52 protein-coding genes (2 of these 52 only partly in view) are annotated in these 57,671 nt (G+C 41.8%); 17 read left to right on the top strand and 35 right to left on the bottom strand.

Annotated features, from left to right (window positions below):
- Positions 1-672, bottom strand: partial view of a deoxyguanosinetriphosphate triphosphohydrolase gene (locus RMY63_RS07555; protein ID WP_322728111.1) — the 5' portion only. The gene continues 663 nt to the left of window position 1, outside the view; only the first 672 of its 1,335 coding nucleotides appear in the window; it begins with the start codon at positions 670-672; the stop codon falls past the left edge of the window.
- 209 nt (positions 673-881) lie between these two features.
- On the opposite strand from RMY63_RS07555, the gene RMY63_RS07550 reads away from it, so the two are divergent.
- Entirely contained in the window at positions 882-1,112 is a 231-nt protein-coding gene (locus tag RMY63_RS07550; RefSeq protein WP_104899038.1) for a type II toxin-antitoxin system HicB family antitoxin, read from the top strand.
- Between the two features lie 40 nt (positions 1,113-1,152).
- Here the strand turns inward: RMY63_RS07550 and RMY63_RS07545 are convergent, their stop codons facing one another.
- From RMY63_RS07545 to RMY63_RS07530, 4 genes are all read right to left on the bottom strand, one after another.
- A complete protein-coding gene (locus tag RMY63_RS07545; RefSeq protein ID WP_322728110.1) occupies positions 1,153-1,770 on the bottom strand; it encodes a Uma2 family endonuclease in 618 nt (205 codons plus the stop codon).
- Between the two features lie 157 nt (positions 1,771-1,927).
- Entirely contained in the window at positions 1,928-3,736 is a 1,809-nt protein-coding gene (locus tag RMY63_RS07540) for an ABC transporter ATP-binding protein (RefSeq protein WP_322728123.1), read from the bottom strand.
- A 193-nt stretch (positions 3,737-3,929) separates the two neighbouring features.
- Complete coding sequence (locus tag RMY63_RS07535) at positions 3,930-5,060, bottom strand: aldo/keto reductase (RefSeq protein WP_322728109.1); 1,131 nt, start codon at positions 5,058-5,060, stop codon at positions 3,930-3,932.
- Positions 5,061-5,215: 155 nt separating this feature from the next.
- Positions 5,216-5,713, bottom strand: a complete 498-nt coding sequence (locus tag RMY63_RS07530) for a bifunctional nuclease family protein (protein ID WP_012406891.1) — start codon at positions 5,711-5,713, stop codon at positions 5,216-5,218.
- Positions 5,714-6,053: 340 nt separating this feature from the next.
- Between RMY63_RS07530 and RMY63_RS07525 the strand changes: the two genes are divergently transcribed.
- Positions 6,054-6,725 carry a riboflavin synthase gene (locus RMY63_RS07525; protein WP_322728108.1) on the top strand — a complete coding sequence of 224 codons (672 nt, stop codon included), beginning with the start codon at positions 6,054-6,056 and terminating at the stop codon, positions 6,723-6,725.
- 158 nt (positions 6,726-6,883) lie between these two features.
- Here the strand turns inward: RMY63_RS07525 and RMY63_RS07520 are convergent, their stop codons facing one another.
- Both RMY63_RS07520 and RMY63_RS07515 read right to left on the bottom strand, forming a co-directional pair.
- A complete protein-coding gene (locus RMY63_RS07520) occupies positions 6,884-8,455 on the bottom strand; it encodes a M23 family metallopeptidase (RefSeq protein WP_322728107.1) in 1,572 nt (523 codons plus the stop codon).
- A gap of 90 nt (positions 8,456-8,545) precedes the next feature.
- A complete protein-coding gene (locus tag RMY63_RS07515; protein WP_322728122.1) occupies positions 8,546-9,364 on the bottom strand; it encodes a biotin--[acetyl-CoA-carboxylase] ligase in 819 nt (272 codons plus the stop codon).
- A 76-nt stretch (positions 9,365-9,440) separates the two neighbouring features.
- Between RMY63_RS07515 and pgeF the strand changes: the two genes are divergently transcribed.
- On the top strand, positions 9,441-10,226 hold the full coding sequence (gene pgeF, locus RMY63_RS07510) for a peptidoglycan editing factor PgeF (RefSeq protein ID WP_322728106.1): 786 nt from the start codon (positions 9,441-9,443) through the stop codon (positions 10,224-10,226).
- Between the two features lies 1 nt (position 10,227).
- On the opposite strand, the gene RMY63_RS07505 is transcribed toward pgeF, so the two are convergent.
- Together RMY63_RS07505 and csaB are read right to left on the bottom strand one after the other, a co-directional pair.
- On the bottom strand, positions 10,228-10,638 hold the full coding sequence (locus tag RMY63_RS07505) for a retroviral-like aspartic protease family protein (RefSeq protein ID WP_322728105.1): 411 nt from the start codon (positions 10,636-10,638) through the stop codon (positions 10,228-10,230).
- Positions 10,639-10,895: 257 nt separating this feature from the next.
- Positions 10,896-11,933, bottom strand: a complete 1,038-nt coding sequence (gene csaB, locus RMY63_RS07500) for a polysaccharide pyruvyl transferase CsaB (RefSeq protein WP_322728121.1) — start codon at positions 11,931-11,933, stop codon at positions 10,896-10,898.
- Positions 11,934-12,390: 457 nt separating this feature from the next.
- Between csaB and RMY63_RS07495 the strand changes: the two genes are divergently transcribed.
- From RMY63_RS07495 to RMY63_RS07480, 4 genes are all read left to right on the top strand, one after another.
- Complete coding sequence (locus tag RMY63_RS07495) at positions 12,391-12,726, top strand: DUF2499 domain-containing protein (protein ID WP_322728104.1); 336 nt, start codon at positions 12,391-12,393, stop codon at positions 12,724-12,726.
- Positions 12,723-13,022 (top strand): DUF3593 domain-containing protein, encoded by a 300-nt coding sequence (locus RMY63_RS07490; protein WP_292872991.1) that lies wholly within the window; start codon positions 12,723-12,725, stop codon positions 13,020-13,022. The genes RMY63_RS07495 and RMY63_RS07490 overlap by 4 nt, the downstream gene beginning before the upstream one ends.
- Before the next feature lie 47 nt (positions 13,023-13,069).
- On the top strand, positions 13,070-13,843 hold the full coding sequence (hisA, locus tag RMY63_RS07485) for a 1-(5-phosphoribosyl)-5-[(5-phosphoribosylamino)methylideneamino]imidazole-4-carboxamide isomerase (RefSeq protein WP_322728103.1): 774 nt from the start codon (positions 13,070-13,072) through the stop codon (positions 13,841-13,843).
- 621 nt (positions 13,844-14,464) lie between these two features.
- Positions 14,465-14,863: a hypothetical protein gene (locus RMY63_RS07480; protein WP_322728102.1), complete on the top strand. Its 399-nt coding sequence runs from the start codon at positions 14,465-14,467 to the stop codon at positions 14,861-14,863.
- 178 nt (positions 14,864-15,041) lie between these two features.
- Here RMY63_RS07480 and RMY63_RS07475 read toward each other — a convergent pair whose 3' ends face one another.
- Both RMY63_RS07475 and RMY63_RS07470 read right to left on the bottom strand, forming a co-directional pair.
- Entirely contained in the window at positions 15,042-15,233 is a 192-nt protein-coding gene (locus RMY63_RS07475) for a hypothetical protein (protein ID WP_322728101.1), read from the bottom strand.
- Between the two features lie 251 nt (positions 15,234-15,484).
- Positions 15,485-16,090 (bottom strand): DUF3318 domain-containing protein, encoded by a 606-nt coding sequence (locus RMY63_RS07470; RefSeq protein WP_322728100.1) that lies wholly within the window; start codon positions 16,088-16,090, stop codon positions 15,485-15,487.
- Between the two features lie 478 nt (positions 16,091-16,568).
- On the opposite strand from RMY63_RS07470, the gene RMY63_RS07465 reads away from it, so the two are divergent.
- Positions 16,569-16,829 (top strand): hypothetical protein, encoded by a 261-nt coding sequence (locus tag RMY63_RS07465; protein WP_322728099.1) that lies wholly within the window; start codon positions 16,569-16,571, stop codon positions 16,827-16,829.
- Between the two features lie 72 nt (positions 16,830-16,901).
- On the opposite strand, the gene RMY63_RS07460 is transcribed toward RMY63_RS07465, so the two are convergent.
- From RMY63_RS07460 to RMY63_RS07440, 5 genes are all read right to left on the bottom strand, one after another.
- Positions 16,902-18,575: an iron uptake porin gene (locus RMY63_RS07460; protein ID WP_322728098.1), complete on the bottom strand. Its 1,674-nt coding sequence runs from the start codon at positions 18,573-18,575 to the stop codon at positions 16,902-16,904.
- Positions 18,576-18,706: 131 nt separating this feature from the next.
- Positions 18,707-19,336: a Crp/Fnr family transcriptional regulator gene (locus RMY63_RS07455; protein ID WP_322728097.1), complete on the bottom strand. Its 630-nt coding sequence runs from the start codon at positions 19,334-19,336 to the stop codon at positions 18,707-18,709.
- A 571-nt stretch (positions 19,337-19,907) separates the two neighbouring features.
- Complete coding sequence (gene phoU, locus RMY63_RS07450) at positions 19,908-20,576, bottom strand: phosphate signaling complex protein PhoU (protein ID WP_322728096.1); 669 nt, start codon at positions 20,574-20,576, stop codon at positions 19,908-19,910.
- Positions 20,577-20,604: 28 nt separating this feature from the next.
- Positions 20,605-21,924: a PAS domain-containing sensor histidine kinase gene (locus RMY63_RS07445; protein ID WP_322728095.1), complete on the bottom strand. Its 1,320-nt coding sequence runs from the start codon at positions 21,922-21,924 to the stop codon at positions 20,605-20,607.
- A 53-nt stretch (positions 21,925-21,977) separates the two neighbouring features.
- Entirely contained in the window at positions 21,978-22,730 is a 753-nt protein-coding gene (locus RMY63_RS07440) for a response regulator transcription factor (RefSeq protein WP_322728094.1), read from the bottom strand.
- 511 nt (positions 22,731-23,241) lie between these two features.
- Between RMY63_RS07440 and RMY63_RS07435 the strand changes: the two genes are divergently transcribed.
- Entirely contained in the window at positions 23,242-24,225 is a 984-nt protein-coding gene (locus tag RMY63_RS07435; protein ID WP_322728093.1) for a hypothetical protein, read from the top strand.
- Between the two features lie 53 nt (positions 24,226-24,278).
- The gene (locus RMY63_RS07430) at positions 24,279-25,358 is read left to right on the top strand and encodes a hypothetical protein (protein WP_322728092.1); all 1,080 of its coding nucleotides are present in this window, start codon (positions 24,279-24,281) and stop codon (positions 25,356-25,358) included.
- Positions 25,359-25,937: 579 nt separating this feature from the next.
- On the opposite strand, the gene RMY63_RS07425 is transcribed toward RMY63_RS07430, so the two are convergent.
- The 6 genes from RMY63_RS07425 to acpP all read right to left on the bottom strand — a co-directional run bounded on the left by RMY63_RS07425 (position 25,938) and on the right by acpP (position 34,413).
- Positions 25,938-28,568, bottom strand: coding sequence for a S8 family peptidase (locus tag RMY63_RS07425; protein ID WP_322728091.1), 2,631 nt, complete (start codon positions 28,566-28,568; stop codon positions 25,938-25,940).
- Positions 28,569-28,596: 28 nt separating this feature from the next.
- Entirely contained in the window at positions 28,597-29,598 is a 1,002-nt protein-coding gene (locus RMY63_RS07420; RefSeq protein ID WP_322728090.1) for an ATP-binding protein, read from the bottom strand.
- 157 nt (positions 29,599-29,755) lie between these two features.
- Positions 29,756-30,031: a hypothetical protein gene (locus RMY63_RS07415; protein ID WP_322728089.1), complete on the bottom strand. Its 276-nt coding sequence runs from the start codon at positions 30,029-30,031 to the stop codon at positions 29,756-29,758.
- Positions 30,032-30,144: 113 nt separating this feature from the next.
- Entirely contained in the window at positions 30,145-32,172 is a 2,028-nt protein-coding gene (gene tkt / locus RMY63_RS07410; protein ID WP_322728088.1) for a transketolase, read from the bottom strand.
- Positions 32,173-32,517: 345 nt separating this feature from the next.
- Complete coding sequence (gene fabF / locus RMY63_RS07405; RefSeq protein ID WP_322728087.1) at positions 32,518-33,768, bottom strand: beta-ketoacyl-ACP synthase II; 1,251 nt, start codon at positions 33,766-33,768, stop codon at positions 32,518-32,520.
- A gap of 390 nt (positions 33,769-34,158) precedes the next feature.
- Positions 34,159-34,413, bottom strand: coding sequence for an acyl carrier protein (acpP, locus tag RMY63_RS07400; protein ID WP_322728086.1), 255 nt, complete (start codon positions 34,411-34,413; stop codon positions 34,159-34,161).
- A 422-nt stretch (positions 34,414-34,835) separates the two neighbouring features.
- On the opposite strand from acpP, the gene RMY63_RS07395 reads away from it, so the two are divergent.
- Both RMY63_RS07395 and RMY63_RS07390 read left to right on the top strand, forming a co-directional pair.
- Positions 34,836-35,741, top strand: a complete 906-nt coding sequence (locus RMY63_RS07395) for a CoB--CoM heterodisulfide reductase iron-sulfur subunit B family protein (protein WP_322728085.1) — start codon at positions 34,836-34,838, stop codon at positions 35,739-35,741.
- A gap of 223 nt (positions 35,742-35,964) precedes the next feature.
- Entirely contained in the window at positions 35,965-36,777 is an 813-nt protein-coding gene (locus tag RMY63_RS07390; RefSeq protein ID WP_322728084.1) for an aminoglycoside adenylyltransferase domain-containing protein, read from the top strand.
- A gap of 166 nt (positions 36,778-36,943) precedes the next feature.
- Here the strand turns inward: RMY63_RS07390 and lpxD are convergent, their stop codons facing one another.
- From lpxD to RMY63_RS07370, 4 genes are all read right to left on the bottom strand, one after another.
- Positions 36,944-37,996, bottom strand: a complete 1,053-nt coding sequence (lpxD, locus tag RMY63_RS07385) for a UDP-3-O-(3-hydroxymyristoyl)glucosamine N-acyltransferase (RefSeq protein ID WP_322728083.1) — start codon at positions 37,994-37,996, stop codon at positions 36,944-36,946.
- A gap of 146 nt (positions 37,997-38,142) precedes the next feature.
- The gene (locus tag RMY63_RS07380; RefSeq protein ID WP_322728120.1) at positions 38,143-39,384 is read right to left on the bottom strand and encodes an NAD(P)/FAD-dependent oxidoreductase; all 1,242 of its coding nucleotides are present in this window, start codon (positions 39,382-39,384) and stop codon (positions 38,143-38,145) included.
- A 51-nt stretch (positions 39,385-39,435) separates the two neighbouring features.
- Complete coding sequence (gene rd / locus RMY63_RS07375; RefSeq protein ID WP_322728082.1) at positions 39,436-39,600, bottom strand: rubredoxin; 165 nt, start codon at positions 39,598-39,600, stop codon at positions 39,436-39,438.
- Positions 39,601-39,798: 198 nt separating this feature from the next.
- Entirely contained in the window at positions 39,799-39,993 is a 195-nt protein-coding gene (locus RMY63_RS07370; RefSeq protein ID WP_322728081.1) for a hypothetical protein, read from the bottom strand.
- Between the two features lie 421 nt (positions 39,994-40,414).
- Between RMY63_RS07370 and RMY63_RS07365 the strand changes: the two genes are divergently transcribed.
- On the top strand, positions 40,415-40,972 hold the full coding sequence (locus RMY63_RS07365) for an SRPBCC family protein (protein ID WP_322728080.1): 558 nt from the start codon (positions 40,415-40,417) through the stop codon (positions 40,970-40,972).
- Between the two features lie 354 nt (positions 40,973-41,326).
- On the opposite strand, the gene clpB is transcribed toward RMY63_RS07365, so the two are convergent.
- The gene (gene clpB, locus RMY63_RS07360) at positions 41,327-43,945 is read right to left on the bottom strand and encodes an ATP-dependent chaperone ClpB (RefSeq protein WP_322728079.1); all 2,619 of its coding nucleotides are present in this window, start codon (positions 43,943-43,945) and stop codon (positions 41,327-41,329) included.
- Positions 43,946-43,953: 8 nt separating this feature from the next.
- A complete protein-coding gene (locus RMY63_RS07355; RefSeq protein WP_322728078.1) occupies positions 43,954-44,142 on the bottom strand; it encodes a hypothetical protein in 189 nt (62 codons plus the stop codon).
- A gap of 265 nt (positions 44,143-44,407) precedes the next feature.
- On the opposite strand from RMY63_RS07355, the gene RMY63_RS07350 reads away from it, so the two are divergent.
- Positions 44,408-44,662, top strand: coding sequence for a TIGR02450 family Trp-rich protein (locus RMY63_RS07350; protein ID WP_322728077.1), 255 nt, complete (start codon positions 44,408-44,410; stop codon positions 44,660-44,662).
- A gap of 407 nt (positions 44,663-45,069) precedes the next feature.
- On the opposite strand, the gene RMY63_RS07345 is transcribed toward RMY63_RS07350, so the two are convergent.
- The 7 genes from RMY63_RS07345 to RMY63_RS07315 all read right to left on the bottom strand — a co-directional run bounded on the left by RMY63_RS07345 (position 45,070) and on the right by RMY63_RS07315 (position 52,360).
- Complete coding sequence (locus RMY63_RS07345; protein WP_322728076.1) at positions 45,070-45,405, bottom strand: beta/gamma crystallin-related protein; 336 nt, start codon at positions 45,403-45,405, stop codon at positions 45,070-45,072.
- Positions 45,406-45,829: 424 nt separating this feature from the next.
- Positions 45,830-46,201 (bottom strand): hypothetical protein, encoded by a 372-nt coding sequence (locus RMY63_RS07340; RefSeq protein ID WP_322728075.1) that lies wholly within the window; start codon positions 46,199-46,201, stop codon positions 45,830-45,832.
- A 396-nt stretch (positions 46,202-46,597) separates the two neighbouring features.
- Positions 46,598-46,969 (bottom strand): hypothetical protein, encoded by a 372-nt coding sequence (locus tag RMY63_RS07335; RefSeq protein WP_322728074.1) that lies wholly within the window; start codon positions 46,967-46,969, stop codon positions 46,598-46,600.
- Positions 46,970-47,369: 400 nt separating this feature from the next.
- Complete coding sequence (locus RMY63_RS07330; RefSeq protein WP_322728074.1) at positions 47,370-47,741, bottom strand: hypothetical protein; 372 nt, start codon at positions 47,739-47,741, stop codon at positions 47,370-47,372.
- Between the two features lie 412 nt (positions 47,742-48,153).
- Entirely contained in the window at positions 48,154-48,489 is a 336-nt protein-coding gene (locus RMY63_RS07325) for a hypothetical protein (RefSeq protein WP_322728073.1), read from the bottom strand.
- A 183-nt stretch (positions 48,490-48,672) separates the two neighbouring features.
- A complete protein-coding gene (locus RMY63_RS07320; RefSeq protein WP_322728072.1) occupies positions 48,673-52,065 on the bottom strand; it encodes a filamentous hemagglutinin N-terminal domain-containing protein in 3,393 nt (1,130 codons plus the stop codon).
- Positions 52,066-52,186: 121 nt separating this feature from the next.
- Positions 52,187-52,360: a hypothetical protein gene (locus RMY63_RS07315; RefSeq protein ID WP_322728071.1), complete on the bottom strand. Its 174-nt coding sequence runs from the start codon at positions 52,358-52,360 to the stop codon at positions 52,187-52,189.
- A 202-nt stretch (positions 52,361-52,562) separates the two neighbouring features.
- Here RMY63_RS07315 and RMY63_RS07310 point away from each other — a divergent pair, with 202 nt between their 5' ends.
- The 3 genes from RMY63_RS07310 to RMY63_RS07300 all read left to right on the top strand — a co-directional run.
- Positions 52,563-53,231, top strand: coding sequence for a response regulator transcription factor (locus tag RMY63_RS07310; protein ID WP_322728070.1), 669 nt, complete (start codon positions 52,563-52,565; stop codon positions 53,229-53,231).
- The gene (locus tag RMY63_RS07305) at positions 53,231-55,234 is read left to right on the top strand and encodes a CHASE2 domain-containing protein (RefSeq protein WP_322728069.1); all 2,004 of its coding nucleotides are present in this window, start codon (positions 53,231-53,233) and stop codon (positions 55,232-55,234) included. Before RMY63_RS07310 ends, RMY63_RS07305 begins: the two co-directional genes overlap by 1 nt.
- A 351-nt stretch (positions 55,235-55,585) precedes the next feature.
- Positions 55,586-57,671 carry the 5' portion of a CHAT domain-containing protein gene (locus RMY63_RS07300; RefSeq protein ID WP_322728068.1) on the top strand. The gene runs 632 nt beyond the window's last position, so the window shows 2,086 of its 2,718 coding nt (coding positions 1-2,086); it begins with the start codon at positions 55,586-55,588; the stop codon falls past the right edge of the window.

The following is a 57,671-nucleotide window of genomic DNA, read 5'->3' as shown; positions in this document are numbered from 1 at the left end:
AGCAAATAAATTTTTTTCTGCCTGAAAGAAACCATGTTTTTTAACACTTTTACCTGAGTAACCGTTTAAGGTAGATTCTGATAGTAATGATTCTCTAGGGTACTTTGTGAAAGCAGCTAAAGTTGGGCAGGTGAGTTGCATTCCCCCTTTTTGAGGAGGCATTTCAAGCTTAGTTAGAATACGAAAGCCTTGTGCATTACCTTCAAATGAATCAAAGTCAGCTTTTTGAGACTTGCTGAAAAGTTCTTCGCCTACATGATTAACAGTGTTGTACCATGATTCAAATCCTGTACGAATAGCATCCTCTCCAGAATGGCCAAAAGGAGGATTCCCAATATCATGAGCCAGACAAGCAGCAGATACGATATCACCAAAGTCTGAAGCACGTAACCCATCCTGATTAAAGTCGTATTTTTTTACAATTGCCTCACCCACTATTCTGCCAAGGGAGCGACCGACGCAAGACACTTCAAGGCTATGAATGAGACGAGTACGAATGTAATCATTTGTGGACAAAGAAAAAACCTGAGTTTTATCTTTGAGACGACGAAAAGGTGAGGAAAACACTAGGCGATCATAGTCTCTTTGAAAGGGAGTACGATCAAACTGGAGATTTTCCGCGTCAGTCTTGCCAAGTCTTTTTGGTGTCAGGAGTTTCTTCCAATCCATCATTACTGTGTTATTTGAAAGTAGTTAGACAATGCCCCTAGCTCGAAGGAATGGGCAATGCCACATTGTAACTCTACTTGTCAATAAGTAAAAATTTATTCTATGCCATCAAACCACTTTAAGTAATAACCACAGTTTAAATTACTCAACTTCAACTGTGAATGCCAAGTCAATCGTGTTTTGAAGCAACTAGGAGAAATAGAGGAAGAATAATGAACGATCGCTATAGTATGGTAATTCAATGGTCAGATGAGGATAATTGCTACTTAGTACACTTACCCGAATTCCCTTGGCAGCAATTCCACACTCATGGTAAGAGTTATGAAGAAGCCGCTAAACATGGGCAAGAGGTAATTGAATCTCTGATTGAATGGTATGAAGAGCAAGGAAAACCTTTGCCAGAGCCAATTACTTTTCCTCAGAAACCGTTAAAAGTGGCTTAAATATTTTTAAGATGCTTTGCACAAGTAGGGCGATCGCACCTTACCCCAATCCCTCAACATCAGCACTTTCCCCTTCCGACTCGACAGGCTCAAACTTCACCTTATTATATAAATCTTGTAGAGAAATCTCAAATGGTACGGTTACAAGTGTGATCGCTTCATCTTCTTCATCATATTCACGAAGCGTCCATTGCTTTTTCCCAGTTTTGGAAAATTGATCTACATGAATCTGAGTTTGATCAATTAATAGATATTCTTGAAAGGTAGAAATAGTTCGGTAAGCCTGAAATTTATCTTCGCGATCATACCCTTTGGTAGATTTTGATAAAACCTCAACAATAATCTGTGGATTGAGAATTATATCCTTTCGGTTGTTAAAAAACTCTGGTTCACCCGCCAGAATCATCACATCTGGATAGGTATAGGTACGCTTTTGGGTTATCCACAGACGAACATCACCCATGAAAACTTCGTAATCTTGCTGTCGAAACGCAAAATTTAAGGCAGCACTTAGATTCAGGGAGATTCTATTGTGATTTGCTGTTCCACCCGCCATAGGAATGATCTGTCCGTTAATGTATTCACTTCTATAGTCAGCAGCTTCTTCTAACTCTAAATATTCCTCTGGGGTATAGTATCGCTGTTGTGTTATTTGCATAATATCGGTTAGCAATATTTAAAGATACGGAGCATCTAGTGACTAAAGAGATTTCACTCCTATTTACCAAACAGTTTAACGTATTTAGATAGAGTTTTATGTACTTTGTAAAAAGTGTGCGATCGCTATCTAAAACAAAGTCTGCTAGCTTCTTTTCCTATTGATAACCAGCTGCTTGTAACAGAAACAACTTGGCATAACGTCCTCCTAGCTGTAATAATTCTTCGTGAGTTCCCTGTTCTATAACTTCCCCGTTTTCTATAACTAGAATTTTGTCAGCCATTCGTACCGTCGAGAAGCGATGGGAAATCAAAAGTACCATCTGATTTTGAGTAATAGCGCGAAAATGATTGAAAATCTCAAACTCAGCTTGGGCATCTATCGCTGATGTTGGTTCATCTAACACCAAGATATCTGCTTGCGATCGCATAAAAGCACGAGACAAAGCAATTTTCTGCCACTGTCCCCCAGAAAGTTCCTGTCCTCCCTTAAACCAACGGCCGAGTTGAGTCTGGAAGCTTTGGGGTAATTGGTCGATAAAAGATTGCGCCATGCCTTTTTGAGCAGCAGTTTCCCAACGAGTTGTATTTTCGAGATCTTCTACATCGCCCACGCCAATATTCTCACCCACAGTAAATTGATAGCGGACAAAGTTCTGAAAAATCACACCAATGCGACGCCGCAACACATCCACATCCCATTCTTGCAAGTCCAAGCCATCTAAGAAAATTCGCCCGGAGTCGGGGGTGTAGAGTCGGGTAAGTAATTTGATTAAGGTAGTCTTACCGGAACCGTTTTCACCCACAATTGCCAGTTTCTCTCTGGGTTTCAGATGTAGCGAAATGTTTCTCAATGCTGGCTTGGAACTTCCCGGATAAGTAAATGATACGTTCTCAAAACGGATACCATCTTGGGAATTTAACCCAATGGTTGCCTTACCCCAAGATTTTGGTACTTCTTCTTCGAGAAAATCGTAGAGATTTGATAAATATAGGTTGTCTTCATACATCCCTCCAATAGAAGTGAGGGCATTGGAGAAAGTAGATTGTCCTTGGCGAAACACAGTGAGATACATTGTCATATCTCCCAAGGAAATCTTACCTAACACTGTTTCCAACACAATCCAAGCATAAGCTAGGTAAAAAGCCCCAGTACTGACTAAACTCAGGAGATATCCCCAAAGTCCTCGCCGCAGAGTTAAATCGCGGTCTTCGCCATATAATTGATCGAACAGGCTGCGATAACGTCCTAGCAGCATTTCTCCCAACTGATAAAGTTTGACTTCTGTGACAAAATCTTCTCTTGCTAATAGATTTTCTAAGTAGTGCTGTTGTCGAGTTTCTGCTGCACGCCAACTAAACAAGCGAAAGGCTTCTCCAGCAAATTTCGTTTCGGCAATAAATACAGGCATAGCTGCCAAAATCAGTACCACCACTGCCCAAACTGAGAAATTTACTAGCAAAATCCCATAGGTGATTAGGGAAAGGGCATTTTGCACCAATCCAAAGGTGCGGCTTACTAGGGAAAGAGGACGAACTGATGCTTCTCGTCGGGCATTGGTCAATTTGTCATAAAATTCTGAGTCTTCAAACTGCCTAAGATCCAATGTCAGCGCCTTTTCTAAGATGAGTACATTCACCCGTTGACCCATTAGCGCCCGCAATAAAGATTGACAAATGATGATGCCCCGTTGACTACCTGCTAGTAGAATTACAGCGATCGCTTCTAATCCTACATAAAATAGAGACTGATAAATATTGACAAAACCATTGCTTTGTGAATTAATTTGAGATGCAAATACCACTGCATCAACAATTAACTTACTAATGTAGGATATCGCCGCCGGTAAAAGACCAGCCACTAAAGTTAAACTTGCCAGAAGAATAGTAAGCGATCGGCTAGTAGTCCATACTAAGCTTACAGCCCGTCCACTGTAACGAAAAACCGTCAGTGATTGGCGTAGGATATTTCTTTTTTTTTAATCTTCATCTTTCTTTGCGCGAGATACCCCAGCTTGGGCGGATCTTCCTGACTTTATTTAATCTTTATTAATTTTACCAAAAAATAACTTAGAACTCAGGAGCTAAAATGACGTGTGTGCGACTAAGTGTTGACTCTCATACTGAGGTTAACGGATATTCTGAATTCTGTTTACATTTTTATCCCCACAATCTCCGACCTGCTTTTCCACTTAATTTTTGGTGAGTATCTTTTAACAAAGCTGGAATATCTAACTTTTCTGGACAGCGAGGCAAACAGTCACCGCATTCTGTACAACGGTTGCCTTTCATTCCAGGGAACCAGTGACCGGCATTTTCAAACATTCCGTAACGATATTGCCCATAGTCTTTCATGTCGTATGCCACGGCAAGATTACGTAACCGCAATACCTCTGGAATATTGATATTTTCTGGACAGGGCAAACAAGCATAACACTGGCTACAATTATCAGTTTCCAAAGCAAGTTTTTGGTGATTTTCTAAACGCCAGAAAGCGGAAATTTCTGCTAACTTTAACTCTCCATCATGGTCAGCAATTTGCAAAGGTTCCCTTAATTCATCTGGGTTTGCTGGCCCTATACTCAAAGTAGTAATACGACTATCAACCAGTAAAAATCGATAGTTTAATTCTAGGGGTGAATACGGATAACACAGGTCTTTTAGAGTTTGGGGTGGCGTGTAGAGGCGTCCTCCCTTATCAGCAGGGGAGATAATAAAAATGCCCATATCCTTTTCGGCAGCTAGTTGAATTGCTGGTGCGTGCCGTTGAAAAAAATAGTAATAATGCAGATTGACAAATTCAAATAAATCTGTATTGATTGCTGCCTGAATTACCTCTAATGGCCCGTGGGTGGAAAAACCAACGTGTCGCACTCGGCCATCAGCAACAGCTTCCTCCACGGCTTGCATACAGCCATTTTTGGCTTGCACCCACTCCAAATGTTGCCAAGTGTTCAAACCATGAACCCCTAAGCAATCTAAATAATCTAGTTGTAATCGTTCTAGGGATTCGTCGATGCACCGACGCATGGTGTCAGCATCTGCTGTGGCTGAGATTTTGGTAGTGACATAAAGCTTCGTTCGGGGTACTGATAACCCAGCTTTTAGCGCCCTACCAAGATACTCCTCGCTTTTGCCGTAACCTCTGGCGGTTTCTAGATGATTAATTCCTAACGCTAAGGCTTGTTCGATGGTCTGATGAGCATTTTCAAAAGAAGCCAAGTAGCGCATTGTTCCCAAGGAAAAAACCGAGAGGTGCAGATTTGTTTTTCCAAAGCGTCGATATTGCATAAATTGAGTCCTGAGTAGTGAGTGCTGAGTGCTGAGTAGAAAGACGATTAATATTGTCTGTACAAGAGTGAAAAAGAAAGAATAAAGAATTTACTTTTAAGATTCTCTATTCTTTCTCAGAACTCAGCACTCAGCACTCAGCACTCAGCACTTTCCTAGCTGTCGCCATTACCAAAGCGCTTGATCAAATCTTCAGGACGGAGATTGGAAATAAATTCGCGGAAGGCTTGCTGTTCGGCTTCATCTGCATCGCGATCAACAGGGATAGAAGCATCGGCAATGACTTCTTCCATTACCCAAATGGGAGTATTTGTACGGAGGGCAATAGCGATCGCATCACTAGGACGCGCGTCAATTTCTTTTTTGACCTCACCTTGCTGGACAATTAAAGCTGCATAAAATGTATCTTTTTGCAGAGAATGAATAATTACCTTTTCTAGAGTCATGTTCCAAGTTTCTAAAAGATTCACAATTAGGTCATGAGTTAAGGGTCTGGGAGGCTTCTGATTCTCCAGTGCACCCATAATTGCCCTAGCCTGTTCCTGACCAATGTAAATTGGCAAAGCCCGCCGATCTGAAGAATCTTTCAAAAGGACGATCGGGCTGCGGGTTATGGCATCTAATGCTATGCCAGCGACTTTCATTTCAATCATTGGCTAAGCCTCTACAATTTTTTGAGAGCCTTGGATGCTATGTAACAAATAGCACCTTTTTTTTGGCAGTTTGGCGACAGTAATAAACATAAGCATTCGTTCTCTATAATTGCTTCTATTAAACTCCGAACTTGTGGTGAAAACCAGAGTAAGTCAAATTGGTCTTCTTAGACAATAACCTTCTTACCCAAGTATGCCCTGTGAAGGATGCTAATGTGTTAATATTCCGATGCGAAAAAAAGTCAGAAAATATACTTGGATTTTCGAGATTTATGTGACAATTACCAATTGATTTCAGCCAAAATTAGGCAATAAATAGAATTAGTTTGACAAAAAAGCCGTGTTTACAGGATTAATCCAGGCATTAGGAACGATGGAACCCTTGGGGGGCGATTCTTGGCAAATTACTTGTGTAAGCCAGTCGGGTGAAGTAATTATGCAAGATTTGGCTTATGGTGACAGTGTTGCTGTAGATGGTGTTTGCCTGACAGTGGAACAAGTCTTAAAAGACGGGTTTATTGTCACTGCTTCACCGGAAACTCTACGCCGCACAACGTTGGGAGGTGAGCAAACTCAACAGAGATATGTCAATTTAGAAGCGTCGCTCAAGGTAGGCAGCAAAGTTGGCGGTCATTTTGTGATGGGTCATGTAGACGGCATCGGTCGATTGCTAGTGGCCCAACAAACAGCTAGTTCTTGGGAAATGACCTTTATTGCATCCGAAGCGATCGCACGGTACATTGTCCCCAAAGGTAGCATTGCCGTCAATGGTATCAGCCTCACAGTCGCCGCTTATGAGCCAGAACTCTCTCAATTCAAGGTGGCGGTAATTCCCGTCACCTACAGCGAGACAAATCTTCGCTATTTAGTTTCTGGCAGTTTGGTAAATCTAGAAGGGGATATTCTCGGCAAATACGTCGAAAAATTCCTTTACTCTGGCAATCCACACTCTGATGACAATAGTATAGATGGCATTACACCCGCATTCCTAGCAGAACACGGGTATTTGTAATTGGGGAATGGGGAGTAGGGAATAGGGAGTGGGGAGTAGGGTATTGAGAATGGGGCATGGGGCATTGGTTTCTTCCTTATCCCCCTTATCCCCCTCATCTCCCAGTCCCCATTACCCCTTATCCCCAGAGGGGGCCCCACCATCCCCAGTCCCCAGTCTCAGCTGCCTGGTTGCTGGCTCACCTGAGCGGTTTGCAAGCCTCGCACTAACTGGCTGAGGGCACTTTGTAATTCCACGCCTGGGTCAGTAGCAACCCACCCATCTTGTGTTAGGTGGCGGACTTCAAAGTGCAGGTGAGGGCCTGTGGAAGCCCCGGTGCTGCCAACTCGCCCGATGACAGTTCCAGGTTGTACCCACTGACCAGGTTGGACAAGGATTTCTGACATGTGACCGTAAAGAGTTTGTTCAGCAGATTTGTGATTTAGGATAACAGTTAAACCATAACCACCCATCCAGTTAGCAGTTTCCACTTGACCAGCAGCAGCGGCCAAAACTGGTGTTCCTGTAGGCGCACCCAAGTCTGTACCAGCATGGAAGCGTTGAGTACCTGTGATTGGATGAATTCGCCAACCAAACAAAGAAGTAATGGGAGCGGGAATAGATAGTGGATACATCATTCCCGTACCACTATAGGCGACTCTCCCCATGTAGGGAATTTGCGGCAATACTGATGCCAGTGAAAAGTCGTAAGCTACGTTGCTGGGGCGGGGTGCAATGTTGCCATCTGCCATTGGTGGCGGTAAAGTCCCACCACTCGGAGCAATGGGAGTTGCACTTACTCTTGTGGGGCTGAATTCAGCAGGAGTCGGGATAAACCGATTCGGGCGAAATGCGCTCTTGGTGACACCGCTAGAACCACTTTGAGCAGCACGCCATCTACTGGTGTTGCCAGTAGTTGCAATCTGCCGCACGGGTGGAACTACTGGTAATTGGGCGTTTTGACTTCTTCTAAGCCAATTAGGTGCTGGTTTACCATTAGAATTAGCTACATTTTTTTGAGGTACTTTGGCGCAAACGCCGCCTAATAAACTTTGCCCTGATGGCAAAATGGCTCCACAACCACTGGAGCGTTCTGTAACAATTACAGAGTTTGGTGCTTGATAAGTACTTGTTGCACCACTGTCATAACTATTAGGATCGATATAGGCGTTATTATAATCCTTGGTTTTCTCCGCTGTTGCACTGACAGGGCTGTTGGAGTTATTTGCTGGTTGAGCAACTACTGGAAGTTTTTCAGGTGCATAGCGAGCAGGGGTATTGGGTTTTTCCTGTCTCACCCTTACAGGAGTAACCTGGGAGGCTTCTACTTTAGGCTTTGACTGTCTGGTAATCACAACAGGTTGCGCAGCTTCGATTTTGGGTGTAGACTGCCTAACTGGCTCTTTTGATTGAGCAACCTCTGGCTTGCCTAGTCTCTGTCTGAGTCTAGCTCGCCGTTGGGAAAATTCCGGTTGTGCTTGAGGGACTTCCGGCGCAACAGCCTGTTTTTTAAAAGTCGAGGCTTTAACTGGATTTGTAACTGGTGTTGGTTGAGAACTTTCAACAGTGGGAACGATGTTGTCTATTTGTGCTTCCGTTTGGGCAAACACGAAGCCACCGCTAAGGAGGCTAACGCTACTCAGCCAACAGAGGCTCTGGGCTGGTAGCGTTGAAGCAAAACGTTTTTTTGTTAGACCTTGCTGCCATAAGTAATGCAAACGATGATGGGCAGGATTATTGCGCTGCGTCATTTGTTCTCTCAGTTGTGTGTAATTAGCCTAAAGAGATGATGCTAGTGGTTTGTCTTGCCCAAAGAGCGAAATTTTGAACAAACCTCAAATTTAAACGGAAGATTTATGGTATCCCAAACTGATTGTACCGGGTTCAATATAAATTTCCGGTGTAATTAGTTCCTTTGTATGATGTGTTTCTAAATCAACTCGTAAATTTCCTTGAGGAGTTACCCCAACTACAGTACCTAAAAGATTATTGACGTACACCCGATCGCCCATGTTTGTAAGCAAGTCTAGATAGCCAGACAAGAGTATATTTACTCCTTCTTGAAAAAGGCACTCCATACCGGATTCTATTCCCAGTAAGACTTTAGAGGTTAGCATTTCCAGACACGAAATTGGTCTGAAATCTTGGGAAGCTTGCCACGATTCCAGATTGATTCCAGTTTCTGGGACTGGGTTTGTCCAGTTAATACCAACACCAATTACTGCTTGGGTGATTTGTCCTTGGTTTACTTTGGTTTCTGTCAAAATGCCGCCTAGTTTGCGACCATTTAAAACTAAATCATTGGGCCATTTTATCCCAACATCTACACCGCACTGACGCAATTTAGATGCAATTCCCCAAGCAGTAGCGAAAGTTAGCTGGTAGCTGTCAGTAGCCTCTATTTTGTGGTCAAAAGAAATCGCCACGGAAACATATAATCCGCCAACGGGAGAAATCCACTCACGGCCCCATTGTCCCCGCCCAGCAGATTGCACAGTTGCGATTACCACTGTTCCTGAAATAGCCCCTTGATTGAGTAGGTTCCAGAGGGTTTGGTTGGTTGAGGAGACGCTTTCAAAAAAGTGAAGGGAAAATGGTAAATATGTATACTTACGCCCTGCTTGCAAGGCTGCTTCCAAGTTTTGCAGATTAAATCCCACGCAGTTAACCCAAATTCCGTTGTTCAAGTTAGCATTGATTGGCTGATGAGTGATTTCTGTTTAGGTTTGGTTGAAGATGCACACTTGGCACTGGCGCAATTGGGAAGGACTGCCCTATCTAACTTGTAGTATTCTGGAACGTTGGCATCACGGCTTCTTTACCCAGCAGTTTTGGCCGCGATCGCCACAAGTTATCACAGAAGTATTGCAACCAGAGGCTTCAGTCTATCGCTTAAAGCAGGTTCATGGCAATACTGTTCTCACCCCCCAAGAAGTTGAAAGCTTTTTAAGCTCTGCTGAGGAGGATTTCGCATCGGCAGATGGTTTAATGAGCGAACAGCCTCTACAAGCTGTTTGGGTAGCTAGCGCAGATTGCACACCCGTGCTAATTGGGGATGTGCAAACTGGACGGGTGGCAGCACTACACGCAGGCTGGCGGGGGACTGCTAAGAAGATTGTGCCCTTAGCGATCGCTCGATTACAATCTCAAGGCAGTAAACTCGATGATTTACGCATTGCGATGGGCCCGGCGATCGCTGGTGAGGTTTACCAAGTCTCTACCGAAGTGGCTGCCGAAATCGGGGCTAGTATTGTATCACATAATGACGAAGAAAAAATTGTAACGGCATTACATGAATTACCAAATTCACCCTTACTGAAAGACCCCAATCCTGGTAAGGTACGGTTGGATGTGCGACGGGTGAATATTTTACAACTGGAAAATATGGGGATTAGTGCAGAACAAATTGCGATCGCACCTTATTGTACTTTCCAAACTCCAGAGCATTTCTTTTCTTATCGCCGAGAGAAAGAGAAAAAAGTACAGTGGTCAGGGATTGTCAGCAGCAAAACGAATCACTAGTTTATATTCTCATCACAGGATAGTTAGGATGTTCAGGATTCGGAATAAGTCGTTGATTTCTACAGTCCACCACTAAATCCAGCGTTTCTAAAACCGTGTGTCCAATCAGGACTATATTACCTGTAACTAATGTGGCTTCGGTAGTTTCTCGTCCTGCCAATTCAATAATTATGGGTTCAGTTACTCCTATAGATTCTTCACTACCGTTGGCGTATTGAGCAATCTGCTGTCCTCGAATTCTCAAACCAAGTTGCTGGACAATAGACATGGGTAGTACAGTACGTACTGCCCCAGTGTCTACTAATGCTTCTGTTTCATACACCCGCAGCATATTTGGATTGAGCATTCCTCGACTGACAAGCGCTTCATCAATGGCATTTGTAAGCTTGATTTTGACTCGAACAATACCCATAGGTTAATTGGCGGCAGAATTGGTACGATTCAGATTTACCATAATCTGTATAATTTGTTCCAGAGTTTGAAGCTTGAAGAATGGAAAATATTTTTCCTAAGTTTGGACTGAATTTGTATAAGTAAGTTAATTGCTATTCACCATTTCAAGAGTTAATATTCCTTTTGGTTTGTTAAGGTTGATGCTGGTAAAATACGGGTGCGTCTTGGCTGGGATATCTGTGTCATATCATTCCCTGTTTATATCTAGACAAAAACTTAACTTAAGGCTTCACTCAACAACTCGCAGTGCAGTAAAGCACCATCCACCAAAGATTGGATTTTCTCCGATGATAAAGGATCGCCATTGGCGTAATGCTCCATCCAAGTTAGACCAATCAAATTGGAGTCATCGGGTAAACTCGCTAAATCCCATCCAGGCATTTCCAAGTCTTCCATGAGATGATTTACTTTGGGGTCATAACTGAGAGCAAAACAGCGACAACCAACAGATGCAGCCATAATTAAGCTGTGGAGGCGCATCCCAATTGCCATTTCAACGCCGCGAAACACACCTTTTAAAAGTTGCGGATCTTCCAGACATAAAATTTTGCTAACGTCTTTAAGGTGTGGTTGAATGGCTTCGGCAATACTTAAATCTTCACTTTTTTGAAACGGCAGTAATAAAATAAAAGCCTGCGTAGCTTTTTGAAAGTCAACTAAAGCACGCGTTAAATTTGCTAGACGTGTTTCTGTAAGTTGGGGATGCGATCGCAACGTTACCGCAACTCTTGGCGCAGGTAAATCCCAAAGTCCTGGTACTGGTTTAGATTCCAATGCCCAAACTGGGTCAGGAGCTATAATACAAGGAATTTGCCAATCAGATAATAGAGCTGCACTGGCGCGATCGCGGACACTGATTTTGGTACAATTAGCAAAGGTTTGCCGTGCCAACCAACGAGTTTGCGGACGCACCAAAGGGCCAATACCCTGCGCCCAAGCAACAGTTTTCAAACCCATTTTCTGCGCCAATGCCATCAGTCCCCCATAATAAAATGGGCTGATAGTACTGGTGACATCTTGAATCAGACTCCCGCCGCCCCAAATTAAGGCATCACTTGAGCGTAAAGCTTGCAGTATAGCTAAGGGAGCCATGCGATCGTAGGTTTCTACATTGTAGCGATCGCGCGTTTCCTTTGGATTACCAGAAAGCACCACAGGCGTTACGTGAGATGGTAACATTTGCAAAAGCGTTGCCAACAAAGCTTCGTCACCACCATTACCTTTACCGTAATACCCAGACAATAACGCTCGCATCTTGACCATTTTGGATTTTGGATTTTAGATTTTGTATTAATAGCTATTGTTAAATGAATCTCTGTCCCTGATACAGATGGTAAACTCATTCCCAAGTTCTATTTTGAATAGTGCAGAAGATAGTTAGAACTTCCTCAGAACTCGGAAGTTGAGCTTCTGAACTCGGAAGTTGAACCTTTGAACTCGGAAGTTGAGCTTTTGAACTCGGAAGTTGAGCTTTTGAACTCGGAAGTTGAGCCTTTGAACTTAGAAGTTGAGCCTTTGAACTCGAACCTTGAACCTTTGAACTCGAAATCTTTAAAATTCTAAAAGAACAAGCAAAGATTTTGTTTAAACAAATATAAAATTCAAGCTACATATCACCTTGACACCCCTACTCCTAACTCCTAACTCTTGTACAGACGCGATTAATCCCGTCTCTACTCCTAACTCCTAACTCCTAACTCCTAACTTTCTTATGCACACCCTTTCGATTCCCACTTGGATTATTCATGTTTCTAGCGTTATTGAGTGGATTGTCGCCATTTGGTTAATCTGGACTTACGGCGAACTGACTAATAACCGCAGCTGGTGGGGATTATCCCTTGCCATGTTACCAGCTTTAGTCAGCGCTATGTGTGCCTGTACCTGGCATTATTTTGACAACACCGAATCTCTGGAATGGCTGGTAACGCTTCAAGCTACCATGACTTTAGTTGGTAATTTTACACTTTGGGCAGCCGCGTATTTGATTTGGCGTTCTACCAAATCTGTCAACACTGTTGAACCAAAACCTATCAAATCAGAGCAATGATTTCTAAAGAAACCCTGTTTGCACTTTCACTGTTTCCCTATTTGGGTTTCTTGTGGTTTATCAGCCGCAGTCCGCAAATGCCGCGTTTGGCGCTGTATGGATTTTACGGCACTCTCGTTTTTGTTGCCATTACCATCCCGGCGGGGATTTATGCAGTATTGCATTATGGTAAGTCTTTGGCCAATGTAGATTGGTTGCACGGTGGTGCAGAACTATTTTTGACGCTTTCTAACATCTTGCTTGTGCTAGGTTTTGGGCAAGCTGTAAGGCAATTAAAAATGAAAAATGAAAAATAGTAAATTCAGCTATACATAGCGTTTTGATTGCAATGAGGAAGAGTTAAATGGACGTAATTCCAGCGATTGATTTACTAGAAGGCCATTGTGTGCGACTGTATCAGGGAAACTACGATCGCTCACAAGTTTTTAGCGAAAATCCAGCTGATGTTGCCAAACAGTGGGTAGATCAAGGTGCTACCAGATTACATATAGTTGATTTAGATGGTGCTAAAGCAGGTAAAGTAGTAAACCTGGGGGCAATTGAAGCGATCGCTCATGCAGTGTCAGTACCCATTGAAATTGGTGGAGGATTGCGCGATCGCACCAGCGTGCAACAGATATTCAATCTAGGCATACAGTGGGCAATTCTCGGCACTATCGCCGTAGAACAACCCCAGTTAGTGCAAGAACTCTGCCAAGAATTTCCCGAACAGATTATTATCGGTATTGATGCCCGTAACGGCAAAGTAGCAACTCGTGGCTGGTTAGAAACCTCGGAAGTTTTAGCAACTCAACTGGCTGTACAAATGCAAGAATTGGGTGCAGCCGCCATAATTTACACAGATATCCACCGAGATGGTACACTTACAGGGCCAAATTTAGAAGCTTTGCGAGAACTTGCAGCTGCAATTTCCATCCCGATAATTGCCTCTGGTGGGGTAAGTTCTGTCACCGACTTGTTGAGTTTATTGGCGTTAGAACCTCAAGGCGTGACTGGCGTAATTGTCGGACGTGCCTTGTATACTAGGGATATTTTATTCAAAGAAGCATTACGAGCGATCGGGCCTGGGCGGATTCAAGATATTCCACCGAATCTAGGTTTTTCTACCTTCGCTTGACATTTTTTGTCTTAGTTGTGTTTGGCGTTGCTGATTAAATGTATGAATCTTGGTGTATAGACATTGCAATTGCTAGTCTTTACAAAAGTTTTAAAATCATGCAAAATCATTTTCATCCCTGTATTCAGCAACGCTTGGCTGCTAAACTAAGAAAATTAAATATTAACCCCGGTGAGTTATAGCGTTTCCTTATTACATGAGGTACATCATAGCCCCTCCTCGCTTGCGGAGAGGGGTTGGGGGTGGGGTTCTTGTACCTCACAAGGGCCGAGAATCGCTATAGTTTAATTATTTTGGCAACTACCTTTAGACAGATAAGGTAAACACTACACGATTTCTCATTAGAAATCCCTTGCTAGTCATAAAAAATCTAAACCGCATATTCAATTGATTTTGTCAATATGTAATCTCTAACATTACCTAATAAATCGCCAAGGCCTTCTGTGGACTGAATCTATATTCATGCTTTCAGTAGATGCAGTTATAACTTTGCAAATGTCATGATATATATGTTCTCAAAAAATAAATAGTTCCTGTTGTTCAGATAAAAATATGATTTTATCTGACCTCTAGTAACTTTAGTTTTTAGACAATTGTTTGATGTTTTGAGAAGGTAACATAATGAATAAAATCTTAAAACGCACACTTCTACCCAGCCTCATGGCTGCAAGTCTAGCTGGTGTCACCTTAGTTCCCGCCAAACCCGCTGCTGCTGATAATCAAGTACTAAGAGATGTAGGTATTGGGGCTGTTACCAACGTTGTAACCGGAGCTGTTAGGGGAAATGGCAGGGTTTTAGATAATGCTGTTAAGGGTGGTGTGACTGGCGCAGCCGTCAATGGTGCAAATGGTCTGAGAAATACTCGCAATCGTCGTCACCGGAACGCTGTTCAAGATGTCGGAGTCGGTGCAGGTGCTAGCGCCGTAACTGGTGTAATTACTGGCGATAGCAAAGATACCCTTGGCAATGCTATTGATGGTGCTGCTGTAGGTGGAGCAATCCATCTTTTAACCAAATAAATTCATTAGCTGAAATACTTCCAACGGTTAACAAACTTATCCCTTCATAATTCCTCTGCTTCGTAAAAGGAGCAAAGCTAACCTCGCTTCCCTAGTAGGGAAGCGGGGTTCGTCGGTTTGGTTTATTTGAGATATATCTACCGTCAGAATCGGATGACGTTAGGTTTAATAGTAATCCTTAGCCCTTCAACGCCTTTCTAAAGTTTCGACGATAAGATTGATTTGTAATAAACAAAGCTGGCCATAGCAAAGATAAACCAATCCGATTAATCAAAGTTGGATTAAAATTAGTCCGTCCAAACCCATTCCAAAATTTCCAAGCCCCGCCTCCGTAAACCACTATCAAGCCAATAAAAATTAAAGTACCCATTCCTATCAACTCCGTTAGTAACTGACAGAATTTAAGTTAAGTTTTACCACACGAGGTAATCACCTCATAAGCGACACGGAGAAGGTATGACAAAACTCCCCAGTTTTTGATATCTAAGTAAGTTAAACACACATTCTCTTATTCCAGTGTAGAATAGCCTCATGGAGGTTTTTGACCGATCGCTCTCAAAAACTTATATAAAGACCTTTTATTTTAAATGTTGCTACAAATGGGCAGCAGAGACATTTATTCTACTTATCATAACTTTCTGGTATACCCACTGCTGATAAACCTGCGATCGCTCGTAAGTTTTGGCAACGAATCAACTCAGTAAAATTGAAACTGGAACGCCCTTCAATCTTAGCTACTGCTTCAATTGCAGATAACAGGTGCTGTGCTGCTTCAGCTTCTGAATAACCGCGCCGCTGTGCTATCTTAATTGCGGCTGCATCGGCATTTAACTCTGACTCTTGAGATTTATTAGTTCGCCAGATCCTCCAAGCAGCGATCGCACTTAATCCCCCAGCTACAGCTACACCCACTATATCTGATTGTGCTGCTTCTAAGAATCCACCTAACAGCCCAGCCAACACCACACCTTGATAAATGTCGGGTTTAAACCACTTTACCCCCGTTAACCAGCTAACCATCTGCAACAGCAACAAGTCTCGTTGCGGCTTTGGCAAGCGACGCCACAAATCAAAATTAATATATATCGGTCGCGCTTGGTTCCAGGGTTGGGGAAAAGAAGCATCAATCACTTTTGCTTGCTCTGGCTTACTAACGATTTTTGTCGTCATCCGACCCGAAGCAGGCATCACATCTAACAAACGGCGAATTTCAACATTTGGCTCCATAAATTTAATTATTAGCCATAATGTGCATAGTAACTAGGTGTGTAAAAAATAAAGTTTTCATGTTAACCTTTGATTTATGAGATGCTCTCCCAGTCTTGAATAAATTCAGATCGAGCCTTGAAGAAGAATCCAGAAGCCAGAATGGGCTAAACGCCCCGCTACCGCTAACAGGAGTCAGAACAAGAAAGTGGAGGATTCAGACCTACCACTAATTGTAGACCGCTAGATTTTCACTTTTAGGGGGTGCAAAAACGCCGCTTATTACATTCGCCACTCGCACAGAATTCTATTCTGAATTCTGGCGACTGACACCTTTATTCTGCTTTGATAAAAATATTGATGAAGCAGTTTGATAGTGTTTTGATAAAAATATTGATGAAGCAGTTTGATAGTGTGGCGGGATTTTATAATATTCGTTTGCCGCCAAATTCAAAACCTCAAAGTTTTGGCTTGCCATTAAGACTATATTTGTAACTACATGGACGCTTTTGCTACCCTCCCACCTGAATGGACGAATAAGGCAATACATGCATACAATTTTTGCTGTCCTAACTGCCACTCAAGTAGCCTAGAAGCTGAAAAAGTTTGGCTAAATCGGCGATCGCCTGTTCTTACAGAAGACCGTCGTCGCAAATGGCAAGAGTTCTACTACTGTCACTGTGGTTCTGTGTGGTGGGCTTGGAGTAGCGATCGCCTCCCAAAAGATATATCCAATCAGCCAGATTATAATCCTACATAGCTAATTTTCTTCCTAAACAAAACCCCACCTAAAAGTGGGGTTTTGTTTATCTAATTCTGAGCTTTGCCAATTTTAGAAGGTGAAGGTAGTACGTAGAGTACCTACATATTCAGTGTCGTTAGCGTCGTTGTGCTCTGGATTGAAGATTACCAACAAGCCAGGTGTTACCTGAATATTATCGGAAATCTTGTACTTGTAAAGACCCTCTAAGTGATAAGAGGTACTGTCGTCGAAGGTAGTATTGCCAGCGACATTTTTGATACTACCACCAGTAACTTTGGGTGGTTGACCAAAGATCACACCTAAGACGTTGCCTTCTCCACCAAAGTCTTTCAAAGCAAGCGAGCCAGCCCAGTACCAAACATCTGCATCTGCACCCGCATTAGCACCAGTAAGAGCATCAGCAGTTGTATAACCCCCCCAACCACTAATAGCCAAGGTAGAGCCAAGTTGGAAGGTAGCTTCTATACCGTAGTTATTGGATTCAGTGCGAGTACCAGCCCCAAAGGGATTATTGGCAAAAGCGCTACCTGTACCTTGGAAGAGACTGTTAGCTGCATTGCCAGCAAAGTAACTACGGGCGTAGGTTAGACCAATATTGAAGGCTTTGCTGGGTTTGAAAGTTAATTGACCGAAGATGGTGTTATCACCATCGAAAAGCCCATTATTAAGACCGGGATTATTAGCACCAAAGATATTACCAGTACCACTTGAAGGTGCTAAATAAGCACCACTCAAACTGATAGCTTTGTTAGGATTCAAAGTCACAGTCAAAGCAGCAGAATTTTGACCTTGACGGTAAATCGGGCTAAAACGTCCATAGCGAGAGAGCGCACCTTTAGCAGAGCTTGCAAAATCAGGGTTGAAGGCGTTTACGTTTTCCCATAATTCACCACCACTAGCGTCAACTTTGACACGCACCGCGTCAGAAAAGTTGAAAGCGTAGTTGATTTTATCAATCACAACAGCGTTGCCGTTATCTCCATCAAAAGACAAGCGGCTCATGTTAGTACCAGTACCAGTAGCGGTTGCAGCACTACCAACATTAGAAACGGTATTGTTAGCAGTCAAACGGATTTGCAACTGGTCTGTACCAGTGAAACTGCTGAATAAGTTCAAACGAACCCGGTCAGAAAAAGTGGTATTATAATTCAAGTCTTGAGTAGGAGTACCACCAGGAACTGCTCTAGTGTCGCCAAAAACATCAGACACGGCGAAAATTGCTTCTCCAACCAACTTGGTGGTAGTGGAGAACTGATTAGCTTCTAACTCAGCAGTGCGGGCTTCTAGGCCATCAACACGACCGCGCAGAGTTGCTAGTTCAGCAGAATATTCTTCTTGTAAGCGCTGTAAGGTAGCTAAATCTTGTTTGCTGACCAAATCGGCAGTAGCTGTAGCAATCAGTTCGTTAACCCGATCTAAACAGGCATTCAAACCTGCGGCAAATTCATAACGCGTTAAAGCACGGTTCCCACGATAGGTACTGTTAGGATAACCTGCAATACAGCCATAGCGCTCAACTAGAGATTGTAAAGCTTGGAACGCCCAATCTGTAGGCTGTACATCCGAAAACTGAGAAACTGATGTTACCTGACTCATGCTGTTAGACTCTTGAGCTTCAGATAACTCGCCAACATTTGTTATCTGTTCGTTGACTTCACCAGCTAAGGCACTATTAGCAACCAAAAATGTAGCAGCCAATACAAACGGACTAACCTTAAAAAGATTCCAGAATCGTTTTGTCATGTTTTTTATTTCACTCACACCTACAATAATCCAGCCATGAGAAAATGCTTTAAGCACTTCTGTTTTGTGGATTTCACACACAATCACAGCAACGATTATACCTTTATCCTGTGATTATTACAAGCAATTAGTTAGCATACTGCTGAACTATAATTTTTAATTAATTTATTTGGTAAGCGCAAAATAATGCGGCGTTTGTGACGTAAAACTGTTCCTTCTTCCTCTAACTGCTGTAGAAGTCGGGTAACTGTTACTCGCGTAGTATTTAACACTTCAGCAATATCTTGATGGGTAACATTTAAATCAATAAGTTTGCCCTTATCTACGTCACGTCCAAATTTTTCACTTAACCAGACTAAAAACTGCCATAAGCGTAGCGAAATTGGTTTTCGATGCACAATGCTTAGTAGATCCTCTGCTTGTTGAATATGAGACAACAAAGCATTAATATCCTGATGCCACAAATGAGGTGGCACAATGCTTACTTCCACGCCTGTGAGACATTCAATCTGGTAGGGCTTCACCTTAGACAAAGGATAGCCAATCAGATCCCCTAGTCCCCAATAACCGAGAGTAATGAATGTTCCATCTTCACTCCACGTTAAGGTACGAACTGCACCGTATTCAATGCGCCAAATTACGTCATTGTGAGGTGGAATTACTTCCCGACGGGTAAATATCTGCTGGGGTAATTGTCCGCCCAAAGCAGAACCATTTAACACAGCAGAAGAGTTTGAAGTAGGACTTGGGGAATACATCATTAATCGTAACTACATAATTATCAGGGAATCTCGCTATTTACAATGATTAAGAAACTCTAATAATTTGTATTAAAAATCATCTGTATATCTGAAAGTCTATTCTTCTTAATCAGAGCTAGAGACTAACTCAAAATCTTCTGAGCGTAACAACTTTTGCTTAAGATATCTATCAGTAAGATAGAACAAAAAGTTTTAGTTGTTTATCTGTTACTTTAATTGTGTAAGTTTAAGAATAGGTAAGCTTTTAGTAAAATATTGAATTAACTTATTTTTAATTATTTGGTATTTTCTGAGAACTTGATATACAGCAGTTGAAGCATAGGTTAGGACTATGTTGGTTGCTGAAACCTTTGATAATACTGAGTTTCTACTCAGCACGGGCTAAACGCCCCGCTATCGCTAACAGCACGGGCTAAACGCCCCGCTTCCGCTAACAGCACTTTGCTATATGTAGGCGCAAATAATGATGAAGATAGTAAGGTGGAATGGCCCTTACTAAATCGCTAGATTTAGATCCCCGACTTCTTGCAGACTCCTAGAGGGTAAAAGTCGGGGATCTAAGCGGTATCAATTAGGATCGTTGACCAGTGACAATATATGCTACCCTTTGACCGATATTCGTAGCATGATCTGCCATGCGTTCTAGACAACGAATTGCCAGTGCCAGTAGTATAATTGGCTCAACTACACCAGGCACATCCCGTTGTTGGGCTAAAGTCTGATAAACGTGATCGTAGGCATCGTCTACAGTATCATCCAGATGCTTTAAACGGCGTCCACCGGCTTCATCAAAATCCCCCAAAGCCTTTAAGCTAGTTGCTAGCATCGCCTGCGCGTGAAGGGACATCGCTTCAATGTCGGGCATTGACGTATGAGGCGCGTAAGGAAAAATTTTAATCGCAATCTCAGCTAAATCCTCAGCATAATCACCAATGCGCTCTAAATCTCGCACCAGTTGCATAAAGGCACTCAAGCAGCGCAAATCGGGAGCTGTAGGCGCTTGTAGCGTCATAATCGCCGTACAGTCTGATTCGATTTGTCTATAAAAGCGATCGATCTTTTTATCTAATCGGGGGAGTTCCTCAGCAGCTGTTAAGTTACGAGCAAATAACGCTTGGTGGCTGAGGCGAAATGATTGTTCTACCAAAGCACCCATGCGTAATACATCCCGTTCTAAGCGCCTAATGGCGCGTGCGAGTTGTGGTCTTTGAGGATTGGGAGTATAATCGACAGCTTTCACACTTGTTATCTCAAAGGTGAAGATATTACTAACTATAGTCTTGGCTTAGGGAGTTTGCCATAACTTCAAGAAATTGGAGTTGCATCCACGCACCTCCAGTTTCTGGATGGTTCATCGCTTTGATTGAACCACCGTGGGCAATTAGAATTTGCTCAACGATCGCTAATCCTAATCCATTACCAACGATCGCTCCGATGGAGTTACTATCTTGGGGAGAATGAGTTCGCGCTTTATCTCCTCGATAAAATCGCTCAAAAACGTGGGGTAAATCTTCTTCTGAAAAGCCGACTCCAGAATCAATAAGACTTATTTCCAAGATTGAAGAAGCAGAATCATTATCTTTTGTTGATAAGATTTTCGCTTCAACGTAAATGCTTGTACCAGGAGGACTGTACTTAATGCTATTGTCTAGCAAGTTAAGAAAAACCTGGTAAATCCTGGCTTTATCTGCTTTAATCCACAGATTTTCTGGGCCAGAATAGGAAAAAGACAGATGTTGAGGCTGTGCTAAGGGTTCTAGTGTTTCCCAAACAGATGTAATGAGCGATCGCAATTCTACAGCTTTGGCTTGCAATTGCATATCTGGGTTTGCTTCCATTTGGGTAAGTTCTAACCAGCTTTGCACCAAGTTAATTAGTCGATCAACTTCTTGCATCAGGCGGTTAACCCAGCGATTTAAAGGCGGTTCTAAGCGGGTTTGTAAAGTTTCCGCAACCAAGCGAATCGAAGTCAAGGGCGTTCTGAGTTCATGTGCTAGATCGGAAAAAGAGCGATCGCGTACTTGATTTATATCTAATAGGGGTTGACGATTTTCTAAAAAGACTCCCACTTGTCCATTGGGTAAAGGTAAGCTAGAAGCCCGCAAAGCCAAAGATTTGATTGTTGCCATCTCTGCTGCATCATCACAAGATGGATGAAATATCCATTCTCCCGTCTGTGGTTTTTGCAAATCACGAGTTTGCTCAATTAAATGGTCAAGTTCGTAAGACCTGACCAACTCCAATAACAAGCGCACTTGTTCTGGTTGCCACCTTTGCAGATACAAAATTTCCTGCGCCTGTCGATTACACCACAGCAGTTGATTTTCCTCATCCACCTGTAAATATCCCACTGGTGCAAAATCTAGCAGGTCTTGATAAGTTTGCAACGACTGCTGCAAATCTTGCTGTTGCTGTTTCACCATTGCTATTTCCTGCCGCAACCCAGGAATCAGCAGCAGTCCCATCTTATAAGAATGCGATGTTAACGGTCGGAGTAAGCGCCCCAGGTAGCGGTTAAGTTGAACCTGTTGCCAAACCCAAAACCCAATGCCTACCGCTAAACCCAGAAAAAATCCCAATAAAAGCATTTGAGTTGTTAGTTTCTTGGTGACTACTAAAAACTAACAACTATCCCAACTAATTATCCAAACCTATAGCCAAAACCTCTTACAGTCACAATATATTCGGGATGACTGGGGTCTTGCTCTAATTTTTCGCGCAACCACCGAATGTGAACGTCTACAGTTTTACTATCGCCGACAAAATCTGGCCCCCAAACCTGATCGAGCAATTGTTCTCGTGACCATACCCGGCGGGCGTAACTCATAAACAGTTCCAGCAAACGGAACTCTTTGGGGGAAAGACTCACTTCTTGACCACGAACCAGCACCCGACATTCTTGGGGATTCAAGGTAACATCCTTGAATTTTAATACTGGTATTTGGGGTAAATTACTTAGGCGTTGGCGGCGGAGTAAAGCCCGACAACGAGCCACTAACTCGCGCATACTAAAGGGTTTGGTCAGGTAGTCATCTGCACCCACCTCTAACCCCAGAACGCGGTCAGTTTCACTACCTTTAGCACTGAGCATTAAAATTGGTACTGGGTTTCCTTGATGACGCAGCAAACGGCAAATATCTAACCCATTGATTTGCGGCAGCATCAAATCAAGAATGACCAGATCAAAGGGGGGTTCCCCAGAATTGGTTTCAAAACTTTTGAGATACTCCATAGCAGACCGCCCATCGGGGGCTGTTATCACCCCGTAACCTTCTTCTTCCAAAGCTACAGCTAGCATTTCCTGGATTAATTCTTCATCTTCTACTACTAGAATACGGCTGGTTTGTCCAATGCCCGTTCTGGTAGAGTATTTGGTCGATTCACTGGTATACATTGATATCACAAAAGTCTAGGACTGTGCTTGTATCAATTAGGATGATTAAGTCTATTATCTCCCCTTACTGCAACCGCACTTCGACTAGGGTTAATTCTTTTAGATTTTCTTTACAAAAAGTAACATATACCACAGCAGTCTCCTAAATCATAAATAACTGTGGCTGCAAGCTTCTAACAGTTTTTTAATTAAAGACTTTGAATTTCTGATTCTGTCTCTACAAGATCCAAAGACATTATTGCATGAAGATTATCTTGACAGAGGAGACTAGGTTAAGTATATTTATCTTAGTACAAAAATACTACTAAGCCTCAAAGGGAAAACTATACCTGAAAAACAGAAGGACATATATGTGGAAAATTCGTACCCACTAAGTGTCAGATGTGGATCATTTCAGTATTTCCACGGCGTTAAAAATGTTGATTAAAAGGCTACTCTGATGTCTGCATAGGGTAGTCATTGGTATGGCTTGCTACCCAATAATTCATTGCCTATTGAAGGGAGTTGGAAGATGACTACAGTTGGAGTCAAGGACAGCAAACAACAACTAATGCAAGCATTTCAACAAATTCTGATCCAAAGGAAAAAGCTGGAATTTAAAATAGCAACCAAACAAGAGGAAGCAGAAAAGGCAAAAAGTCAAGAAATTCTGCAAACAGCTTCTGCATATACAGTTGATAGTATTGTCAAAGGTTTAGCTGATTTACAATTGGAGTTTGGCAGTATTCTCAACGGATTATCTGAAAAACTAGCTCAGGAAAATTCCAAGTTAGATGAATTGAACCGAGCTATAGAAATTGAAACTCAACGTCTACAAGAACTGCAACAAATTAGAGTTGTAGCGGATACTCTAGACATTTTAAGTCAAGAACACCAAGAAAAATTAAAAATTCTCGAACAAGATACTATTAGCAAAAGGGAAACACTAGAGAAAGAAATTACAATCAGGCGGAAAGAATGGCAAAAAGAGCAAGCAGAGTATGAAGAAAAACTTCAAGCATATAACGATTTATTAGCCAAAGATCGCCAGCAAGAACAAGAAGAATTTCAGTATAAGTTAGAAACTACTCGTAAACTAAATACAGACAGCTACGAAGGGATAAAGCGCCAACAACAAAGGGAAATACAAGAAAATTCTCAAAATAAAGAGAAAGATTGGGTAGAACGAGAAAAAATCTTCGCTGAACGCCAACCACTCTTTGCAGATTATCAACAAAAAGTAACTACATTTCCTAACGAACTTGAAGAAGCCGTTAAGAAAGCTAGAGAAGAAGCAATTAAAGAAACAAGCCAAAAAGCTAAAATTGAGGCTGATTTATTTGAAAAAGAATGGGAATCGAATAAACAGAGTTATGAACAAAGAATTCAATCTCTGGAAGAAACAATTAAGAAACAGTCTGAGCAAATAGAAGGCATTTCTGCTCAATTGCAAACTGCATTAAAACAAGCACAAGACTTAGCTATGAGGGCTTTTGGTAGTTCTAACCCCAAATAATTGTGAGTTCGTAGCATCTTAATCATTTTGAATTCCTGAAAAAGAGGTTTGTTGTGGTGGGAAAAAAACCGACTGATAAGAATACTAAAGTAGAAATTCTTCAGGCGTATGAGGAGTTGGCAAAAGAAAAAGCAGCACTGAAATCAGAACTCGATAAAGTTGGCCAGGAAAACCAGTCTGGAACTAAAGAACAGCCTAAATTAGAACAAAAAACAGCTATGAATCAGCTTTCTAGTGTCCAACAAAAGATGAACAATACAATTGAAAGCTTGGCAAAGATTCAATTAGGTTTTGGCAGTGCTGCTAATGAATTATCGGAACAGCTAACCACAAAATCCTCTAAGTTGGAAGAAATAAGGCGAACTTTAGAAGAAGAAATCCAACAATTAACACAGTTGCACAATTTAGAAATTTCTGATGATATCTTGGATACTCTCATCCAAGCCTATGAAGATAATACTAAAGCTTATCAGGAAGAATATAGCCGACGTTCTGAAGTATTATTCCAAGAAATACTAGAGCAAAGAAATACTTGGGGAAAAGAACAAGAGGAACAGCAACGGACGATAAAAGAACGGAATGAAAACTTGAATAAAACTCGGCAACGCGATGCAGCAGAGTATAAGTATAATTTAGAACTCCAGCGACAACTGCAAAATGACGAATACGAACAAGAGCAGAAAGTGCGATATAAGCAACTGGAAGAATTACTCCAAGAAACAGAAAAACAGTGGGCTGAACGGGAGAAAGCAATTTCTGAGAGAGAGAAACAATTTGAAGAGTTAAAAACCAAGGTAGAGGCTTTTCCAAAAGATAAAGAAGCAGCCATCAAAAAAGCTACAGAAGAAGGCAAAGGCATCGCCCACTACCAAGCTAAAGTAAAATCAGATTTATATTCTAAGGAAGTGGAAGGGCAAAAGCGTTTCTATGAACAAAGACTGCAATCTCTAGAACAAACTATTACTAATCAAGAGACACGAATTCAAAATCTTTCTAAACAACTTGAGTCCGCTCTCAAACAAGTTCAGGATTTGGCTGTTAAAGCTATTGAAGGTACTTCAAATGTTAATTCATATCAGGCAATCAAAGAAATAGCTTTAGAACAGGCAAAGACTCAAGCAAAAAATAAATAAATTGATTTCGGAAGAATTCAGAAGTCAGAATTCAGGAGTCAGAATAGTTAAAGAATCAAGAGAACATTTGATGAATCAATATAGCAAGTGTGTTTCATTTCTTCTAAGTTCTGAATTCTGATTCCTGGGTGCTGAATTCTTCCCTGATTTATTTTTGATGAGAATTGCAGAGACTTAATTAAATTTAAGTCTCTGCAAGTAACTTTAATGCTTTTTATTCAGTTTTCTTTGGTTTTTTGATGTCTGGGGGAGGTTGTACCTTCTTCTTTGTTGGGCTAGCCTGCGTTTGCTTCAATGCTTTGTTGGAATTCTGTTCTTGACTAGACATAATACTAAGTTTTAATATCTACATTATGGGTATTCTTGATTACATAAATATATCACAGAGAATTTAAGTTTAACTAAAACAAGTTAGTAAATAATATTACCCCTATAGGAACCTTCACTTTTAACGGGATAAATACAAATCTTAATAGGCATCTGATGAAAAAGAGACGTAGTACTGCTACATCTCTACCAGGGTTTTGGATAATCCATATTTAATTTCTAAAGATGTTTAATAGCGGGGGTGCGATCGCCTCAGCTACCTACAATAGATTGAACTTCTATCAGTGATTGAATTTCTGTTTCAACTTGAGCTTCGACAACTGGGGTATAAATCGGGATATTTGTTTGTGTGGCTTCAAAGCTAACAACTAGAGAATATGGAACTTCAGCGTATGGATCATTATTCCAACCTTCGTGTCCTACTACTGCAATACAGAATGCTTCTCGAAGGTTATAAGATTTCACTAAAGCCCAATCCTTCTGAATTGTTCCTATACTTCTTGATACATTCTTGATTGTTTTATAATGCTTCTCTTTACCAAGAGTCCATGTAAAGAGTTCATCCCCCTTATCAGCATCTTTTGGCACATTGTAATTAGCTAAAACCCTGCCAAGAAAATGTTTTGGATCTTCTCCTTGTTTACTACACTCCCAGTCAAGCCAAGTTGAAAGATACTTTCTTCTATTACGTCGAGTTCGACGCGGTTCAGCTTTATATGACAAAGTAATTTCTATAAGAATATCAAACTCTTCTCCAGGCGATCTCAGACTATTCGGTAGTTTGACTTGATATATATGAGCATCTCCAGCTTTAATTAGCTGTTCTCCTCGTGTAATTAATGTACTACGATTTGGAGTATTACTCAAGGCACGCTCAAGGTTTGGAATCCCATACCCAATTTGACGAATAACATTCTTCTTTTCTTCATCACTCTTTGCTAGGGCCCATTCCGGCCATCGGGCTGATTGAACAATTAATGCCCGATATAATAAGCATTTTTCTTCAGGAAACTCAGCAGCCAGACAAGCCGCAATATGGCTTACTTTTGGTGTTGCGAATGAAGTTCCAAAAGTGTCAGAGGCAACTATAGGAGTAGAACCAGTACCTAAAGTTGACCTTACTAACTCAGGGCCTGTACCTGCGATACAAGTAATGTTTGGTGGCTGACCTTCATCTTTCACAAGATCACCACCATACTCAACCACCTCTGGTTTAATCGTGTCCCATATACCCAGTCCAGAGCAAGAAAATGCTGATGGTTGGTCTTTTTCTCCTAATGAAGACCAAGATAAGTCACAGAAGGAATTACGGGTAATTGAGCCAACAGTTAATGCTTGGAGGCTTTGTGCTGGATTAGCAATTCTACAAGAGTTTTCAGAAAGATAATCTGGGTAAGGTCTACCTGCTAAAATATGAGATTTAACAGATAGTCTTGTTGAAAATCGGTGACTTTCTACAGGAATATTGCCAGCAGATACTATGAAAAGAATATCTTTTTCATATGTTAATTTATCAATAGCTGCTGCCCAAGCACTCATATACCTGGTTCTACAAGGAACATCTCCATTAATAGAGTGGTTAAAAATTCTTGTTCCTGTTTGACTATGGTAGAACTCTACAATGTTTTCTAAGAGTATAGGCGGATATAATTTATCGGATAATCTACAATTACTATCCAGTACTCTTGCATTTTGAAGCCAACAAATTGCTTGATGGGTTCCACTCCGAGGCACATTTATTGGATAAAGCACTGCTCCAGCAACTCTGGTTCCATGACCACCATTACTCACCAGATCAGCAGTTAAGTTTAATTCTAAAGGAATCCAAGATTTTGAGTTATCTGAATCAATGGCATTTTTTAAAAGAGGATGCTGCTCTTGAATACCGCTATCAATTACACAGACGTTGGGTGCATTTGTTTTTGGTGTTTGTAAAACTAAAGATATATTACTAATATTAGATATTTCACCATTAGGAAAAAATGGTTCAGCAATGTTATCTTTTTCAGTTACTTCAAAGACATAAGAAAAATTAAATACCAAATCTTTTAAGCATAGACCAGATATTTGAATTAGGCAGGAAAAACTGTCTGGTGCTTCACAAAATTGAGGAGGATTATCTTCAATAAAGCTACTTAAAAGCTTCCCATTATATTTATATTTAGTATTGCTAATAAAATTCATTAAGTCTTGTTGTCTCTGTGATGCCAAATCATCCCATTCATCATATGTCACATCACGATTATTAATCCAATTATTGATTGCTTCCGCATACTTTTCAGGTTTTTTATAATTCTTCTGTTCTGGATAATCACTTAATTTTGTTTTAGTTCCTAAACAAGATATACCTACCTCAACAACATAAACTTGTTCATCTTTTATTTGATTCCACTCCTGTAATAACTCTGAAGACAAAATAAATTCGGGGCGTTGGTTTTTGTCAATAATATTCAATATTTTTGCAATTACACCACCACCTTTTTGCTCATTAAAAAATTTTTCTATTTTATTTTGAAGTGCAGTTAGATTGGTATCCGCAGACGCACCGATAATATATCCATCTTCTAACTCAGATATTATTTCTATCTTGGAAGTTCTTAGATCATCTAAATCGAAAGTTTCCGGGTCAATCTGTAGTATTAAAGGTATGGAATCAGGAAGTATGAGTTTTTTATCTTCTTCCTGTTGCTGTTGAGTTATTTTCCAATCGTAAACGAGAGAAGATACTAATTCTTGGATTTTACTTCCGTGTCCCTGCCGATTAGACAAATTTATATGTGTCTGAGTATGTTTTTTATTACCACCGCCACCTAGAGATTTTGCTGTACCCTTGTCTGTTAATCTGAGATCGATATGCGGAAAACCCTGAGAACTTTCAACCATTTATTTATCCAGACACCAAAAATTACTACTAGGAAACTTTTATTTCTGCGATCGCTTCTTCTAAGTGTTCTTGAATCACAAGCTCCTCTCGCTCAAGGATTGCTCTTTTAGCTGCATCTTGTGCAACCCTCACAGCTTGAGCCGCAGAAAAATCTTTCATCTGCTCAATAATCCTTGGCCAGTTGATAGCTCCCACTTCAATTGCAGATAGTGTTTCCTTTAGTATAAATTCTAGCTCTTGTTCTCCGGGTTTGGGTATTGCGATCAAATCATCAAATCTTCTCCAAAGAGCAGTATCCAGAGATTTATTCAAATTCGTTGCTGCTACCAAAAGCCCAGAAGACGGTTGATACTCGTCCAAAATTTGAAGAAATGTATTTACTACTCGCTTTATTTCTCCTACTTCTTGAGAGTCTTCTCGTGACTTAGCAATCGAGTCACATTCATCAAGAAACAGTAAACATGGATTTTTTGAAGCATCTTCAAATACAAGTCTCAAATTGGTTGCAGTTTCCCCTAAAAAAGACGACGCCATTGCATCAAACCGAACTTTCAAGAGTGGTAAACCTGTATTCCAAGCTAAACGTTCTGCTCCTAGCGTCTTTCCACAGCCAGGAGGCCCATACAGAAGAATTTTTTGTCTGTAACGCAATCCATGATGAGCAAGCCTATCTCTTGCTGCATACTCGCGTTCAATTCGACAAAAACGTTTCTCAATATTTTCAGGCAGCACCATATGATGCCGCAAATGATCCCTTGGTATGATAGTTACTAAGGGAAGATTAAATCGTTTACTGGTTGGTAACTCAGTTAAAGCCTGTAAGTTCTCTGGTATTGAAGAAGCAGGTTTGCTGATGTTAGTAGGCTTCTCTTTCTGGCTTTTTTTAGTGATATTCTCTAACTGGTCAGCTAAAAGAGTATGCCCCTTAGTGCGTTCTTCCTTAATCACTAAATATGTCAGCTTGTCAATCGCCTCTTGATCTGAACTAGCGATCGCCCTAAAAAATCTCTTGAGAAGCTCTGCTTTCATACTGCCTCTCAGTATAAATAGTAACTTTTTATTATATAGTACAATAGTACTATATAATCTAGTGCGTTTTAGATTATAACGCGATCAGTTTCTCGCTAATCATTATATTAAGTTATATAAACTGAAAATCATTTTTCTGCTTAGGAATTTAACATATCTAACCATAAGACATTGCTTTAAGGTCTATATCATCTTCCCCTTCGATCAATAACAAAGTCATCATATGTCCCTCAACAAACCCTGTTAATCTGAAATCAGACATGGCTTTTAGTTCCTCCATAGAAACTTTCTCTGAATAATATTTAAATATCATTTGAATTGCTTTATCTTTATCTAGATAATACTGATAGCTACTATCCTTTTGCATTAAATGTTCTACAATTTTTGTGAGCCGAGCTAGAAGTAAGTCTCTTTCCTCAGAAACTTCCTGCATAACTTCCTCCCAATTAGTAATTTATTACTCCAATTATAGTTAATCTTACTTTACATAAAAAAGGGTAGGCTCTTTAGCCCACCCCACAAAACTTTGAGAATATTCTGTTGTTATTAACCCAACAATTGTTTAGCCTTAGCTAATACATTATCAACACTAAAGCCAAACTTCTCTAAACAAACACCGCCTGGAGCCGAAGCACCAAAGCGATCAATACTAACAGTATCGCCTTCAGTACCTATGTACTTATGCCAACCGAAACTGCTGCCAGCTTCTACAGACAAACGCTTGGTGACAGCTTTCGGCAGAACGGACTCTTTATAAGCCGCATCCTGTGCTTCAAACAGTTCCCATGAAGGTAGGGAGACAACACGGACTTTCTTGCCTTCAGCCTTGAGTTTTTCGGCTGCGCCGACGGCGAGGCTCAGTTCTGAACCAGTGCCAATCAGGATGATATCAGGTGTACCTTCGCTATCTACCACGGTATATCCACCCTTCGCTACACCCTCAACCGATGTACCTGCCAAGTTGGGGACGTTTTGACGGGTGAATGCCAACAGAGACGGAGCGTTTTGCTTCGCTTTCTCGATCGCTATTTTATAAGCACCAGAGGTTTCGTTACCGTCTGCGGGACGAAACACGGTTAAATTAGGAATAGCTCGCAAGGAAGCCAGGGTTTCAATGGGTTGGTGCGTGGGGCCATCTTCACCTTGTCCAATGGAATCGTGAGTCATCACCCAAATCGCGCCAGCTTGGGAAAGGGCGGATAAGCGGATAGCAGCACGCATATAGTCTGTGAAGATTAAGAAGGTAGCACCGTAGGGAATTAATCCCGAACTGTGCAGCGCTATCCCATTACAGATTGCGCCCATACCATGTTCCCGTACCCCAAAGTGGATGTTGGGATTTTCGTAGTGCCCTTTTTGGAAGTCGCTCTTGCCTTTGATTTCAGTCAAGTTGGAGTGGGTTAAGTCAGCCGAACCACCAATCAATTCAGGTAAAACTGTCGCCAGTTTGTTGAGGCAAGTTTCTGAGTGTTTGCGGGTGGGCAGTCCTTTGTCTTCAGGGGTGTAAGTGGGTAGTACCTTGTCCCAACCATCCGGTAGTTTGCCGCTTAGGTAACGTTCAAATTCAGCCGCTTCTTGAGCATACTTAGCTTTGTAGTCAGCAAAGGTTTTGTTCCAGTCGCTTTCGTAACCTGCGCCACGTTCTACTGCTTTGCGTGTGTGGTTGAGGGCGTTTTCTGGAACTACGAAAGGCTCATATTCCCAACCCAAATTTTTTCGAGTCAATGCTATTTCGTCTCCACCAAGGGCAGCACCGTGAACACCAGCAGTGTTTGCTTTATTGGGGGAACCATAACCAATGGTGGTTGTTACTTTGATGAAAGAAGGCTTATCGGTGACAGCTTTGGCTGCTTCAATTGCCTTGGCGATCGCTTCTAGGTCTGTGTTGCCGTCCTCAACGTGTTGGACGTGCCAACCGTAAGCTTCAAAGCGCTTGGAAACATCTTCGGTGAATGCTATATCTGTGGAACCGTCGATGGAAATGTGGTTGTCGTCGTACAGAGCGATGAGTTTGCTTAATCCCAAGTGTCCTGCGTAAGAACAAGCTTCACCAGAAATTCCTTCCATGTTGCAACCGTCACCTAAAATTACGTAGGTGTAATGGTCAACAATCTTGGTATCGGGTTTGTTAAATTTAGCGGCAAGGTGGGCTTCGGCGATCGCTAACCCGACTCCATTGGCAATTCCTTGACCCAAGGGGCCTGTGGTGACTTCCACACCTGGGGTCATGAAGTTTTCGGGGTGTCCGGGGGTTTTAGACTCCCATTGCCGGAATTGCTTGATATCTTCAATGCTTACACTGTCGTAGCCCGTCAAGTAAAGTAGGGCGTACTGCAACATCGAGCCATGACCGGCAGACAAGACAAAGCGATCGCGATTAAACCATTTGGGATTCTTGGGATTAAACTTCAAAAAGCGATCCCAGAGGACAAAAGCCATCGGAGCCGCGCCCATCGGCAGTCCTGGGTGTCCCGATTTTGCCTTTTCTACGGCATCAACAGCCAAGAAGCGGATCGAGTTAATACAAAGTTCTTCGAGGGAAAGTTCTTTGGCGGATTGGGTTGCAACAGTCATAATCTCTTGTTTTTAACGACGGGTTAGCACTCTTCGTAGCTTCTCTTGCTGGGGTTATTTTAGATTCCCCACAGTATCCTCATCATCCCACTCCCACTTGTCGATGGACAAGCGGGATCTCCTGAGTTTCTGGTGATAAATCAAGCTGATAATTGGGTCATGCTGAACGCTTACTTTATATCGGAATGATATTTCTGATACTTTCGTTGGGCATTGGGCATTGGGCAGAGGAGGATAAAACTACTAAATCTGACCAATGATTCCTTGATGGTACAGAGCAAAGGGATTTATCCGTAGGCCCAATCCAAAATCCAAAATCCAAAATCCAAAATTATCTGCCTTCTTTTAAACGTATTTCTTAAAGGCCAGTGTGACATTATGGCCGCCAAACCCAAAGGAATTGGATATTGCCACCTCGACTTTTTGAGCGCGGCTAGAGTTAGGCACGTAATCTAAGTCACACTCTGGATCGGGATTTTCCAGATTAATTGTCGGTGGAATTTGGTCATTAGCGATCGCTAGTACTGTTGCCACGGCTTCAATACCTCCAGAACCGCCCAATAAATGACCTGTCATCGATTTAGTGGAGCTAATTGCTACCTTATAGGCATGTTCTCCCAAGGCTTTTTTGATTGCTGAGGTTTCAGTTGAATCATTAGCTGGGGTACTAGTGCCGTGGGCGTTAATATAGCTAATTTGTTCGGGAGTTATACTGGCATCTTTAAGAGCCAGTTCGATCGCTCTAGCGGCTCCCAGTCCACCGGGTACAGGGGAGGTGATGTGGTAGGCATCACAGGTCATGCCATAACCGATCATTTCCGCATAAATGTGAGCGCCGCGACTGATGGCGTGTTGCAGTTCTTCTAGAATTAAAATTCCTGAACCTTCACCCAAAACAAATCCGTTGCGATCGTGGTCAAAGGGACGGCAAGCTTTACTTGGGTCATCATTGCTAAAAGAGAGCGCTTTGCAGGCGGCGAACCCAGCGATTGACAATGGTGTGACAGCTGATTCCGTTCCCCCGCAAATCATCGCCTGGGCATATCCCCCTTGAATTAAGCGAAAAGCATCTCCAATGGCGTTAGAGCCAGCGGCACAGGCTGTTACAGGACAGGAGTTTGGCCCTTTAGCACCCGTGTGAATTGCCGTTAATCCTGCGGCCATATTAGCGATCATCATCGGAATCATGAATGGACTACAGCGATCGGGGCCACGGTTGAGGTAGATAGTTTGCTGGTCTTCTAATACCTTAATCCCACCAACGCCAGAACCGATCATTACACCTACCTGTTCTGCATTCAGGTCATTGATCTCTAACTTTGCGTTAGCTAGAGCCTGTTTTGCTGCCGCAACCCCAAATTGGGAAAATCGATCCATGCGCTTGGCCTCTTTACGCTCCAAGTAATCATGCGGATCGAAGTTTTTCACCTCACCAGCAATCCGGCAATCATGGCGAGACGCATCAAATAATGTGATGTAGTCAATGCCATTGCGTCCACTCAATAATCCATTCCAATATTCTGTTGCTGTGTTACCTATAGGTGTAATCGCGCCAACACCAGTTACAACAACGCGTTTACGTGTATGATCTGTCATGATTCAATTAAAAATGGCGAAAAAACGAAAAGTCGAGCCAGTGCGCCCTTGCGGTTTCCCGACTTGTACCCCTCCGGGGAAGCAAGCTACGCGCAGCGTCTCCCTTTGGGAGAAGCAACTGGCGTAGGAGCGTCGGCTTCCGGCGATCTGTTAGCGCAGCGTTAGCGACGCAGGAGCGTCACTTTTCAAGAAGCAGCAGGCAAAAAATTTGAGGTTAGCGACTAGGTACTGGTGAGCCAGCGCGGTCTTAAAGGTTTCCTTTACGAGCGACTGGCATCGGATTTGCTGACTTCAAGTGACTGTCGTTAACGTCAGCATTAGTGACATTAGCAGCGTCACGCGAAGAGTGGCTAGATATTAGAGAAAAATCTCCCCAATTCCAATCCCCAGTTAAGCTGAGGCGGCAACTTTGTTATTGATGTAATCTACTGCGTCTTGAACCGATGTAATCTGCTCGGCAGCTTCGTCGGGAATTTCGATATCAAATTCTTCTTCCAAAGCCATCACCAACTCAACGGTATCGAGGGAGTCTGCTCCCAAGTCTTCCATAAACTTGGCTTGTGGTGTGACTTTATCTGGGGGATCAACACTCAATTGTTCGATGACGATTTTCTTGACCTTTTCAAAAAGTTCCGCTTGGCTCATAAATAAAAGTCCTTAACCACTTGCTACGATCTGCTCTTTAGAGGAGACATTGTTTTGAGCATATACATCTTATCGTCAAGCGCGATCGCCCGCATACTTCCAAGGGTTTTTCTGTTAGAAAACCTCTGCCATTTTTAAAATAAATGGGGTAAGTTTTCTCTTAATACTTGAGCCGTGGAGCGTGCTACGCGATCGCTGAATACGGTGTAAATGCTTCGGTTGTCTAATTATTGCTAATTTTTTTTACAATGTCTCGATCAGTATTTACAACCTTGCTAGCAATACGAATATGTAGATGCTGCGGCTTTGAACCTAGACGGTTAAAGGGTCGCTGAACGTCAAACATCATAACTTCGGTGCTAACAAGGAATGATAAAACAGTTATTGTTTAGAGCGATCGCTCTAACCCAAAACATACTTCTATGCTACCTCAGACACTCAAATACGCTTACTTCCCCGGTTGTGTTGCCCAAGGGGCCTGTCGGGAACTTTACCAATCAACTCAAGCGCTTACCCAAGCACTGGGCATTGAACTAGTTGAACTTAAAAAAGCTGCTTGCTGTGGCTCAGGCACATTTAAAGAAGATTCGCAACTGCTAGAAGATACAGTCAATGCCAGAAATATTGCCCTAGCAGAAGAATTAAATCTCCCCTTACTTACCCATTGCAGCACTTGTCAAGGTGTTATCGGTCATGTCAACGAACATTTGAAAGAATGCAAGACTTCTAACCCTGTTTACATTGAACAGGTTAATGGCTTGCTACATAAAGAAGGCTGTTCACCTTATCGCGGCAGTACTGACGTTAAACATCTTCTTTACGCCTTAGTAACAGATTACGGTTTAGAAGAAATTACCAAACGTGTCACCCATAAGTTAACTGGATTAAAATGTGCGGCTTTTTATGGCTGTTATCTCCTCCGCGCCCAAAAATCTATGCCCTATGATGACCCCTTCCAACCGGAAGCGATGGAAAATATGTTTCGGGCGGTGGGTGCAACACCAATTTATTACCGAGGGCGGACACAATGTTGTGGTTGGCCGCTTGCTAGTTATGCCACTACCCAATCTTTTAAGATGGCGGGGATGCATATTCAGGACGCTTTAACATCTGGTGCTGACTGTATAGTTACGCCTTGTCCTCTGTGCCACTTAAATTTAGATTCGCGTCAGCCAGAGGTAGAAAAGGTGATTGAACAAAAGCTAGGTTTACCAGTGTTGCATTTACCCCAGTTGATTGCTTTGGCACTTGGGGTTAATCCAAAAGAATTGGGTTTAGAACGCCACATTGTTTCCACAAAGCCAGTGTTGGAAAAATTAGGATTTTAGTTTATGGAGCAGAGGGGGCTTACTTAAGTCCCTTGTCTGGTTCATTGATTGGACTTTGGACGATAATAATAGCTAAAATGAGCGCTTAATACTTTCGCAATAAGTAAAGATTAATGAGATAAATCTCAACTCTATAGAGAATGAAATAGCCTTGTTGACATGATGCAGCCGCCCTGCCCCTGACTGTATTCAGTTGGAATAACAAAAATGTACGAGGTGGAGTATGGATACTCGTATCCCAGAATGTATTCGTCCAGTATTAAATGATTATTTGTTGTCATTACAAATCGAACTTCCGGGTCTGATAGATGGCTGCTATATTCATGGATCTATTGCGCTTAATGCCTTTAACCCATACTTGAGTGACGTTGATTTTATTACTATTCTCATACGACGGGCTACAACATCCGAGGTAAAAAAACTAAAAGCAGTCCATAAAAAACTAGAACTGAGCTATCCACAGTGGAAACTAGAAGGAAGTTATTTGCTAGGGGAAGATGTAGGGCGATCGCAACAAGAAATTGCTCCTTATCCCTACTATCATGACAGCGCTCTGCACTCTGCTGGATATCATGACATAAACCAAGTCACTTGGTGGGTGTTGAAACATCGAGGCATTTGTCTGATTGGACTTCCACCAGAAAACCTTGCATTTACAGTCGATTGGAATCTGCTGCAAAGAAAGATGAAGGAAAATCTGAACAGCTATTGGGTGAGTTGGACACGAGCGCCAAGTAAAGTAGCATATTTATTAACAGATAGTGGTATTCAGTGGGCTGTGCTTGGCGTTCTGCGTCTGTTTTACGCGTTGAGAGAGCATGAAATCCTCTCCAAAACGGAGGCTGGTCGATATGCATTGGTGCATCTTCCACCAAAGTGGCATCAACTTATTCGAGAAGCAATTAACCTCCGTGAAATTCGGCATGGTTCCTCTTATTGCAGCAAAGTGAGCCAGGCTGTTGAAGCAGTACGCTTCTTACACTATGTAATTAATGTATGTAACGAACAGGTATCTTCAGGAGAAAACGGCGTTTGAAATGTTACTGCCTGATTTTAAGAGATAGAAATTCGCAATTTTATTAGTGTCGTTCGCGAAGCGTCTTGTAGAGAAGCCATGCCGAAGGCTTTAAAATGGGACGTGCAAGATTTACGCCCACAAAAGTTATTTTGAATTTGGTTATGCAATTTAGATAACTTTCAGCTTAATCATTGCTATTTTTGAATTGACGTTGCAATTGTTTTAGCGATTGATACATATCTGGCAGGCGACCATAAACAGCACATACCTTGAGATATAGTTTGTACGGAAGGGCTGGAGTTCCGCAGACAATTTCTCCTGGTGCAACATCGTTGTGAATTCCAGTTTGAGCAGATGTCATCGACCCATCTCCCATCTTCACTTGATTGACTATTCCTGTTTGTCCAGCTAAAATAACGCGATTTCCCAGTTTAACCCCTCCTGCCATGCCAACCTGACCTGCGATCGCACAACCAGAACCGATTTGGCAACCATGACCTATTTGCACTAAGCTATCTATTACTGTATTGCGACCTACCCGTGTTTCTCCCACTGCTGGACGGTCAATGCCAGTGTTGCAGCCAACTTCCACGCCATCTTCTAAGACTGTATAGCCTGATTGTTCCATTTTGAACCAACCAGTCCGGGTAGGAACAAAACCAAAGCCTTCTGCACCAATGACAGCACCACTGTGAATGACGCAATCTGCACCGATGCGGGTGCGTTCGTGGATGGTACAGTTGGCGTGTAAGGTGGTGCGATCGCCTATTTTGGCATCTGGATAAATCACTACATTGGGATGAATGATTGCACCATTGCCAATTTCTACCCCTTGTTGAATCACAGCATGGGGACCAATATAAACATCACTACCAACTTTTGCGGTGGAGTGAATCACAGCAGTGGGATGAATTTCTGGGGTAGGGCGATATGGTTGATAAAAAAGTGCGATCGCTTTGGCAAACAATAATCGCGGATCTGGGGTTGCTAGCCAGACAATACCCCTTTCTTGTGCAAGCGCTTGTAATTTTTCGTCTTGGGGCAAAATTAAAGCACTAGCATTAGTATTGCCAATAAAAGATTTAAATTTTGCACTTTCTACGTAAGCGATCGTACCGTTGGTAGCTTCATCAATGGCTGCTACCCCTGTAATTTCTGGGTCTTGGTCTGGATTGCTAGTCAGGCTATGATTGGTGGCCGCGTCACCAAATTGACGGAGGATTTCGCTGAATTTCATTGTTGGGTGTGTTCCAAATTGATCTACAATCGCAAGATAATTTTCCCTCTTTATGCTCCAATACAATAATTTTGTAAACGCATAGCGATCAAACAATCAGACTGTTCCTAAATTCACTTCAAATCCATCAATTTTGGATCGGCAGATTATTCGTGGCTAGTCGCCATTGCCACACCTGCTAAATACCCGGTTGTCCAAGCACTTTGAAAGTTAAACCCACCGGTGACGCCATCAATATCTAAGATTTCTCCGGCAAAGTAAAGACCAGGAACTAATCGGCTTTCCATTGTCTTGAAGTTGACTTGTTTAAGGTTGACACCGCCACAGGTAACAAATTCTTCTTTGAAGGCTCCTTTGCCATTGATTAAGTATTGTCCTTGAGTAAGTTCTTGCACCAGTTGATTTAAGGTTTTACTAGATATTTCTGCCCAACGGTCTTCTGTGGTAATGCCTACACGGGCAATGATATATTGCCAAAGACGATGGGGTAGATCAACGCCACGATGCAATGCGATCGCTTTCTTTCCCCATTCATCTTTAACTGCTAAAACTTTTTCTCGCACTTGTTCTTGGTGCAAATTAGGCAGCCAATTGATCAATAATCTGGCTTGGTAGCGGCTTTCGTGCAGAACTCTCGCACCCCAAGCAGAAAGCTTCAAAACAGCCGGGCCACTCAAACCCCAGTGGGTAATTAGCAATGGCCCAGTTTGTTGCAATTGGGATTTTCCGCCCAGAGATAACCGCAATTGAGCAGGGTTAACGCTAACTCCAGCCAATTCCCGCAATTTTTGCTCGACAATGTTGAAGGTAAATAACGAGGGTACTGGCGGTTCAATTTCATGACCTAACTCTCGGACAATTTTATAACCCGCAAGGCTGCTACCGGTCGCCAGAAGTAGGCGATCGCATTTAATTGTCTCTCCCGACTTCAGAAGAATATCAAACCCCCCGTTTGCTGCGGTTCGTTTCACCGAAGTTACATGCGTACCGATACGAAGTTTTACCCCAGATGTCGCCACCGCTTTAATCAGACATTCCACAATAGTTTCTGAAGTATTGGTGACAGGAAACATTCGGCCATCAGCTTCCGTTTTGAGATAGACTCCACCAGCAGCAAACCAAGCTACTGTATCTTGAGGCCCAAACCGAGTCAAAGCACCCCGCAAAGCTTTTGCACCTCTGGGGTAATTTTGCACTAACTCTTCCGGTTCAAAGCAAGCGTGAGTGACGTTGCAGCGTCCGCCACCAGAAATTAGCACTTTTGCTAGGGGTTGACGACTGGCTTCGAGTAAAGTAACTTGGGCAGCAGGATTGGCTTTAGCACAAGCGATCGCGCCAAAAAATCCTGCTGCCCCACCCCCAATAACTACAATTTGTAACGGTAACAATTTCAAAAATGTCTCTTTTACAGCACCTACTTTCTAGGCTAGCTGTTATTTTCACTCTTCATCAGGTTCAAAGTCGTCTTTTGTCGCACCGCAAGTTGGACATGACCAATCTTCTGGTATATCTTCAAAGGCTGTTCCCGGTGCTATCTCGCTATCTGGATCGCCTACTTCTGGGTCATATTCATAACCGCAAACAGTACATTTATACTTTGCCATGTTCGTTTCCTCTAATAAATTGTTGGCATTGCTTCAGTATTAAATACCTCTGGTAGTAAGTGAAAATAGCCACGCTACAATTCTTAACGAGAGTACGGCATGAAAATCATCAAATATAAGAAAGTTTTTTTCGCCCAAGAGGGGCGAGGTATGTACCAAAAACTCTTGTATCTTAGACTAATGACCAATGACCAATGACTAAAAACGCCACCATCTCCTTTGGGCGTAACTGATAATTCCGATCGCGATCGCTCCAAATAGCAGTAGCCAAATAATTCCACCTGGAATAAAAGTGAGAATACCAACACCTCTCAGTACCCAAACGGCAACGCTAATGCCGAGAAGTATACCAAAAATCTGGATTAATCTACGATTTAAAGAAGATTGACTCACCTAATTTTCCTCTCAACTCAACAGACATTACACTTGATATTAATAATTAAAATATGAAGTTTCGATGAAGTTGCAGTTTCATCAGAAATAACACGTAAACATCGAGAGATACTATCCAAACTTAGGGTAAGGTACTTGATGTTAAATCGTGTTTGTGCCATTCTAGCTGTTAACAACGCAGTTTTTGAACTACAAGTATTACTTTGACAAAATTCACTGGAGTATTAATTATGTTAATTGTGATAAGAAACACAGTTTTTACAGTAAAGTAACTGAAATGATTAGCGAAAAATCATCCTTTCTGGAAAAGATAAGTATTAAACTGGAACTAATTTAATAATGGGTTGGATCTAAATCAAGTTTTATGGCTTGTAGTTTCAACTCTATTTAGGTGGATGAATTGAGGAGTAACTTAATCATTATGTCTGCGTCTTATATATCAAATTCAATTATTGCAGGTTCAGATATGGCTTGGAGTCAAGACAAGCAAAAGTTGCTGGTACAGGGTGAAATTTTGGTAGAAACGCGATCGCACAAGATGTCGGGTGGCGCGGTGACAGCCTGGATGTATTTGCCGATGGTGCGATCGCACGTTTGGCAGCAATTAACTGATTATCCCCGCTGGGTACAATATTTTCCCGATATCACCAAGAGTGAGGTAATACATAAAGGTGAAGTGAAACGTTTGTATCAAGCAGCACAAAAAGCCTTCTTCTTTTTCACGGCTCAAGTGGAAATTTACCTCAATGTTGTAGAAGTGCTGGGGCAGCAAATCCAATTTCGCATGGTAAATGGGACTTTTGAGGACTTTGACGCCAATTTAGAACTACAAGATTGTGGTAATGGCACAATACTTGCTTATACTGTGCAAGCGACACCTCTAATTCCGATTCCATCTATTTTTATTCAACAAGCGATGAATTTCGAGTTGCCTGCAAATATGCGTAAAATGCGACAAGTTATGTGTAAGACTCATTAAACCAATTCGCAATTCGCAATGACGCTCGCGGACTCGCTCTAAGCGAAGCTATGCCGAAGGCTTTACGCTGCGCTAACGCAATTCGCAATTAGGTTTTGTAACGGGGATTTAACCCCGACATAAAACCTGCTGTCTATAGAGACAGGGGACTTAAACCCCCAAACTTTGTTAATAATTCAGGCATTGCTGATTGGATTTTTACTTTACCTCTCGATAATTCAAAAACCCGCTCTCTGTGAGAAAACGGGTTTTTGTGTGATTCTATGAGGTGTAATTATCCGGTAAATACTTCAACTGGTAAACGGCTAGCTCTCTGTGAGAAAACGGGTTTTTGTGTGATTCTATGAGGTGTAATTATCCGGTAAATACTTCAACTGGTAAACGGCTAAACGACAATCTTTCATTTTGCACATCAACAAAGATGGTGTTGCCGTCGTTGAATTCGCCGCGCAAGATGGATTTAGCAATTTGAGTTTCTAACTCTCGCTGAATCGCCCGCTTCAGTGGACGCGCCCCATACACTGGGTCATACCCTACTTCTGCTAAAAAGTCAAGTGCAGCATCCGATAGTTTGAGAGATATTTTGCGATCGCTCAGTCTTTGCCGCAATCTTTGCACTTGTAATAGCACAATTTGCCGCAATTCTTTCTTATCTAAACCGTGGAAGATGATGATTTCGTCAATCCGGTTTAAAAATTCTGGACGGAAGCTATTTCGCATTGCTTCCATGACTCGACGGCGCATTTCGTCGTAGTGGGCGTTATCTCCGGCGATATCAAGAATGTACTGCGAACCGATGTTGCTGGTCATGATGATAATAGCGTTCTTGAAGTCCACCTTATGACCTTGGGCATCAGTGACGCGACCATCATCAAGAATTTGCAAGAAGATATTAAATACATCGGGGTGTGCTTTCTCGATTTCGTCGAAGAGAATCACTGAGTAAGGACGGCGGCGAATCGCTTCTGTAAGTTGTCCACCTTCTTCATAACCCACATATCCCGGAGGTGCACCGATTAAGCGAGAGACGGCGTGTTTCTCCATGTATTCCGACATATCGATTCGCACTAGCGCTTCTTCGCTATCGAACATATATCCCGCCAGCGCTTTCGCTAACTCGGTTTTACCCACACCCGTAGGCCCAAGGAAAATAAAGCTAGCGATGGGACGATTGGGATCGGCTAATCCAGCCCGCGATCGCTGAATTGCATCCGCTACTGCTGTGACTGCTTCTTCTTGTCCAACTACCCGGCGGTGCAGTTCATCTTCTAAATGCAGCAGTTTTTCTTTCTCTGATTCCACCAACTTGCTGATCGGAATTCCTGTCCATTTAGAAATAATTTCAGCAATATCAGCTTCTGTAACTTCTTCCCGTAGTAGAGACTTACCACTTCTTTGAGTGTTTGTCAATTCAGCTTCTACTGCTTCCAATTGACGATGCAAACTGGTTAAATTCCCGTATTTCAATTCCGCAGCGCGGTTAAGGTCGTAATCGCGTTCTGCTTGCTGAATCTCTAAATTGACCCGTTCAATCTCTTTTTTAACAGACTGAATTTTGTCAATGATATCTTTTTCAGACTGCCATTGAGTATTCAGCGTTTTTTGTTCTTCTTTGAGATCGGCAATTTCTTTTTCCAGTCTTCCTAGACGTTCGCGAGAAGCTGCATCGCTTTCCTTTTGCAGCGATAACTTCTCCATTTCCAATTGTAGAATCTTGCGATCAATTTCGTCGAGTTCTTCTGGTTTGGAGGTAATCTCCATTTTTAATCTCGCGGCGGCTTCATCTACCAAGTCAATTGCTTTATCAGGGAGGAAGCGATCGCTAATATAACGACTCGACAATACGGCTGCTGCAACTAAAGCACTATCAGAAATCTTCACCCCGTGGTGGTTTTCATAACGTTCTCTCAACCCGCGCAAAATTGAAATACTATCTTCTACACTAGGCTGATCGACATAAACTTGCTGGAAGCGTCTTTCTAGTGCGGCATCTTTTTCGATATATTTGCGGTATTCATCTAGGGTTGTTGCCCCAATACAGCGCAATTCGCCCCGCGCTAACATTGGTTTTAACAAGTTACCCGCATCCATCGCGCCTTGGGTTGCACCAGCGCCGACAACAGTGTGAATTTCATCAATAAATAAAACAATATTGCCGCCAGATTCAGTAACTTCTTTTAATACTGCTTTCAGGCGTTCTTCAAATTCACCCCGGAATTTTGCCCCTGCAATCAAAGCACCCATATCTAAAGCGATTAGCTTGCGGTCTTTGAGGGATTGAGGTACATCACCTGCGATAATGCGTTGTGCTAATCCTTCAGCGATCGCAGTTTTACCAACACCCGGTTCACCAATTAGCACAGGGTTATTTTTGGTGCGGCGAGAGAGAATTTGGACAGTGCGACGAATTTCATCATCTCGCCCAATCACTGGATCGAGTTGACCTTTACGTGCAGCTTCTGTAAGGTCACGCCCGTATTTTTCCAGTGCTTCGTATTTGCCTTCTGGATTTTGGTCGGTCACTTTTTGGCTCCCCCGAATTTGTTTAATAATATTTTTGAGTTTGCCTTCGTCTAAACCAAACTCTTGGAATAAAGCTTTGCCAAAGCGGTCATCTTTAGCGTAAGCCAGTAATAAGTGTTCAATTGAAATATATTCGTCTTGAAACTCTTGGCGATATCCGTCTGCTCGATCTAGAAGTGTATCCAAGCTGCGTCCCAAGTAAACAGAACTGCTAGTACCAGATACTTTCGGCTGACGTTGAAAAAATTGTTCGGTGCGATCGCGCAGTTTTTGGAGGTTAACACCCGCCTTAGTGAGAATCCCAGTTGCTAGACCATCTTGTTCTAGCAGCGCTTTCATCAGGTGTTCGCTTTCTATCTGCTGTTGTTGATATTGTTTAACAATATCCGGGGTATGAGCGATCGCTTCCCAGGCTTTTTCTGTAAATTGGTTAGGATTAGTAGGTTGCATAGGCTTTTTCAGTAACGTAAAGGTGCAGTAGCTTGTCGCAGGCTACCACCAGAACACCAAGTAAAGAAAATTTCTGTTCTCACATAGATATTGTAAGAACAGGATAGCGATCGCCTAGATCGGTGTTCACGTCTTGTAAAAGTGGTATTTTCCCCTAGTTCCGATTTTCCATTTGCGATTCTCAAGCTTTTAGCCATCTACTGAGATGCTTCGCTGTACTAACTATCCGAACTTAAACATTTTTGCGCAAAATTACCAACAATATCAACACCTGCTAGAGTCATATCAGATGGTTTGCGCTATGTGTCCAGCAAGATAGTGAGTTGCATTGCCAGAAGTTTATCCGTAATGGTGATTTGGTGACATCTTAATTGCGGACTGGGGACAACGGGAATAACCATACCCAATGACAAATAACAAATGACAAATGACCAATGACCAATGACCAATGACAAATGACAAATGACTAAAAAACAAAAATTTCCTTACCTAGTTGGTTCTAAGTGGACAGCACAGCAAAAAGTCGATGGCTGGCGGCACTTCCAAGTTGTTAACCGGAAAAATCAGGCTAAGTGGGTTTACGCCGAAATGGTTGCTGCTTGCGATCCTAAAGTCCGTTTCTGGATAAATGCCAAATTATTACAAGATAACTCCCAGTGGCAGTCTGGCTGGCAAACATTACACGAAATCCACGGATTTGAAACTGAAGTGTCCTAATTAGCCTCGTTAGCCTCGTTCCCAGTCTGAGACCAGTGGTTTTAATAGCTCCTCCATCCGCACGGCTATCACTTCGTTTTCTGGCGCTGGTATGTTTCTATCCCGCTTGTGGTCTGGGTTTGCGACTCTTGGATTTCCCATCATTTTTTCCTTTTATCCACCTGTTGACAAGCTTACATGAATCTTAAGTTGTCACCAATGGTCTCAGACTGGGAACTAGATAACGAGATAATCTGCTAAAAGCTTTTTCTAGACTGGCTTTAACCTTAAGTTGACACCAATGATTACGACCTCGCCCCTACAAACTAAGAGAAAAGGATATTACTCACCTAAAAGCTCAGGTGAGAACATTCTTTTCTCTTTTAAGTTTTTCAGGATTCTACTCTGTGGTATGAAATAGAACCGAGCTAATATGCAAAACTTGCAGACTCGATGTTGTTGTTAGCGTTACCTGTAAACCTACCTGTTGTGCCTGCTTTTAGAAAGTATCTTGTACCTGTGTAATTCTTACCAGTGTAGACATACCAATTTTTGTTACCCGTTATCCGGTACGAAGATGCTTTATTATTAAAGCTTTCTAAATTGGGAGCTGAGCTTGCGAGAACGGCCTGATCTCCTTGAGGATTAGGTTTGTCAAAAAGGAATAGGAGACCACCACTAATAGTAGCAGAGGCTTCCTCGTCAAGGTCTTGCACGAATTCGATGCTGTAGAGGTCTTTGGTTTGGTTGTTAATGTGAGACATTGTTTTTCTAGTTAGTTAATTGAAAGAGGTTAGTGAATTGAGTCTGTGCGACGGTGGCGTTTTAGGTGTTCGCTTTCACTACACTCTTTTAGAATAGATAACAAAATTAGGACAAACAAGTAAATAATTGTGACCAACAACTGTGAAAAGCAACAGTAGGTGCAGAGCTAATGAGAATCACCTCAGCATTTGTGCTATCATCAGGCAAAAGAAAAAGTAGGAGCATTACGACCTCGCTTCTACGAACTACAAGAAGAGGATGTTACTCAGCTAAAAGCTTATGTGAAGGCATTCTTTTCTGTTTTAAGTTTTTCAGGATTCTAGAAAGTAGGAGCAAAAAGGATCTTGCCCCTACAATCTGCGAGAAAAGAATCTTACTTAGCTAAAAGCTTATGTGAGAGCATTCTTTTCTGTTTTAGGTTTTTCAGGATTTTGGTGTAGCGTTAAAATTAGGTACAATATCAGTACCTAAGATTAAATCATTGCCATTACGATCAAAGTTATTTCTTCCTTGAACTAGCTTTACGACTACTGGTTCATAGCCAGGTCCAATCTTGCTGTCATAGACAACAACTGGTGACCGAGAAAAGGAATATTTAACTTCTGCATTAGGAGCCAAATACTTCTTTTGTCCGTTAATATTGTAGTTGACGCCAATACCCGCTTTATTGCCGAGATAGAAAAGAGTACCACCTTGAATAACGGCTCCTTCTTCGAGAGTTAATTCGGTGAACAGTTGTTTTTGACCAACAGCAGAATAGTTAGAAATAAAAGTGTTATTGTCGATATTCGACATGGTTTTTCTCCTTTTTTAGTTCATTGGTATAACTTGGGTCTGTGCAGCGCTGGTGTTTTAGGTGTTCGCCTTCACTGCACTCTTTTACAATAGATAAATTTGATTAGATGCACATCGCCAAGTTAGGAAATTTGTTTTCCAATTTTGGAAAGTCAATTTCCAAAGATAACTAAAACTTCTTAGGAACCCCAACAGATAGATAATTGTAACCAACAAGTGTGAGGAGCAACAGTAGGTGCAGAGCTAGTGAGAATCACCTCACCATTTGTGCTATCATCAGGCAAAAGAAAAAGTAGGAGCATTACGACCTCGCCCCTACAAATTGCAACAAAAGGATGTTACTCAGCTAAAAGCTTATGTGAGAGCATTCTTTTGTATTTTAAGTTTTTCAGAATTCTAGTACCCGTATCCAGATTGGGATTGATAGTAGTATTCATCTCTGGGTTTTGCAGACTTCCAGTAGTTGTTCTTATAGCCGTAGAAGTTACCTTTTGTGTGGGCTTTTAGAACGTATGCTTCACCTTGGTAATTCTCATTAGAGTAGATATACCAATCTTTGTCACCCGTATTCTCATACCAAGATGCTTTACTGTTAAAGCTGCCTAAACTGTAAGAATCACCTGTGTACTCTCTTTTCTCTCCTTTACCATAATAGTAGTCGGAAAGGTATAAAGCACCACCACTAACAGTAGCAGCAGCTTCGTGGTCAAGGTCTTGCACCAATTCGATGCTGTTGAGGTCTTGGGTTTGGTTGTTGATGTGAGACATTCTTTTTCTCCTTAGTTAATTGAGATAGATTAGTAAGTTGAGTCTGTGCAGCACTGGCGTTTTAGGTGTTCGCCTTCACTTCACTCTTTTACAATAAAGAATTTTGATTAGATGCACATCGTCAAGTTAGGAAATTGGTTTTCCAATTTTGGAAAGTAAATTTCAGAAGATAACTAAAACTTCTTAAGAACCCGAACAGATAGATAATTTTAACCAACAAGTGTGAGGAGCAACAGTAGGTGCAGAGCTAGTGAGAATCACCTCACCATTTGTGCTATCATCAGGCAAAAGAAAAAGTAGGAGCATTACGACCTCGCCCCTACAAATTGCAACAAAAGGATGTTACTCAGCTAAAAGCTTATGTGAGAGCATTCTTTTGTATTTTAAGTTTTTCAGAATTCTAGTACCCGTATCCAGATTGGGATTGATAGTAGTATTCATCTCTGGGTTTTGCAGACTTCCAGTAGTTGTTCTTATAGCCGTAGAAGTTACCTTTTGTGTGGGCTTTTAGAACGTATGCTTCACCTTGGTAATTCTCATTAGAGTAGATATACCAATCTTTGTCACCCGTATTCTCATACCAAGATGCTTTACTGTTAAAGCTGCCTAAACTGTAAGAATCACCTGTGTACTCTCTTTTCTCTCCTTTACCATAATAGTAGTCGGAAAGGTATAAAGCACCACCACTAACAGTAGCAGCAGCTTCGTGGTCAAGGTCTTGCACCAATTCGATGCTGTTGAGGTCTTGGGTTTGGTTGTTGATGTGAGACATTCTTTTTCTCCTTAGTTAATTGAGATAGATTAGTAAGTTGAGTCTGTGCAGCACTGGCGTTTTAGGTGTTCGCCTTCACTTCACTCTTTTACAATAAAGAATTTTGATTAGATGCACATCGTCAAGTTAGGAAATTGGTTTTCCAATTTTGGAAAGTAAATTTCAGAAGATAACTAAAACTTTATTGAAATGAAAAAGTAGGAGCGAAACGTGTCTCGCCCCTACAAATAAATTGCGATAAAAGAATGTTACTCAGCTAAAAGTTAAGGTGAGGGCATTCTTTTATATTTTAGGTTTTCCAAAAATTTAGTCTGGGGTATGAAATAGAACCGAACTGATTACACAGCAATACAGTTCAGTTAAGCCCCAAATCCTTTGTACATACCAAAAATCCTTAACCAAACGTATTGGGTTATACAGGTCTTACAGATTCCCAGTTGTTGTTAGCGTAACCTGTTAAGTTACCTTTGCTGCCTGCTTTTAGACGGTATCTTATACCTTTGTAATTCTTCTCAGTGTAGGCATACCAATCTTTCTTGCCCGTTAGCTCGTACCAAGATACTTTATTGTTGAAGTAGCCTAAACTGCTATATCCTTTTGTCAGATCATCTACCCGATCTCCTTTACCATTATATAAGGTCGAAAGGTCTAAACCACCACCACTAATAGTAGCAGAAGCTTCGTGGTCAAGGTCTTGCACCAATTCGATGCTATTGAGGTCTTTAGTTTGGTTGTTGATGTTAGACATTGTTTTTCTCCTTAGTTAATTAAGGAAGGTTAGTAATTTTAGTCTGTGTAGCACTGGCGTTTTAGGTGTTCGCCTTCACTACACTCTTTTACAATAGATAAATTTGATTAGACGCACATCGTCAACTTAGGAAATTGGTTTTCCAATTTTGGAAAGTAAATTTCAGAAAATAATTAGGGATTATTAAGAACCCGAACAGGTAGATAATTGTAACCAAGAACTGTCAGGAGCAATAGTAGGTGCAGAGGCAGTGAGCATCACCTCACCATTAGAACCATACATCCATCCCTGAGCTTCAATCAGTGGTGCAGATTTAACAGAATGGTAAGGTTTGTTGCTAGTAGTAAGGTTTTCTTGTGGGGTTGAGATACTTGCACTCTGGACAGTTGGAATCTGATAAGTTTGATAGGGTGCAATTGAGGGGTCATCTGGCATCACTGGCAAACCTCCGTTTCCTGTAATGAAAAATTTCCCTTCTGGTCGTTTATTTCGGGCAATGCAACTATTGGCAATCAACTGTGAAGTATCGATGATATTTGTGGGCAGAGCAGTTAAGCCTTGACTAGGGTTAACATCAAACGTGTTGAGTTGCACTACGCCATTAAATTCAGAACCACGAGCAGAACTGGCTGTAATGTCACTTAATGGCGTGGTTCCTAGACGAAACTCTGTACCAAAGATGCCAGAAGCATTGATAATTATTCGACCACCCAAGCTATCAAGAGCATTGGCGCTGATGTCACTATCTTCTTTAGGAACAGCGACTAAACTGTTGGTATTAATGGTAATATTGCCACCAGTGGCATTACCTTTGGCATCGGTAGTGATGCTGCTACCTCGGCGTAGAAGTAAAAAATCACGCGCGAGCAAATTAATATTTCCCTGTTCTCCTTTTGTGTCAGCACTAATTTTTGCTTTGTTGTCAAGATAGATAGAGTTAGCTTCAACTAATAATGAACCTGCAATCCCTGACCCTTGACTACTTACCGTAACTTGTGCGCCATCTCGGATATAAAACTGCTTGGTATTAATTGTTAATTTTCCACCTCTACCTGTAGAAGTTTCAGACGTATTGGCAAACAGCCCACTTGCAGGGTTTACACTTAAAACTTCATTTGAACCAAATTGGGCAGTAAATTCGTCAATTTGAGTAAAATAGTTGGCGTTGCTACCAGAAAGGGTGATGCTGTCAGTGACATCAAGAGTAATATTACCTGCGTTGCCACTACCATTGCTAGTGGTGGTAAATTGTCCACCACTAATGGCTTCTAATGTATTAGCCCTCAACGTGATGTTACCCCCATCCCCTTGTCCCCTGGTTTTGACACTCAGGGAAGCGCCATCCTTCAAAGACAGCATTCCGGTCGTGATATTAATATTGCCACCCTTGCCTGAACCTGTTGATGAAACAGTATTGTATGCTCCACTGAGAATTCCATTCTTGCCGGCTCCTTCCAAGGAGACTGTATTTCGAGCAACTATATTCACATTGCCCGCATCTCCTTTTCCAGAGGTAGTAGCACTGAGTAGAGCGCCATTGCTCACAAAAAGCGACCCAGCCGTGATGTTGATGTTGCCTCCCTTGCCCTCGGCTTTTATGTCTACTGCGCTGACTACCCCAGTGGAACTTGTTCCATTGGCACTTACCCCATCGAAGGAAACTGTATCGCGGGCAAATATATTCACATTGCCTGCATTTCCATTTCCATAGATTGCGACATTTAAGACAGCACCATTTTTCAGATAAAGTGACCCAGTGGTAATATTGATGCTGGCACCGTTACCTTCCCCCTTTGGCAAGATATTACTGAATGCTCCAGTACGGTTATTACCAAGTCCTTTATCAAAGACAACGGTATCGCGGGCAACGATATCTATCCTGCCTGCATTTCCTTTTCCACCATCACCCCCCTTTCCACCATCACCATAGTTGGTAGCAACCAGCTGACCACCATTCGTAACAGAGAGTGACCCAGCATTGATATCGATATTGCCACCTTGACCTACACTTCCATCTGACACGGCGCTGAAGATGTAAGCATTTGCGAGGTCAACAGCATTTTTTGCTCCCACTATCACATTGCCTGCATTTCCATTTCCAAAAGTTGAGGCTTCAAGAAAAGCGCCATCTCGTAATGAAAATGAACCAGAATTTATCAAAATGTTACCGCCATTGCCAACAGTCCCCCTTGCTACAAAACTGAAAATACCACTATTGAAATTGTTTTTCTCCCCAGCAATATCAACAGCACCTGTTACCAAAACATTGACATTGCCTGCATTCCCCTGTCCTGCTGGTTGGGTAGCAGATGCTTGACGAGTAATAGTTGCCAATTGAGCGCCATCAATTAGTGATAGTGTTGCAGCATTGATGTCAATATTACCTCCTTTACCTACACCCCCAGCATCTACCGTGCTGAGGATGCCAGCATTATCTGCAAGGTCAACAGCATTTTTGGCACGCACTGTCACATTGCCTGCATTTCCCTCTCCAAAAGTTGAGGTAACAAGAGAAGCGCCATCTCGTAATGAAAGCGATCCGGTGGTAATATTGATGTCGCCACTGTTACCTACAGCTTCTAATTCCACCCGATTTGAGATCCGACTTCCATTCAAGTTTATTGCCTGTGTTGCATTAATTTCAATATCTCCCGCCTGTGAGCCAACGGAACCCAACTTTGATGCTATCCCTGACTGTAGCTGTGTATTTTCTCCAGTCATATCTAAGGAACGGGCATTGATCGCAATACTACCCCCACCACCAGCGAGTACATTAACATTAGTACCATTACCCAGAGATACATCAGAGCGTTCAACGCCATCAGGAAAACTTAAACCGAAGTCTGAGCCATTAATACTCAAATTAACTGTACTAGTGTCTGCCATACCTCCCAACTTCACATTTCCACCTTCAGCTAGGAGTTGCCCACCATCAAGCTGCACATTACCGCCTACAAGTGCTAAGGTCTGACCAGGATTAACTTCTAAACTAGAACCTAGTACCTGAATCTTTCCCGGATTCGTCCCAAATTGCAAACCAATGGGTACATTAATAGTCAGCAAAGGTGGAGTTTGAGGATTTACAGTACTGAACTTAATACCATCACTAAAGTTAAAACTATTAGCTGTACTTGCAATAAACGAACCGTCAATATTGAGGGAGGCATTGGAATTAAAAACAATTCCATTTGGATTGATTAAAAATAAATTTGCAGTGCCATTTGCCCGAATCAACCCATCAATATCAGATACCGAGTTACCTGTAATGCGAGTAAAAATATTCTGAATCGACGTAGCATCATTGTTAAAAAACGCTTCCCCACCTGTAGGTACTGAAAACTTGCTGAAACTATGGAATAGGTTGCTACCGCGAACTGTTCCCCCTTCAATGGTGCAAGTTGTGCATCCTGGCGTGACGCTGGAGTTTACTGGAAGGGTATTATCAGGAACAATTTGAGCGTTGACAGGGTTAATTGTGACAAAAGTTGCGATCGCACAGCATCCCGTTAAAGTTATCGCCCTACAACTAAATAGCAGCGATTCGCAGCTTTGATAATACCTTAATTTAGCTTTCACAAGATTTCTCGACCCCTCATAAGCAGTATTTATAGTACGTCATCAAGTTTAACAAGTTGTTATATTCCTTAACTTAGTACAGCATTTCATTAATTCGTAGTGAATTAAATTTAGCAATACCCTACAATGCCAATGCATTGGGTAACAATGCTAATGCATCGGGTAACAATGCCAATGCATCGGGTAACAATGCCAATGCGTCGGGTAACAATGCCAATGCATCGGGTAACAATGCCAATGCGTCGGGTAACAATGCCAATGCGTCAGGTAACAATGCCAATGCATCGGGTAACAATGCTAATGCAATACCGTTCAGTTAAGCCCAAAAACCTTGGTAGAGATGCGAAATTTCGCGTCTATACAAAAGTCTAAAATCAGTACCAAAAATTCTTAACTGAACTGTATTGAATGCCAATGCGTCCCCTTGCATTAAAAACGCTACGCTTTTACGCAAAGCTGTATTTAGGTGCTGATTTTTATTCAAAAGTAAACCAGTTATGAGCCAAGAACCAAAGCAAACTTTGCAAAAATTTTTAGTTATTGACGACCATGAAGCAATTCTTCAAGGTACAATTCCAGCACTCAAAGAGAAATATCCAGAAGCAGAAGTCTTCGCTGCTCAGGATGCTCAGACTGCATATCAGCAATTTGAACGTCATCACCCAGACTTGCTAATTGTGGATTTATGTCTGCCAGAAAAGCCTCAAGGTCAAGCTCAGATTGAAGTTGGGATGCAATTGATCAAAACTTTGATGTCAAGCCCTCTCGCCCCTAATTTAGTGGTGCTGAGTACCAATGTCAAACCGTTGGTACGTCTAAAACCGATAATTAATGCTTATGAAGGTGGCTTTGCCGCTATGGATAAGTCTTTGCCGCTCCGTGAAATGTTAAAGTTGGTTGACTTGGCATTGCGCGGCTCTATTTATTTATCTTCAGAACTGCGATCGCGCCCAGAATTTGATCGAAAATGGATCGAAGTACTAACGCTGAAATATCAAGAAGGTTTAACAGATAAAGCGATCGCCCAAAAAATGAAGTTGAGCGATCGCACCGTACGTAACTACTGGATTAGACTGCAAGATTCTTTGGGTGTGTATGACGAACCGGGCAAAGAATTGAGAATTCAAATTGAGATCGCAGCTAGAAAAATCGGATTAATCAACTGATGAAATTCGCACTTTCGACTAAAAGCAATTTATGGAAAAAAGTTCATCAAGAACTGAAACTTTGGCGAGAAGTAGTGCTGCCAGGACTTTCAGTTATAGGATTAATTATACTTGTTCGCTCAACAGGATTATTGCAATCGCAAGAGTGGCTTGCTTTCGATCAATTGTTACGGCTGCGACCTAATGAAGCCGCCGATTCGCGGGTGGTAATTGTGGGTATTGATGAAGACGATATCAACTATGTAAGCAAGTTTCCCATACCAGATAAAGAAATTGCCCAAATGTTGAGCATTTTGAATAGTTACAAACCCAGAGTCATCGGTCTCGACCTTTTTAAAGATAAAAGTAATTCGGCTGATGCAGAGCTTACATCTATCTGGAAAGAAAATCCAAATCTCATCGGAGTTGAAGTAGCATTAAATCACAAGCAATCTTTTAATGTTAAACCACCACCTGAGTTACCTCCTGAACGAGTCGGCTTTGCAGATACAATAGTAGACCCAGATGGAAAGCTGCGACGTAGCTTAATCGCAAGTAAAACTTATACCGGAGAACTTAAATACTCCTTATCTCTGCGTTTAGCACAATTTTATTTGCACGAGCAAGGAATAGAGTTTACTCATGGGAGTCGCTCTAAAGACCCGATTAAGTTTGGTTCAAGTCGGCTAGTCCGGTTTCTCCCCAATTCTGGCGGATATGTGGGAACTGATGCCAATGGCTTTCAAATGCTATTAAACTTTCGCTCTCATCCCCAACCTTTTCGCACCATATCTCTAAGGGATATTCTTAATAATAAAATTGATCCTGATTGGATTCGCGATCGCATCGTGATTATTGGCATGACTGCCGCCAGTGTTAAAGATAGATTTACCATCTCGGCAGTTAAAAATACACTCTACACCACAGCTTTAGGAGTTGGCGAGTCTTCCGATCAATACCAATGGATTTATGGTGTAGAAGTTCATGCTCATGCCACAAGTGAAATTATTAGTCATGTTTTAGACAGACGACCACTGTTAAAAGTATGGTCAGAAATTTGGGAGTATTTATGGATTTTAGCTTGGGGTTTAGTCGGCATCATTTTGGGTTTAATCCTGCAATCTCCGGCAAAAACATTGTTGAGTCTTGGTATAAGTAGTATCGAAATCGTCGGAATTTGTTATGTTGGACTGATTCTGGGTTGGTGGATTCCTTTAGTACCAACCTTGTTAGCTTTTACCAGTGCAGGACTGACGACATTTTTTTTTGATCGAGATTTAAGAGCGCTACTCGAACAGCGCAGTTTAACTCTTAAGCGCTCTTTTGAAGCAATCCATAATGGGCCTCTGCAATCCCTGGCTGTGATATTGAGAAGTCTTGGTGAGGAAGAGATAGAGCCGGAAAAATTGCGATCGCAACTTGAACAACTAAATCGAGAGTTACGGACTATTCCTGATTATCTCAGTCAAGAAATGCTTAGTCGCAGCGATCGTCTTTATTTAGAGGGAAGTGAAGTTATCGATTTGCAAACTCCAATTGCGGAGATGCTTTATTATATCTACGACATTACCTTAAGAAGAAACTTTCAAGGATTTACAACAATCCAAAGTTTTATTGCTCCCAATTTTGAACCATTAGAAGAGTACAACTTCAATGCAAATCAAAAGCGAGGGTTGTACCTTTTTTTGCAAGAAGCTTTATGTAATGTTGGCAAACATTCCCAAGGAGCTACCAGGCTTGATGTTATTTGTACGCGATCGTCAAAGGAGTATAGCCTACAAATAATTGATAATGGATTTACAAATAAATCTAAAAAGTATCAAGGTGGCGGGCAAGGAACAAACCAAGCTCAAGATTTAGCCCGACAATTGAGAGGCAAGTTTCGACGATTTTCTCACTCTCCACAAGGCACTGTCTGCGAGTTGACTTGGCCAATAGCAAGTACTTGGTGGCAAATATTTAGGAGTCTTTTTAGAGGATGTTTGAAAAGCATTTTTCGTCACATCAAAACCTCGAAAACCTAACTTCTTTCCCGTGTCGGTAAGGAGGAAAATTCAAAGTCTCTCTCCTAAAAGAAGAGAGAAATAGAAGTAATACCAATTTGAAAAAAGAATGCGACAAATAGATCATTTGTAGAGACGCGATTCATCGCGTCTTTACCGAAGGATGTGTTGCAATCATTAATTGAATTGGTATGAGGTTTTCCAGATCCCATGAAAAGTCAGGAAGTTGTTTAGTATTTGCATAGCCGTGCTATCTAAATGCAATTTCTGCAATTCGATTGTATCGTTCTGCACAAATAACTTGCTGCTAGACGTTGCAATCCAACGTCTTTACTGTAAAATTCACAGGTAGAGTCTATCTCTTATGCCATCATGCAACGTTTTCTACCTCGTGTCCGTCGCATTTGGGCAATTCTCTTCTTCACAACACTAACCTTATGCTTGTGGTTAACACATCCTTCCCTAACAATTTGGCATAAGGGAATCGCAGAGATAGCAACAGCCCAATCCCCAATTTTAATGGAGCCACTACAGCAGGGACTTAAGCTATATCAAGCTGGTGATATTCAAGGAGCAATTCAGTCTTGGCAAAAAGCTCTCTCCTCGGCTCAAGAGCGTAAGAGTAATTCTGCTGAGGTAATAAGTATACAGACGTACTTAGCAAGAGCATACCAACAAATAGGTCAAATACCGGAAGCGATCGCTCAATTAAAGCAAGTTATTGACTACTATCGTCAGACAAATGAGCCGATCGAGGTAGGACGGATGCTGACAGAACAAGCTCAACTCTACAGTAGCTTGGGACAGCACCGACGCGCAATTACCATTTTGTGCGGTGAAAATCAAAGCAATGCAACCTGTAGTCAAGATAGTGCCATAGAAATTGCCCGCTACCAGTCAGATGAACTAGGTGAAGTAGCCGCTTGGGGTAGTCTGGGAAATGCTCATCGTCTCCAAGGCGAGTATGAGCAAGCTATTCAAGATTTTGAACGCAGCGATGAAATCGCCAAAGGTATTAATAATCAAACTTATGTGGTGTCTAACCTGAATGGTTTAGCTAATACCTACGTTAGTCTTGCAGGGCGCAATCAGCGTCATGCCGAATTTGCCAGTGAAGTAGGCGATAAAAAAGCTGCCGAAAAATTCCAGCAATACACTGTTGGTTATGATAACCAAGCTGTACAATACTTTGAGCAAAGCCTGCATCTAGCTCAAAGCCAGAACGACAAAGTAAACGAACTGCGATCGCTAGTCGGTTTAATTAGGCTTTACGATCGCCAACATCCTTACGAGCCAGCCATAGTTAACAATACACTACAGCAAGCCCTAGTCGTGTTGGAACAATTGCCTGACTCTCGTGATAAAGCTTATGCAGTGATTCAACTTGCTAATCTTTTACAACTGGTTAACCAAAAGAACCAGTCTGTGATTACTGACCCAGCAACTCAATGTTTGAAGTCAGAATTGTTACCTAAGTCTGTTGAACTACTCAACAAAGCTGTAGCAATCAATCAAAAAATCCAATATCAGGAAGGAGAATCCTTTGCCAAAGGTCGATTAGGACACATTTACGAATGTCGCCAAGATTATCAACAAGCGATAAATTTAACTCAACAAGCCCTGATTGGCGCTGTCGCTGACGAGAACCTTTACATGTGGGCATGGCAGGCAGGACGCTTATTTAGAGCCACAGGTCGAGTGCAAGAAGCGATTAATTTTTATGAAAAATCTATTGACAGTCTCAAAAGTATCCGTAGTGACCTAATCCTGCAACAGCGAGATTTACAGTTTGACTTTCGAGACAAAGTAGAACCAGTTTACCGCGAGTTGCTAGAGTTACGCCTAGAGCAAACTAATGATCTTGTCCAAAAATCAGATATTCAACAAAATTTAGAGTCGGTACTTCCAATAATCGATGAGTTAAGGTTAGCAGAACTACAAAACTATTTAGGGAATAATTGCGATTTAGCACTTATTCAGAAACCAGTGCCACTAGTAGGAAAAAACACTGCTGTATTGAGTTCGATTATTTTGAAAGAGCGCCTTGCAATCATTCTTACCTTATCTGATGGAGAGCAAAAATTTAAGTCAAAAGTTTTTTGGGTGCCTGTTAAAAGTCAAGAAGTTAGAGATGTGATCAACGATCTACGGACTAAACTAGAAAAGCGCTCTGACTTGGAAAACACTTATAAAGCCAGAGCGCAACAAGTATATAACTGGTTTATTCGTCCTTTTCTCAGCGATTTAGAAAAAGAGAAAATTGAAACTTTAGTGTTTATTCAAGACGGAATTCTTCGGAGTATTCCCATAGCTGTATTATTTGACGGTAAGCAATTCCTGATTGAAAAATATGCGATCGCCTTTGCTCCAGCATTGACTTTAACCAATCCTCAACAGTCGAACCCACGAGAATTACAGGTATTAGCTTTCGGCTTGACACAACCAGCTACCGTCGAAA

This window comes from Nostoc sp. ChiQUE01b, from assembly GCF_034531255.1.
Classification (GTDB): domain Bacteria; phylum Cyanobacteriota; class Cyanobacteriia; order Cyanobacteriales; family Nostocaceae; genus Nostoc.
This window is presented reverse-complemented; position numbering and strand designations above follow the sequence as displayed.

Excerpts from the sequence above, each read along its gene's own strand:
- RMY63_RS07550 (WP_104899038.1), top strand. The coding sequence starts at position 882 with ATGAACGATCGCTATAGTATGGTAATTCAATGGTCAGATGAGGATAAT.
- RMY63_RS07545 (WP_322728110.1), bottom strand. The coding sequence starts at position 1,770 with ATGCAAATAACACAACAGCGATACTATACCCCAGAGGAATATTTAGAG.
- RMY63_RS07535 (WP_322728109.1), bottom strand. The coding sequence starts at position 5,060 with ATGCAATATCGACGCTTTGGAAAAACAAATCTGCACCTCTCGGTTTTT.
- RMY63_RS07530 (WP_012406891.1), bottom strand. The coding sequence starts at position 5,713 with ATGATTGAAATGAAAGTCGCTGGCATAGCATTAGATGCCATAACCCGC.
- RMY63_RS07520 (WP_322728107.1), bottom strand. The coding sequence starts at position 8,455 with ATGACGCAGCGCAATAATCCTGCCCATCATCGTTTGCATTACTTATGG.
- pgeF (WP_322728106.1), top strand. The coding sequence starts at position 9,441 with ATGCACACTTGGCACTGGCGCAATTGGGAAGGACTGCCCTATCTAACT.
- RMY63_RS07505 (WP_322728105.1), bottom strand. The coding sequence starts at position 10,638 with ATGGGTATTGTTCGAGTCAAAATCAAGCTTACAAATGCCATTGATGAA.
- csaB (WP_322728121.1), bottom strand. The coding sequence starts at position 11,933 with ATGCGAGCGTTATTGTCTGGGTATTACGGTAAAGGTAATGGTGGTGAC.
- RMY63_RS07495 (WP_322728104.1), top strand. The coding sequence starts at position 12,391 with ATGCACACCCTTTCGATTCCCACTTGGATTATTCATGTTTCTAGCGTT.
- RMY63_RS07490 (WP_292872991.1), top strand. The coding sequence starts at position 12,723 with ATGATTTCTAAAGAAACCCTGTTTGCACTTTCACTGTTTCCCTATTTG.
- hisA (WP_322728103.1), top strand. The coding sequence starts at position 13,070 with ATGGACGTAATTCCAGCGATTGATTTACTAGAAGGCCATTGTGTGCGA.
- RMY63_RS07480 (WP_322728102.1), top strand. The coding sequence starts at position 14,465 with ATGAATAAAATCTTAAAACGCACACTTCTACCCAGCCTCATGGCTGCA.
- RMY63_RS07475 (WP_322728101.1), bottom strand. The coding sequence starts at position 15,233 with ATGGGTACTTTAATTTTTATTGGCTTGATAGTGGTTTACGGAGGCGGG.
- RMY63_RS07470 (WP_322728100.1), bottom strand. The coding sequence starts at position 16,090 with ATGGAGCCAAATGTTGAAATTCGCCGTTTGTTAGATGTGATGCCTGCT.
- RMY63_RS07465 (WP_322728099.1), top strand. The coding sequence starts at position 16,569 with ATGGACGCTTTTGCTACCCTCCCACCTGAATGGACGAATAAGGCAATA.
- RMY63_RS07460 (WP_322728098.1), bottom strand. The coding sequence starts at position 18,575 with ATGACAAAACGATTCTGGAATCTTTTTAAGGTTAGTCCGTTTGTATTG.
- RMY63_RS07455 (WP_322728097.1), bottom strand. The coding sequence starts at position 19,336 with ATGATGTATTCCCCAAGTCCTACTTCAAACTCTTCTGCTGTGTTAAAT.
- RMY63_RS07445 (WP_322728095.1), bottom strand. The coding sequence starts at position 21,924 with ATGCTTTTATTGGGATTTTTTCTGGGTTTAGCGGTAGGCATTGGGTTT.
- RMY63_RS07440 (WP_322728094.1), bottom strand. The coding sequence starts at position 22,730 with ATGTATACCAGTGAATCGACCAAATACTCTACCAGAACGGGCATTGGA.
- RMY63_RS07435 (WP_322728093.1), top strand. The coding sequence starts at position 23,242 with ATGACTACAGTTGGAGTCAAGGACAGCAAACAACAACTAATGCAAGCA.
- RMY63_RS07425 (WP_322728091.1), bottom strand. The coding sequence starts at position 28,568 with ATGGTTGAAAGTTCTCAGGGTTTTCCGCATATCGATCTCAGATTAACA.
- RMY63_RS07420 (WP_322728090.1), bottom strand. The coding sequence starts at position 29,598 with ATGAAAGCAGAGCTTCTCAAGAGATTTTTTAGGGCGATCGCTAGTTCA.
- RMY63_RS07415 (WP_322728089.1), bottom strand. The coding sequence starts at position 30,031 with ATGCAGGAAGTTTCTGAGGAAAGAGACTTACTTCTAGCTCGGCTCACA.
- tkt (WP_322728088.1), bottom strand. The coding sequence starts at position 32,172 with ATGACTGTTGCAACCCAATCCGCCAAAGAACTTTCCCTCGAAGAACTT.
- fabF (WP_322728087.1), bottom strand. The coding sequence starts at position 33,768 with ATGACAGATCATACACGTAAACGCGTTGTTGTAACTGGTGTTGGCGCG.
- acpP (WP_322728086.1), bottom strand. The coding sequence starts at position 34,413 with ATGAGCCAAGCGGAACTTTTTGAAAAGGTCAAGAAAATCGTCATCGAA.
- RMY63_RS07395 (WP_322728085.1), top strand. The coding sequence starts at position 34,836 with ATGCTACCTCAGACACTCAAATACGCTTACTTCCCCGGTTGTGTTGCC.
- RMY63_RS07390 (WP_322728084.1), top strand. The coding sequence starts at position 35,965 with ATGGATACTCGTATCCCAGAATGTATTCGTCCAGTATTAAATGATTAT.
- lpxD (WP_322728083.1), bottom strand. The coding sequence starts at position 37,996 with ATGAAATTCAGCGAAATCCTCCGTCAATTTGGTGACGCGGCCACCAAT.
- rd (WP_322728082.1), bottom strand. The coding sequence starts at position 39,600 with ATGGCAAAGTATAAATGTACTGTTTGCGGTTATGAATATGACCCAGAA.
- RMY63_RS07365 (WP_322728080.1), top strand. The coding sequence starts at position 40,415 with ATGTCTGCGTCTTATATATCAAATTCAATTATTGCAGGTTCAGATATG.
- clpB (WP_322728079.1), bottom strand. The coding sequence starts at position 43,945 with ATGCAACCTACTAATCCTAACCAATTTACAGAAAAAGCCTGGGAAGCG.
- RMY63_RS07355 (WP_322728078.1), bottom strand. The coding sequence starts at position 44,142 with ATGGCTAAAAGCTTGAGAATCGCAAATGGAAAATCGGAACTAGGGGAA.
- RMY63_RS07350 (WP_322728077.1), top strand. The coding sequence starts at position 44,408 with ATGACTAAAAAACAAAAATTTCCTTACCTAGTTGGTTCTAAGTGGACA.
- RMY63_RS07345 (WP_322728076.1), bottom strand. The coding sequence starts at position 45,405 with ATGTCTCACATTAACAACCAAACCAAAGACCTCTACAGCATCGAATTC.
- RMY63_RS07340 (WP_322728075.1), bottom strand. The coding sequence starts at position 46,201 with ATGTCGAATATCGACAATAACACTTTTATTTCTAACTATTCTGCTGTT.
- RMY63_RS07335 (WP_322728074.1), bottom strand. The coding sequence starts at position 46,969 with ATGTCTCACATCAACAACCAAACCCAAGACCTCAACAGCATCGAATTG.
- RMY63_RS07330 (WP_322728074.1), bottom strand. The coding sequence starts at position 47,741 with ATGTCTCACATCAACAACCAAACCCAAGACCTCAACAGCATCGAATTG.
- RMY63_RS07325 (WP_322728073.1), bottom strand. The coding sequence starts at position 48,489 with ATGTCTAACATCAACAACCAAACTAAAGACCTCAATAGCATCGAATTG.
- RMY63_RS07310 (WP_322728070.1), top strand. The coding sequence starts at position 52,563 with ATGAGCCAAGAACCAAAGCAAACTTTGCAAAAATTTTTAGTTATTGAC.
- RMY63_RS07305 (WP_322728069.1), top strand. The coding sequence starts at position 53,231 with ATGAAATTCGCACTTTCGACTAAAAGCAATTTATGGAAAAAAGTTCAT.